Genomic DNA, 56,844 nt, shown 5'->3' with positions numbered 1-56,844 from the left:
CACCCATCACGGCGATCTGGGCCGTGGGCCACGCGAGATTGACGTCAGCGCCAAGCTCCTTCGACCCCATGACAATGTACGCGCCACCGTAAGCCTTGCGAGTGATGACGGTCACGAGCGGGACCGTTGCCTCCGCGTATGCGTACAGAAGCTTTGCGCCACGCCTAATAATTCCGCCGTACTCCTGATCGGTGCCCGGGAGGAAGCCCGGGACGTCTACGAGCGTGAGCACGGGGACGTTATAGGAGTCGCACAGGCGCACGAAGCGCGCAGCTTTCTCGCTCGCATCGATATCGAGTGTGCCCGCGAGCTGCGAGGGCTGATTCGCGACGATGCCCACGCTATGGCCTTCGACGCGACCGAAACCCACCACGACGTTCTTTGCAAAGTTTCCGTGGAGTTCAAGGAACTCGTCGTCGAGGATGGCCTCGATGACGCTCTGCATGTCGTAGGGCTGATTCGGGGAATCCGGGATAAGGCGATCAAGTGCGCGATCCTCGGGGGTCGGCTCAAGGTCGGCTTCGTCAGGGTAGACGGGAGCTTCTGTGAGCGTGTTCGCGGGGAGATAGGAGAGCAGATCGCGCACGTAGTCGAGCGCATCCGACTCATCGCTAGCCATGTAGTGCGCGACGCCAGAGGTGCTCGAATGGGTGCGGGCGCCGCCGAGCTCCTCGAAGCCCACGTTCTCGCCCGTGACGGTCTTGATGACGTCCGGGCCGGTGATGAACATATGGGAGGACTTTTCGACCATCACGATGATGTCGGTCAAGGCGGGGGAGTACACCGCACCCCCCGCTGCCGGCCCCATGATGAGCGAGACTTGGGGGATGACGCCCGAGGCGCGAGTGTTGCGGCGGAAGATTCCCGCAAAGGTCGCGAGTGAAGCGACACCTTCCTGGATGCGTGCGCCGCCGCCGTCAAGAATGCCGATGATCGGTACCCCGGTCGAGAGAGCGAGATCCTGGATTTTTTGAATCTTCTTCCCGTGGGCTTCGCCGAGGGAGCCACCGAGAACAGTGAAATCCTGCGAGTACACGCAGACCTGGCGGCCGTCGATCGTGCCGTAACCCGTGACGATGCCGTCACCGTCGATGCGCTTCTTTTCGAGCCCGAAGTTATGGCTTTGGTGGCGCACGAAGCGATCGGTCTCCACGAACGAGCCCGAATCGAGAAGTTCTTCGATGCGCTCGCGGGCAGTTTTCTTCCCCCGCGCGTGCTGTTTTTTGATCGCGCTTGCGCCCGCCTCCGTGACGGCCGCATTCTCGCGAGACCGAAGTTCTTCAAGTCTCTCGGCGGTGGTGGACCGCCTCGGCGTCTCGTTCACTCCCACTCCTGCTCCGTCGTGGCCTGGCACAATTGCTCTCGTGAGTGTACGCCATGCACGAAAAATGAGGGAGCAAAAGTACGTGAGCGAGCCGCTGCGCATTGAATACGTGCACTCGTGCACCTCAACCCTCGACATTCTTGCCGAACCGCCGTACGACGCGCTCGAAGCGCCATTTGCGCTCATGACTCTCGATCAGCGCGCGGGACACGGCCGTCAAGGTAGGCGGTGGCAGAACAGGCCGGGCGAATCGCTCGCGTTGACGGTTGCCTGGCCACTGCCGGCCCCGCAGCTTCGCGGCTGGTATCCGCTCGCGAGCGCGCTTGCCGTGCTCGACGCCTGTGTCGAGGTCGCGCCTGGGGCGCCTCTGCCCGGTCTTAAATGGCCAAATGACATCCTTTCGCCGGCGGGGGAGAAGATCGCGGGGATCCTCGTGCGCGTGGACGCGGGGCGTCTCCTCGCGGGAGTCGGAGTCAATCTCGCGGGGACGATCGAACGAGAACGCGAGGGGCTTGAGAAAGCGGCGACGCTCGCGAGTCTTGATTCGCGATACGGCGCCGCGCTCAGTGACCTTGAGGAACGCCGCGAGTTCGGCGAGGTGCTCGCGCGAAACATCGCGCGCATTTTCGCGCTCGTGGATTCTGGAGGAAGGGACTTTCGGGACCTGCGAACGCGGTATGCTGTGAACTGCCTCACTCTCGGGTCGCGGGTTGTCGTAGTCACACCGGCAGGTGCGCGGTACGACGCGCACGCGCTCGACGTTGATCCGACGGGCAGGCTCCTCGTGGAGAATGCGGAGCGAGGCCGCCACGCCCTCGACGCCGCCGACGTGCACCTTGCGCGCCCCGGAGGGGGAGAATCACCCGGCGGGCAAGGCGCGAATAAGACGAAAGGACCAGATGAGCATCGTTCACGATCGCGAGGAGCCGAGCGAGCATAGCGCCGAGGGAGCCATGCCGAATGCCCTCAACGAACGCTTCGCGCGCGTGCGAGGCGCTATCGGTGCCCTTGAGCGCTCCCTTCTCGACGGTGAACGGGAGTACTCCAGGCGCGACCTCGAAGAAGATTTCAATGTCGACCGGCAGCTCAGTACCGATTACTGGCGCGGGCTCGGCTTTTCGAACGTTGCCCTCGACACGACCGCCTTTACCGAAGACGACGCTGAAGCGATCGCCGACCTCGCCGCGCTCGTGAACGATGGAACGCTCAGCGACGATACGTTTGTCACGATCGTGCGCGGGCTGGGGTTTCACATGGGTCGTCTTGCCATGTGGCTCACCGAAGCCCTCGTGGACGATGCGAAGCAGCGCCACGATATGAGTGACACCGAAGCACGCATGCACATGCTTGAAACGGTCCCGCAGTTCATCGAGATCTTCGAGCACCAGGCCATCCACGTGTTTCGACGACAGATGTCGGCCTATACCGCGCGTGCGGGCGCCGAGATCCTGCGTACCTCGACGAGTGACTGGGACGATGAGTCGCTTCCCCTCCCGCGCGCCGTAGGCTTTGCCGACCTCGTGCAGTTCACGCGCCTTGCCCAGTCGATCGATGGGATCGAGCTCGCGGGTGTGATTAGGGACTTCGAAAACCTCACGCGGGATGTCATTTCCGACGGTGGCGGGCGCGTTGTGAAAACCGTGGGTGATGAGGTCATGTTCCTCGCCGACACGCCCGAAGACGGCGTGCGGATCGCACTCTCGATTGCCGAGAACATTAAGCGCCAGCCTTCGCTCCCGAACGTGCGCGTTGGCCTCGCCTGGGGGAATATGTTTTCGCGTTACGGGGATGTGTTTGGCCCCAAGGTCAACCTCGCCGCCCGTCTCGAAGGAATCGCCGAGCCCGGTGCAGTTGTGATCGACGGTGAAACAGCGGATCTCGTCGACCGCGCCTTCCCCGGCGGGTTCAGGCGTGTCGCAGAGTGGACAGAAGAACTGCACGGCATAGGGGAGACGACAATTGTGAGGGTCGAGCGAGCCGCGGCCTCGCTCATCGAGCGTCACTCGTGAGAGAGTAGAGAGTCGCTTGACGGCTCTCGCTTTTCACAGCGGGAGCACACGCATTTTGGTAAGGATGACTTCGTGACACGACTACTTCTCGTTGAAGACGATTCGGCGATCGCAGAGCCTCTCTCGCGCGCCCTCGATCGCGAAGGCTATTCCGTTGTGAGAGCGTCGCGAGGGATCGACGCGCTGACGATTGCCGCCACCGAAGGCCACATCGATTTCGTGATCCTCGATCTTGGCCTCCCCGATATCGACGGCCTCGAAGTGTGTAGGAGGCTGCGCAAGGGAGGCCTCGAGGCTCCCGTATTGATCCTCACGGCACGTGCCGACGAGGTCGACGCAGTCGTGGGCCTCGATGCAGGCGCCGACGATTACGTGACTAAGCCGTTCCGCCTTGGAGAACTTCAAGCCCGCATTAGGGCTCTTTTGCGTCGCACTCAGGTTGTTGAAGACACGAGCGCAAGCACGTACGACATCAACGGCGTAAGCCTCGACCCTTCGGCGCGCCGCGTGTACGTCGACGACGAGGAGCTCTCGCTCAGTGCGAAGGAATTTGATCTCCTCGCCGTACTCATGCGTGAGGCAGGCAGCGTTGTCACGCGTGACGATCTCATGCGTGAGGTCTGGGGTGCCGAATGGTGGGGTTCCACGAAAACGCTCGACATGCACATCTCGTGGCTGCGCCGCAAGCTCGGTGATGACGCGACGAGCCCAAGGCGCATCACGACCGTACGTGGCGTGGGCTTTCGCTTCGAAGACACCGACGCCCACTAGGGCGCAGTAGGCGCGAACGATGCAGCTTCGAGTTCTGCAGGCGACCCTCATGACCGTGCTCCTCGCGGTCCTCCTGCTCGGCATTCCCCTTGGCGCGGCGTGGCTTACAGCCGTGCGTGACAATCTCTCGGCGCAAGCCGGCACGTTGCTCCAAGACGTCATTTCGGAGACCGACCACCGGCTCAACGAAGGACTTCCGATCGATGAGACGATGCTCCAAGAAACCGTGGACCAAGTCGTCAACCTCGACGTCCAGATCGCGGTGAACTACCAAAACGCTGAGCTCGAAGCGGGCGAAGATGCCGGGCCTGATGCCCTGCAGCAGTCAGCGCAAGGGGTTAACGGTCAGATCGTCACCGTGCGAATCCCCCAATCCGACGTGCGCGCCCACACCGCAAGTGCATGGGTGCTTATCCTCGTGGCCGCGATCAGCGCGATCGCGATCGGCGTATCGGTCGCGCTGTGGCAAGCGCAAAGACTCTCGGCACCCCTCGTCCGTTTGACACGACGAGCCGAGGAGCTCGGGAGCGGCAGGAGCCGATCAGAGTGGAAGCCGAGCGGGATCGCAGAAATCGACACTGTCGCGGTTGAACTCACGCGTTCGGGTGCCATGCTCACAGAGAGGCTCGAAGCGGAATCTGCGCTCGCCTCTGACGCCTCCCACCAATTGCGCACACCCCTCACCGCGCTTTCCATGCGACTCGACGAGATCCTCGCGACGAGTTCGGAGGAGTGGGTACGTGAGGAAGCGCGCGTGTCACTCGAGCAGGTGGACCGCCTCACTCAGGTCGTCCATGACCTCATCAACGCGCCTCGCGCCTCACAGCGCCGCACCCCCGGCGTGGTCGACCTTCGGCAGGTGCTCGTGCAGCAAGCCGAGGAATGGAAACATGCCTTCCGCGGCGCGGAACGAGAACTGCGGATCCAGGTGCCGCACGCTGCTGCCGTGTGGGCATCGCATGGGCCGCTTACGCAGGTCATTGCCACGCTCATCGAGAACTCCCTTGCCCACGGCGGGGGTACTACGCGCGTCAAGGTTCGCCGCAATGAGCAATCCACCGTGATCGAGGTTTCCGACGAAGGCGAGGGGATTGATCCCTCGCTCGGTCAGCGAATTTTCGAACGTTCCGTTTCCGGTAAGGGCTCGAGCGGGACCGGCGTGGGGCTTGCCCTCGCTCGCACCCTCGTGGAAGACGACGGCGGTCGACTCGAGCTCATCGACGAACGCCCCGCGCGCTTTGGCATCTTCCTGTCGACGGCGCCCGCACCCGAGGATCCCGAGCTCGGAAACGCGGAGGGCCAGCAACCGTCGGCCCCAGCCAAACCCCACGGGCTTGTTGCGCGACGCGAAAAGCGGCGCGCGGAGCGGCACCAGCGAGAAGCCGCAGCCTCAGCGGCAACTACGCCTGAGGCATTGGCCACCGGCGCCGTGAGTGTTCCGCGCGTCGAAGACACAGGCGAGAGCGGCGCACTACACTAGCCGCGTGAGTACCCAACACGCCCCCACTCAGCCCAGCACGACCGAGAAGAAAACTGTGCGGCGACCGCGCATCGGCGTCATCGGCGGTGGCCAGCTCGCACGCATGATGATTCCCGTCGCGATCGAGCTTGACCTTGAACTCCACGTCCTCGCGACCTCCCCGGATGAATCGGCGGCGCGCGTGAGCCCACACGTGATGCTCGGGCATCACGATGACCCCGAAGCGGTCACGGCATTTGCGCGGAGCGTCGACGTCGTCACCTTCGACCACGAGCACGTCCCCACCGGTCTCCTCCACGCCCTCGAGCACGAGGGGGTTGCGGTGAGGCCCGGCCCGGAGGCCCTCGTGTATGCCCAGGACAAGCTTGCGATGCGCGCGCGGCTCACTGAACTTGGACATCCGTGCCCCGCATGGTGGCGGGTCGAAACTGAAGCTGACCTCGAAACCGCCCTCCGCAAGAGCGGGGGAGACCTCATCCTGAAGACCGCGCGCGGCGGCTACGACGGCCACGGGGTGAGGCGGGTTCGCGCCATTGAGGATGCGCGGGACTGGCTCAAGCGAGGCGAGCCGCTGCTTGCCGAGGAACGGGTTCCCTTCGTGCGTGAACTTTCAGCACAGGTCGCGAGGCGCCCCGGCGGAGAGATCGCCTCGTATCCCGTGACCGAATCCGAGCAAAAAGACGGCGTGTGCTTCCGCGTGAGCGCGCCCGCACCTGGACTCTCTGTCGAAGCCTCCACGCGCGCCCGTGACCTTGCCGCGAAAATCGCGAACGACCTCGGCGTGGTGGGAATGCTCGCCGTTGAGCTCTTCGAATACCCGGATGGGCGCATCGCCGTGAACGAGCTGGCGATGCGTCCCCACAACACGGGTCACTGGAGTATGGACGGGTGCGTCACTAGCCAGTTCGAGCAGCACCTTCGCGCTGTCGCGGATCTCCCGCTCGGTGACACCACGCCAACCTCCCCGTGGACCGTCATGGTCAATACCCTCGGTGACACGCGCGAGAACCTCGCCGAGGGAGCGCGCGAGGCGCTCGCGCACGACGCCGCAATCAAGGTTCACCTGTACGGCAAAAGCGTGCGTCAAGGCCGCAAACTCGGTCACGTCACGGCCCTCGGCACGGACCTCGAACAGACCGAGCGTCGTGCTCGCGCCGCGGCGCACACCATCGTGACCGGCGACGAATCGAAGGAATGACACATGAGTAAGAAGCCCCTGGTCGGTATCGTCATGGGGTCCGATTCGGACTACCCCGTGATGAAAGACGCCGAAGAACAGCTCGCCCATTTCGGCATCGCATGCGAGGTCGAGGTCGTGAGCGCCCACCGCATGCCCGAAGACATGGTCCAGTACGGACGCTCGGCGCACGAGCGCGGTCTCCGCGTGATCATTGCCGGCGCAGGCGGGGCCGCCCACCTCCCCGGGATGCTCGCCGCGCTCACACCTCTCCCCGTCATCGGTGTCCCGGTGCCTCTGCGCCATCTCGACGGCATGGATTCCCTCCTGTCGATCGTGCAAATGCCCAAGGGGGTGCCCGTCGCAACCGTGTCGATCGGTGGCGCTGCCAATGCCGGCTTGCTCGCCGCTCGGATTCTGGGCTCCGGAGATTCGGATATGGCGCGCGAGATCCGTGAAAAAATGGTGACGTATCAAACCGAACTGCGCGATCTCGCGTATGAAAAAGGTGCGAGGCTGCGGGAGTCCCGGGAAGCCTGAAGTTCGCCCGAACACGATAGCGGTGTGGGTGAGGGGCGTTCACATCTTTGTTTCTTCGCAAGGCTGCTGGGGGAGCATTCTCAAAGAAACACGCAGATCACTCAAGTGTTCTTCGACGACGTAAGCGCGTGGTTGCGGTAGGCCTCGGGTGATTCGGCCTCGGCAACTGCGACTTTGCGTGCGAGCTTGGTGGTGCGTTTCTCAGCGGTCTTTGTACGGGCTTCTTGCAATGCGATTAAGCCGAGAAGAACCACGACAGTGGCGTAAAGAAGCAGGTCGGTGCCTCGACCAACTCCCACAAACCGAGCGACGGTCGTGACGGAGGTCGGGAAGATCACGGCCAGCACGGCAAATGACATGAAGGCAAGAATGATGAGGCGCCTAATGGCGAGCTGCCTCGCCCCTCTCTTGATAAAAAGCCATGCGGTAATTGAGATGATGCCGAGGATAAGGAGAATTTGAATAATGAGGGTGCGATTCTCGACCACTACACCCACCGGTGAAGCCAAGACTGTTGCGAGGGCGTCGTGTGGTCTCACCAAGGCCTCCTGATTGTTACTTTCTTGCTGTTGTGGTGAATTCTAAGATCGGTCGCGAGCGTGCGTCGAGTGCGAGATGCGGTAACCGTGGCAAAATCGGCGGTCAGGACGCCAGTATCTCATTCGTCGTTAGCCTCGGTAGGTGAAACGAAGATCGAAAACGCATCTCGACTGGTGGAGCGTCTAAGGCGACGAGATAAGTGTAGGATTCCGTCGCGGTCGCAGGTGCGAGCAATAATTCTCGCCTACTCGACTAGAGTATCCTTTCCAAGGATGAGATCGCCTCGCCCGCATAGCGACTCTCGCAGCCCCGTCGATTTTCGCAAGGACTTTCTCATGACGTTAGGCCCAGAAGCCGACACCACGTGGTTCGTGATTCCTCTCTATAACGAGGCAGAGGTTATTGGTGACATCGTCTCAGACCTGCGCGAAACCTATCCCCTCGTGGTGTGCGTTGACGATGGATCGCACGATGCCTCGGCGGTCGAGGCCGAAGCTGCGGGTGCGGTTGTCGTGCGGCACCCCTACAACATGGGGCAGGGAGCGGCGATCAAGACCGGTATCGACTACGCGCTTCGGGACCCTTCGATGCAACAAATCGTGACGTTCGACGCCGATGGGCAACACCAGGTGAGCGATGCGGCGGCGATGATCGAGAAGATGAATGCGGAGAAGGTTGACTGTGTGCTCGGCTCACGATTCCTCGATAGCCGCACGAAACCCGGACTTCTCAAGCGCATCGTGCTGCGGATGGCGATCGTCTTCACAAACATCACGAGCGGCGTCCACCTCACCGATACTCACAACGGTCTTCGCGTGCTCAGCCGCCACGCGTGCGAATCCATCTCAATCGAGCAAAACCGTATGGCGCACGCCTCGGAAATCGTCTCGGAAATTGGCCGCAACGATCTCACGTACGCCGAATATCCGGTTCACATTCTCTACACGGATTATTCGAAATCGAAGGGGCAGCCGTTGCTGAACGCGATCAACATCGTCACGGACCTTCTCTTTAAGTAGAGCGCGTGAGCGTCGCTTCGTGCGGCGGTCTCTAGCCTTCGGGCTTCGATTCGGCCGAGCCGTCGGCGATCGATGAGAAGAACGCGCGCACGTCCTCGTCGTTAACTTTGATCGCGACCCCGGAGTGCTTCGTCTTGAAATTCGGGTCCTCGATAGGCATTGCGAGAACACCTCCAGAGTTGGGGGCTGCACGCATGACCAGGGCGGCACTTGCGAGGTCAATGAGGCCGGTGTCGTGATCGGTCACGAGGGCTTTCGTTCCCGCGCTTGCGAGATTCACCTGGGTGAGGGGATTGAGCAGGACGCCAGGTGAAGATGCCTTTTTCATCAGAGCGCTGACGAACTGCTGCTGGCGCTGCTGCCTGCCTATGTCGGCTGTGGGATCGAAATAGCGGGCGCGTACGAACGCGAGGGCTTGCTCACTGCCCACGTCGTGGCAGCCTTTGGTCATCTTGAGGCCCGAACGCACGTCATCGACATCGCGGTCGATGCAGAGGTTCACTGTGCCGATTGCATTGACGACATCCTCTACTCCGGAGAAGCCGATCACGACAAAATGATCGATCGTGAGCCCCGTGAGCTTCTCAACGGTTCTGACGAGAAGGGGGGCGCCACCCATCGAGTAGGCGGCGTTGATTTTGTGCGTTCCGTGCTCGGGAATCTCGGCAAGTGTGTCGCGTGGAATGGAAACGAGGTACTGCTTCCCGTTTGGTGCCTTGTGCAGCAGCATGAGGGTGTCGGTGCGCTGGGCGCCGCCCTGTTCGATGTCGGCTCCTGCAAGAAGGTAGGTTTCGCCTGGCGTATCGGCCGCTCCAGAGAGCGCGTCCGTGTGCGCGATTTTCGAATTTGCCCATAGCCCGAGTCCCACGGGCCACGCGAGCGCAATCACGACGACGAAGAGCACGATTGTGCGGGCGAGACGGAAAGTGCGTTTTCGGGAAAAGCCTTTTTTGCGCCGGGGCGGGGGGAAGGCCTGGCCGGTTGAGGCAGGCGCGGGCGGTCCTTGCCCATTCCGTCCGTCATTCGCGCGAGGACGCGAATCCATCTTCACAGCCCCCGGGCGCCCCTGGGTGCGGACCGGCGACATCTGGCGGGTGGGAGTCTCCGGAGCCGACGCCTGCTCAGCGTACGAGTCGCGCTTCCTTGGGGCGTGTGGCCGCGCGAGGGGGCGGGCCGATCCGCCTGCTCGGGCGCGCGAATGGCCGGGGCGCGGGCGGCCGTGGCCGCCGTCACGTGGGAAGTCACCCGTCATCGTGTTGACCTTTTCTCATCCGGAGAGTGCGGTTAGTCGCGCTTTGGCGCGCTCCCACAGTACACACCGCTCAGTGCAGAAACCCCAGAGGCGGGCTCGAGGTGAGGCATATTTGCGACGAGAAAATGGCGTGTACGCGCGAGGCTTGAGCCTGCTCCCCCGTAAAATCGGGCCTAGACTTTCGCGGCAAGCGCGGTGGTGAAGCGAGGAGACAACGTGTCAGGAAAAAGCCAACCGAATGGACCGGTGGACACCCTCGTTCTCGGTGGTGCAGGTTTCGCGGGTTCTCATATTGCCCGCGAGCTCCGCACGCACGGGTGGAATGTTTCGACCGCGGATATTCGGCCTTCGCATGAACACGGTTGCCACACCACTCTCGACATCCGTGACGAAAGGGCCCTGCGCGGCGCGCTTCGCGGCTGCGACACGGTCGTCAATGCTGCCGGTGTGCCCGACCCTTCCAGCGTCAGTGTGCGCACGCTCAATTCGATTCTCGTGGGCGGGGCGCGCTCACTCATCGCCGCAGCGGCGAGCGAAGGGGTGCGCACGCTCGTGTTCGTCTCTAGCGGTGTCGTCTACGGTGACACGGGGGAGGTGAGCGCGGACGAAACGGTCTCGCCCGCCCCCACCACAGCGGAGGGGCGCGCGTTTGCGGAAGCGGAACGGTTGTACGGACAGTGGGCGAGTGCGGGCGAAGGCCGACGCCTGGTAGTTTTACGCGCTGCCGAGCTTTTTGGCCCTGGATCTCACGCACGGGTTTCGCGGGTGATTGCCTCGCTCGTGAATTCGGGGATGGTCTCGCTTACGCCTACGGTGATCGCGCGCCCCCTGGCAAGCGTCGGAACACTTGCACGAGCCGCCCGTGCCGCCCTCGAACTGAACCCGCCTACCGGAGAGCCGTACGTCCTCAACGTCGCCGACTCTCCGCGCCTCGATGACCATGAGCTGCGCGCCCTCGTGCGTTCCATCGCGAAAACTGCGCCGTTTGCGCTTTCCCTGCCGGGCAGACGCCTGATGGCGCGCGCGGGACGCGCAGGTGAAGCAGTGCGCGCGAGCGGACTCGAGCTTCCGCGCCGGCTCGAAAGATTCGCGCTTGACGCGCGCCCGAGCGCCGAGCTTTCACGGGAAAAATTGGAGGTGCTTCTTCCTGAGCGCCCCTCACTCGAAGAGTCTCTGCGCGAGACCGTGAGTTGGGTGCGTGCGCAGGGAATGCCGAGCGGCCCCGATCATGCAATTCCGATTGCCGAGCGTTTCGTGCCCAGTGAGAGTGAGGCAGAAGAGGATACGCGTCGAGTCGTGGCGGTAGTGGTGACCTACAACCGCGCGGAGCTACTTGGGGAGTGTCTCGATGCTCTCCATTCCCAAACGAGACCCCTCGACGGTGTGGTGATCGTCGACAACGCGAGCACGGACCGTTCCGGCGCCGTCGCCGACGCTCACCCGATTGACGCCGACGTGGTTCACCTCAATCGCAACGTGGGCGGTGCCGGTGGCTTTTGTACGGGCATGGCGCATGCGCTCCTTGAGCACAGTCCTGATTTCCTGTGGATCATGGACGACGACACGGTCCCAGCGCCCGATGCGCTCGAGAAGCTCCTCGAGGTTGAGTGCAAGCTCGATGTTCACGCAAGCGTTCTCAGCTCGCTTGCGGTCTGGACCGACGGTAGACCACACCCCATGAATTCCTCGCGTACACGCCTCGGCACGAGTGACGCCGAGCTCGATCGCTACGCACAGCTTGGGGCGCGCCCCATCCGCACGGCGAGCTTTGTCTCGGCGCTCATTGCCGCCGAGGATGTGTGGGAACACGGACTCCCCATCGCCGACTACTTCATTTGGTCCGACGACTTCGAATACACGGGCCGTCTTTTACGCGACTCCCACGGTTTCGCTGTCGCCTCAAGCACGGTCGAGCACCGTACCCGGAAGTTTTCTAACGCCCAAACAAACCCCGGTTCGCGTTTCTACTTTGACGTGCGCAATCGACTGTGGGCGCTCACGAAGACCGAGTCATTCACGCCGATCGAAAAGGTGCTCTATGGCGGTAAGAGCGCACTCGGCTGGGTGCAGACCCTCGTGCGTACTCGCGCAGACGTGCTCCCTGTCGCGATGAAAGGCATGAGGGAAGGTCTCTTCACGTCGCCCAGGCGCTCGAGCGTGGTTCTTGCTGCCGACCCCATGAGTGCGACCGAGATCCGTGCTCTTGAGGCGTCGATTGATAGCGCCGAGCGTTCGCGAAGGGCTCTCACGTGAGCCCGCATCGTGAGCCTGAGGTAGATACTGATCTCACGGTCCTCATGCCGCTGTGGAAGGGGGACGATCCCGACCATGCGCGCGAAGCGCTCGCCTCCGCTACGCTTCACCAAACTATCGCACCAGGGCTTTTGCTTCTCGCGATTGACGGCCCACTTCCACAGGGGCTTGAAGAGGTCGTTTCCGAGGTGCTCGATGGTGATTACGGGCGCGCTCGCGTCGTGCGAAATAAGCGGCACTGCGGACTTGCGCAGACGCTCGACAGTGCACTCGCGCACTGTGAGAGCGCCCTTGTTGCGAGAGCCGACGCTGATGACGTGAGCCGCCCCGAGCGGTTTGCGGTGCAGCTTTCGGCATTACGCGACGGAGACCTTGACATTGTTGGGGCCTACATGCGGGAGATCGATGAGCGATCGCGGCCCCGCCGGAGCGAGGACGGCGAGGATCTCGTTCGCCGCCGTCCCCTCGCGCATGAAGAAATTGCACGCTACATGCGCGATCACTCACCGTTCCATCACCCCACGGTGCTCATGCGCGTGAGTGCTGTGCAAAAAGCGGGCGGGTATCGAGATGTTCCCCTCATGGAGGACTACGACCTTTGGCACCGCATGCTCCGCTCGGGCGCACGGATGGGGAACGTTCCCGACGTGCTCGTGGAATATCGCGTGAGCGCGAATCTCTACCGGCGCCGCGGAGGTCTCACCCTCTTTGTGAGTGACGTACGTATGCAATTCGCGATGCTCAAGAGCGGGACCACGAGCGTGTCGAGGGCCGTGCGGAATCTCTTCGGGCGCGCTGTGTACCGCACGATCCCGGCAGCGGTGCGCGATCGAGTCTACTGGCGCGTGATTGAACGCGGCCTCATGCGGTAGCGCGAAGCCTTTGCCCTCGCAGTACCACGTGATGTGACGAACCAGTGCCGTGGGGGCGGTGCGTAGACGTGATTATACGGGCGCGACCGCTATTGTGGGAGCGACCCATCAAGCCTCGAAGGGAAAGACACCCCATGAGTACGCCCGACCTCCTCATCGTCGGCTCCGGCCTTTTCGGCCTGACGCTCGCAGATCGCGCCGCACGCGAACACGGTGCAAAGGTGACCGTGATCGACAACCGCCCGCACATCGGCGGCAACGCCTACAGCGAGATCGATCCCGAGACGGGCATCGAGGTACACAAGTACGGCGCCCACCTCTTCCACACATCCAACACGCGCGTGTGGGAGTACGTGAACGAGTTCACGTCGTTCACCAACTATGTGCACCGTGTGTACACGACCCACAAAGGAATCGTGTACCCCATGCCGATCAACCTCGGCACGATCAACCAGTTCTTCAACGCAGCCATGACACCGGACGAAGCCCGTGCGTTGATTGCTGAACAGGCCGGTGCGTTCGCGGGTCAGGACCCGGAGAACCTGAACGACAAGGGCATCTCGCTCATCGGGCGCCCGCTGTATGAAGCTTTCATCAAGCACTACACGGGCAAGCAGTGGCAAACGGATCCGAAGAACTTGCCCGCTTCGATCATCAAGCGCCTTCCCGTGCGCTACACCTACGACAATCGCTACTTCAACGACACGTACGAGGGCTTGCCCACCAACGGGTACACGGCCTGGCTCGAAAATATGGCGGACCACCCGAACATCGAGGTTAAGCTCGGCGTGGACTACTTCGACGAGTCGCAGCCGTTCAATAAAAAGGACGTGCGCGGTCAGCTTCCCGTTGTGTACACGGGCCCCGTCGATCGCTACTTCGACTACGAACTCGGTGACCTTAAGTGGCGCACGATCGATCTCGAGTCCGAAACCCTCGAGACCGGCGATTTCCAGGGGACTTCGGTGATGAACTACGCCGATGAGTCCGTTCCCTTTACGCGCATCATCGAGCCGCGCCACTTCCACCCCGAGCGTGACTACGCGAAAGACAAGACGATTATCATGCGCGAGTACTCGCGCTTCGCGAGCCGCGAGGATGAACCGTACTACCCGGTGAATTCCGCAGATGACCGCTCGACTCTCCTCGAATACCGCGCGCGGGCTGAGGCTGAGCCCTCGACCCTCTTCGGCGGTCGTCTCGGCACCTACCAGTACCTCGACATGCACATGGCGATCGGTGCCGCGCTCTCGATGGCCGACAACAAACTTGAGGACCTTTTGCGCCGCTAGTTGTGCGCATCCCCCGTGACCCCGATGAGTGAAAAGAGCACAATGAACGACACGTTGAACCTGCCCGAAGGGCACCGCGAACTCCACAGGCTCGTCATGCCGCTCGGCGCGAGCCCCGAAACGATGCCGCTGTATGTTGAGTCGCAGGCTCACGTCACCCCAGTCGAAGTGGCAGGGGGATCGCCGGGCGGATTTGCGGAAACTCTCGCGAGCGTGTCGTCGCCAGCGAACGCTGAGGCGAGTGCTGATGCCTATTCCCGGACGGGGCTGACGATCCCGGCGGGGCGCATGCGCTCGTTTGGTACCTATTTCAACGCGTTCCCGGCTTCGTACTGGCGCCGCTGGACCCCTGTGCGTGAGGTGACACTTACGGTCGTGACCAGCGGCGAAGGGACGATTGTTGTGCACCGCTCCAACGCGAAGGGGCGCTCGCAGCGCGTGGCCTCGAGGGCCGTTTCGGGTGAGGAAACATCGACCTTCGTCCTTCCGCTCACGGCGTTCGGCGACGGCGGCTGGTACTGGTTCGACGCCTATGCGGGTGCGGAAGATCTTGAGGTACGCGGCGCTGCGTACTCGGCTCCCGAGTCTCTCGCGCACGTGCGCGGATCGTTCTCGATCGCGATGACGACCATGAACAAAGTCAGTTACTGTTTCGAGAACATTCGCACGATCGCGGGTTCACCGCGTTTGCTCGAACTTCTCGACACGATGTTCATCGTCGATCAGGGAAGCGACCGCCTTCGCGATCACGCCGATGAACTCGCCGAGCTCGAGTCGGCAATGGGCGGCAAGCTTCGGATCATTGAGCAGGGGAATATCGGCGGTTCAGGTGGTTTCTCGCGCGGGATGTATGAAGCCAGCGTCGCGCACGAATCGACCTACGTCGTCAATTGCGATGACGATATTGTGATCGAACCCGTCTCCCTTGAGCGTCTCGTGACCTTCGCCGACTTCGCGACGAAGCCCACGATCGTGGGTGCGCACATGTTTGATCTCAACAATCGCACGTCCCTCCACACGTTCGGAGAGATCGTTGATCGGTGGCGCATCCAGCCGGCGCTTCCGCATCAGGAGATGTCCCTCAGCTACGACCTTGCGTCGCATCCGCTGAGGGCGACGCCTTGGCTGCACCGTCGGGTCGATGTCGACTACAACGGTTGGTGGATGTGCCTCATCCCCACCGAGGTCGTGCGCGAGATCGGCCTGTCTCTTCCGGTATTCATCAAATGGGATGACGCCGAATACGGCCTGCGGGCGAAGAACGCCGGATACTCGACCGTGTCTCTTCCCGGCGCTGGAGTATGGCACGTGGCGTGGGGGGATAAGGACGATCTTGTGGGGTGGCAGGCGTTCTTCCACGAGCGCAACAGGCTCATCACGGCGCTTTTGCATTCGCCCTATGAGCGCGGTGGCAGGCTCGTGAAGGAATCGCACTTCATGGACATCAAGCATGTGATTTCCATGCAGTACTACACCCAAACGGGCCGCCTGATGGCTCAGCGTGATGTTCTTGCAGGTCCTGAGCATCTTCACGAGACGATCGGGACGACCCTTCCGGAGATCCGAGCCCTTGCCGCTCAGTTCGACGATGCCGTGCAGAAGAAGGATGTCGACGACTACCCTGACGTGCGCACGAACAAGCCGCCACGCAAAGGTCGGGGCTTTAGCCAGCCTCGACGACTCCTCATGCCGGCGTGGACGATCAAGCAGCTCGCGAAGCAGACCTTGTCGAAACCGAGCGAACTTTCGCGTGAGCACCCGCAGGAAGCGATTGCGCATCAGGATGCTCGCTGGTGGCGCCTGTCGCATTACGACAGTGCGCTCGTGTCGAACGCCGAGGGTACTCAGCTCGCCTGGTACAAGCGAGACCCGAAGCAGGCACGCGAACTTCTCGCGGAAGCTGTGCGCACGCACGCTGAGCTCTTTGCGAAGTGGAATACGCTGCGCGAGCAGTACCGTGGGGCGGCGCATGAACTCACGTCCTTTGAGTCGTGGGAGCGTACTTTCGCGGCAAATCCCGCATCGGAACGCGAGGGCAAAAGCGCGTGAGTATTCCGTCTTTGACGCGTGCGGAGAAGACTGAAGGTTGGCGTATCCCGGGAAGCGATAAGGGGTGGCTCAACCCCTTCTACGAGCGGTTTCTTCTCAAGCTTCTCGTGAGGAAGGAACTACGGGTGCGCTATCGCGGTAGCGTGCTTGGGATGGCGTGGAGCTACGCGAAGCCCGCGGTGCAGTTTGCGGTCTTTTATCTCGCGCTCGGTGTGTTCCTCCAGCTCAATCGTTCGCTACCCGCGTACGCGGCGTATTTGTTTTCCGGCATCATCGTGATCAACCTCTTCAGCGAGGTGTTCGGGAACTGCACGCGCTCGATCGCGTCGAATGCACCGCTCGTGTCGAAAATTTACCTCCCCTCTGAGCTTTTCCCGTGGGCGAGTGCGCTCGTGGCGCTCGTGCACTTCGTGCCTCAAGTGCTCGTCCTCATGGTGGGGGCCGGCCTTTTCGGGTGGCGGCCGAGCATTGCCGAAGGCTGGTGGTTCCTCATCGGCATGCTGATTCTGCTCGTCTTTACGGTGGGGCTCGGCATGCTCGCGGCGGCCCTCAATGCGGCTTTCCGCGATGTTGAGAACTTCGTCGATCTCATCATCATGGTGGCGACGTGGACCTCGCCCGTGCTGTACGCACTCGCAATGGTGAAGGAGGCCATTGGAGGAAGCATCTGGTGGACGCTTTATAGGCTCAATCCGATCACGATCGTCGTGGAGTGTTTCCACGGAGCGTTTTGGCGCCCGATGGCGCATGCGCTCGACGAATCGGGGGCGTCGGCGCCGACGGTTGCTGCTGGCGCTGAAGCCGCGGAGCTTTGGTGGGCGGGGCTCCTGATCGCGGTTGCGGTCTTTGCGATGGGAACGTTCGTGTTTGAGCGCTCAAAGCGGAAATTTGCGCAGGAGCTGTGATGAGAGTTGCTGACTCGCCCCGTGAGATGGTGAGGATCGAAAACGTTGCCAAGGAGTTCTCCCTGCGGCACACGAGGGCATTGAAAGAGCTCGTGTTTTCGGCCCTCAAGGGGAAGAAGCTCCGTGACACGTTCATGGCACTCGACGGTGTCGACGTGACGGTGCGTGCGGGGGAGACCGTCGGGCTGATCGGGTTTAACGGTTCGGGCAAGTCCACGCTCCTGAAGACGATTTCGGGTGTGCTTTTCCCCGATAGCGGTCGCGTGAGTGTGCGTGGCAAGGTTGCCGGTTTGATCGAGGTGGGGGCGGGCTTCCACCCGGATCTGTCGGGTCGCGAGAATGTGTATCTCAATGGTGCGATTCTTGGGATGTCGAAAAGCGAGATCGACGCGTGTTTCGATGACATCGTCGCGTTCAGTGAGATCGAGCAATTCATCGACACGGATGTGAAGTACTACAGCTCAGGAATGTTTCTGCGCTTGGCCTTCGCAGTCGCAGTGCACACGGATCCCGATATTTTCCTCGTTGACGAGATTCTGGCGGTGGGCGACGAGCCCTTCCAGAGGAAGTGTCTCGCGAGGATTCGTGAGATGCAGGAGAGCGGCAAGACGATGGTGATTGTTTCGCACGAGCTCGACATGCTCACCGAGTTGTGTACGCGCATCGTGGTCCTCGAAAAGGGGCGCGTGATTTTCGACGGCGATCCCACCGAAGGCGTGGAAACTCTGCGCGCAAGCGCCTAAGCCTCGGAGGAGCTTTCGAGGCCCTCGGCTGCGCGTATGGCGGCATCGAGCTTCGCATAGGGCGCGACGATCGTACGCCCTTCCTCCCATGCCGCGAGTGCCTCGGCAGCCTCCTGGAGATCGATATCGTCGAGTCCCACCCTTCGCGCGGAACCCCACTCGGGCCGTGGCGTAGGTGAGGGCCCCGTGAAGGCCCCGAGGGGAACCTCGAGATCGTCTCCTGCCGCTCGCACGGCTTGGACCCAGTCAAGGGCGAGAGGGGGAATCTCGCCCGGGAACGCGAGGGACAGCGCGCGAGCTTCGAGGACGAGGACGTCCTCGGCGCGCTCTGCGAGCGCCGTGTCGGGGTGTGACGTGGCGAGAACATCGATGTGCTCGGGGAGGTCGTCCACGCCCGCGATGGAGACGGTCGCACCGAGGTGCCACGCCGCAATCTGGAGAACGCTGCGCTTAAAGTGCGGGGGAAGGTCGAGGACGAGCGTGAAGCCTTGGTCCACGAGCAGTTCGTTCGCGAAGAAGTTGATCGATTTGATGATCCAGTTGGCAAGGACGCGGCCGGAGAGTTCGGTGCGGCCGTCCTCGGCATAGCTCACGAGGGCGGGGGTGGTGCCCATGCGATCGAGGGATTGAAGGAGAGCACTCATTTCGTCGCCTTGTCTGGGCAGGCTTCGCTACCCGGGGAGATCCAGTGTTCTGTGTCGAGTTCGAGATAGGCCGCCATTTCGGCCGCAAAGCTCATGGTCCCTAGGGCGATGACGCTCGTGGCTCGGCTCTTCATAGTGGCGAGTGCTTGGTCGAGCGGCAAGGTTTCCCAGTCCGAGGGGTAGTTTTCGAAGAACAGGTGGTCCTCGTGCGTTGTCGCAAGGATCGTGCGGTCCTTCTCGAGGAGGTCGAGAATGCTTGCAATGTCTTTGATATCCGGCATGCACACGAGGGTGTGGGCGTCGTCGAATTGGCCCGTGCTGCGCGCATTCTCAAGAGCGGAGGCGACGCCTTCGCGGGAGATAGCCGCATCGAGAAGCCATCGGGTCCCGTGAGCGTGTACGAGGGAGGAGCGGCCGGGAAGGTGCAGTGTGCCGGAGAGGCGGAAGGCCTCTTCGTGCTGAATGGGGGAGGGGAGCAGGTTCTGCAGTGCCGCGTGGGTGACGGAGGCCGCAGCGTATCCCGTTGCGACGTTCATGGAGGTGAGAGGACCGAAACCGAGGTCCTTCGGCGCGGATACCTCGTGGCGAGTGGCGTTTGGGAGAAGCTGGTCGATGGCTTCGCGGGCCTCGCGGCAGAGAGTCTCGGGGAACACCACCTCTCGGGTGCGCTCATCGCCCGCGCCAACAAGGTTCCGAGCGATCGCGTCGACGGTGTCACCGATGACACCTTCGTGTTCGAGGAACACGGGGGTGACGACGAGAGTGTCGAGACGAAACTGCGAGATTTCGTCGGTTGCCCCTCCGAGCCCTTCTTCGATGACGAGAGTGTCGACGCCGCGGCGAAGGAGGTAGTCGGCTCCCGCGAGTGTGAAGAGCCCCGTAGGGGCGAGGTAGCCTCCGGTGTCCTCCACGGGAGGCATGAGGGTGAGCGCGTGTGACACGCGCGAGGCAAGCGTGTTGTAGTCGCTTTCCGGAAGCGGCTTGGCGTTGAGCCGTATGCGTTCGCGGTTCGTGAGGAACGGGGGAGAGGAGATCGTGCCCACGGTGTACCCGAGCGTCATGAGGTACTGGGTAGTGGCGGCGACCGCCGACCCCTTGCCCTTTGACCCGACAACCCCGATGACGGGAACGCTTGGCGAAGTGTCGAGACCGATCGCTCGAGCGAAAATTTTTGCTCGTGAGCGTGAGCGAGTATACGGCCCGTGATGCTCCTTCCATTCGCGGAAGAACGGTTCGTCCCCGGGGAGATGGCGTGCGGGCATGTGAGGTTCCTTTGCAGGTCAGGGTGTCAGGCGGTGATAGCGTCGCTGGGTTTCTTCGCTCGCAGCGCCTTAAAGTGAACGATCATAACCCTCAAGATTCTCTCAAGCGGCTTGACGCGCCTAAGTTACATCGGTGTAGTTTAGTGCTAACGCCGAGTGCGCACGCGTCAACTCTAGCGCTGCTTGAGTGGCACGCACCCAGCATCGGCAGCAACGGCATCGTTAGTAATTTCGAAAGGACCCTCATGACCCTCCAGGCATTTGAGGATGATGCTCGCCGCGAGCTCACTCTGGTCGAGTTCTCCTCGCTGCTCCCCGAGGGCGAGGGCGAGGGCTCGTGGCAAGAGCGCGCTCTGTGCGCCCAAACCGACCCGGAGGCGTTCTTCCCGGAGAAGGGCGGCTCGACTCGCGAGGCAAAGAAGGTCTGCGTCTCGTGTGAGGTGCGTGCCGAGTGCCTCGAGTACGCTCTCGCGAATGATGAACGATTTGGTATTTGGGGCGGCCTTTCGGAGCGCGAGCGCCGCAAGCTCAAGAAGCGTGCGCTCTAGCTTTTCTTTGCTGATCGGCGGTTGTGCCCGGTGACCGAACGGGACGTTGCCGCTCTCATCCTCGTTTCCGCTACCCACGGAATCGAGGATGTCAAACGCACCCTCGAGTCGGTGCGCACCCAATCAGTCCGTCCCGCGTGCGTGCTCACCGCCGTTGGGGAATCGGCCACCAAAGAGCTGCGAGACGGTCTCGAGGCGGCGCGCGACGAGGGACTCCTCGACCTGCTACGCGTTTACCCGGCTCACGCGCGTCGCGACACGATTGTCGAGGATCTCGCAAGCGCCGTTGAAGAAGCAAAGGCGGCCCGGCGGGATCGCCCCCGAACCGAGTTGCCGGAGCGCCGGCACGCTAGCGACACTCAAGCTGCGCGTGGGCAGGAGACCTCAGCGCCAACGCAGGCCGAGGGCGAAAATGAGAATGCGCCGCGTAATTTCACTCTTCTGAACCCCGCGTTTGGTGGGCGGGCACAGCACGAGGAGGAAAGTCCGACGGTAGCCGAGCAGGCGTCGGAATCCCTCTCTGTTTCCGGTGAGGCCGAGCCAACGGTGCATTCGGCCCGTGATCTCGACTGGGAGAAGCGAGCGTACCTCACGAGTGGAACGCTTGGGCGACGAGCGAGAGACATCAATCTCGACCGCGAGGAACGGCGCGAAGAAAGAACTGCGACCCACACAGCGCTCGTCCCTGAACGGCTGAGGGAGGACACTCGCGAACGCCACGGCTCGAGTGGAGCTGGTCGCCGGCGCAAGCGCAGCGGTGATGGCGAGTCATGGCTGTGGATCCTTGACGGCGCTGCGGTCCCAAGCGCAACGTGTCTCGAGGAGCTCGAAGACGCCCTCGAACAGGATCCAACGGTGGGCCTTGTTGGCACCAAGCATCTTGCGTTAGACGACCTCGATCGTCCCGCCTCGCGCCTCGTGGATCTGGGCCTTTCTCTCACGCACTCACATAGGCTCCTCACGAGTGTGGATCCGGGCGAGATTGACCAGGGACAAACTGACTGGCGCAGCGAGGTCCTCGCGGTCACGGCTCCGGGCCTGCTTGTGAGGGCTCGCACGTTCGATAAGCTTCGTGGCTTGGATCCTGCCCTTACGGCACCGTGGGACGACATCGACCTCTCCCAGCGGGTGTGGCGCGCCGGCGAGCGCGTCAAGGTCGTGCCATCCGCCTCCACCCGTATCCCGCACGATATCCGTACGCGTCCGCAGGATTTCCGGTACCGGTCTTCGCAGGTCCTTTCGCTCGTGAAGTTCCGCTCCCTTCCGCTGGCGCTTTTGACTCTTATCGCCCTGCCCCTGGTCACCCTCGCGCGCATGGCGCGTGCGGTCACGCGCCACGATGCGCATGCGGTGAAGCACGAGTTTCTTGCGTTCCTCAGGGTTTTTGCGAAGGCCCCCGGGGTCCTGCTGCGCTCCCGGAAGGTGGCGAGCAGAGCTCGCATGTCGCGCAGGCGGATGAGCGCTCTTTACATGCCACGCAAGGTGGCGATGCGTGAGCGACTCGACGCATGGTGGACCTCCATGTTTGCTGACGATGAGCGTACTCGCATGATTCGCCGGACGAGCTGGGGCATCGCAGGAACGCGCCATGGTCTCGACGATGCTGATTATGGTCGGCACACGGCCTGGACGGTCATCGTCGCCCTCGCGTCCCTCGTCGGTGGGCTCTTCGCGGTACGCCCTCTCATTGGAGAGGGCACTTTAGGGGGCGCCCACTACCTCCCTCTCGCGTCGAACGCGCATGATAACTGGGACATCGTGACATCGGCGTGGCTTCCCGGCGGCCTTGGCGCTGAGGGGCCGGCGGATCTTCTCGCGCGAGTGACGGCGCTTATCCCCGTGAGCGGCGCGAGCGTGAGTGCCTGGATTCTTCTCACGGGCATTGCGTTGAGTGCGATAGCGGCGTGGTGCGCAAGCGGTACCGTGACGCGAAGCATCGTGGTGCGCATCATCGCGACTCTCGCGTGGGTGCTTTCTCCCGCTTTTGTATGCGCCGTGCTCGAGGGACGCTGGCCCCTTATGCTTCTCGGCGTTGCCGTTCCCCTGGCCGCGCTTTTCTTCGCGCGAGCCGTGGGGCTCCCGCATAAGGTTTCGCAAGCGAGCATCCCCGCTGCCGCAATGGCGGGGTTCATGGTCGCCATCGTCTCGCTCGTGCAGCCGGCTCTTGCCGTTCTCTTTTTCCTTGGCACGGCAGCCGTGGCGCCGTTTGTCCCCGGGCGTCGCAAACGCTTGTGGTGGGTGGCGCTCCCGACACTTTTCCTTCACCTCGGCACGCTGCCGGACTACCTCGCCCGGCCTGAGACTCTTCTCGCGAACGCGGGTATGCCGCTCGCGTTTGAAGCCCCGGGGGTCATGCGCCTTCTCGCCCTCACGCCGACGCCCGCTGACCCAGTCGCGCAGATACTCGGCGCGGGATCGAGCTGGTGGACACTGGGCCTGTTGTTCATGCCTGCGGTGATTTCCGTGGCCGCGACCGTCGTATCCGGATTCCTACGCCACACGGCGGGCCTCACCGGTCGGATAAGCGGGCTTGCGCTTGCCGGTGCCGTGGCTCTCGCGTGGGTTTCACAGCGCACGGTAGTGGGCTTTGAGGGCTCCAACCCCCACACCGCCTACCCTGGTGCGGCGCACATGGTGGCAAGCGGTGCGGCAATCGTTGGGCTCATTTGCGTGGGGGACGCAATAGCCAGAAGCTCCCACGCGCCCGCTAACGGTGCGCAGAAAATCGCGGCATTTGCGGTGCAAGGGCTGTGTCTTGTGGCGCTCGTGGCGTCTGCTGGGCTCTGGACCGCGAAAGGGAGCGGTGCACTCGAGGTTGAACGCCGTGCCAGTAGCGAAATTCCTGCGGTCGCCGTAGATTCGTCCGCGGGAACTGAGCGCACACGCACGTTGGTGCTGCATGAGGATTCACACGGTGAGGTGCGGGCGAATCTTGTGAATGGCGCGCATATGAGTGTCGACGACTCCTCCGCGGCGTATGAAACTGCGCGGGCTCGAGCAGCGGAACGTGGCCAACCATCCGATGCAGCTGAGGATGCCCTCGCCCAGGCCGTCGCGAGCGCGCTCGGTTCGGAAATCGGAGCCGAGGCCAAGGTGGATCTCGCCGATTTCGCCATCGGGTACGTTGTTGTCATGGGGGAGCCGGGCGCGCAAACTCGCCTTTACGATGCGCTTGCCGCTGCCCCGCAGCTTGACTTCGTGACGTCGAGTGACGTGGGCGGTCTGTGGCGAGTAGCGGGCGCGAGCCCTCGCGCGCACCTCACGGCCGCCTCGGGTGCGAACGGGGAGGTCACCCCCCTTAACGCCGAACGAACCCGCGTGACCGGCACGGTTGACGCCTCTAACACGGAGCGTGAGCTCGCACTCGCCGTGCGCAGCGATCCACACTGGAGGGCGACACTCGACGGCGAAGAGCTCAGGCCCACGATTCTCGACACCTGGAAGCAGGGCTTTATCGTTCCCGCGGGAGAACACGGCCACCTCGAGGTGTCGTACCGAGACGATTTGCAGTTCGGTGCGGGAATTGTGACCGTCATAGGTCTCATCATCTGTGCGCTCGCTGCGGTTCCAAGACGCAACCGAAGCGAGGAGAAACGATGACTGGTAATCGCGAAAACTCACGGGCACCCCTCGCTGCGCTCGTGGTCTGCGCCATCCTCGTCCTGGTCGCAAGCGTCGTGATTGTTGTTCCCGAAAAAACCTTGACCAAAGCGAGCCTCGCGACCGCGACGTCGACCTCTACACGGGCCGTTCGGGCCTGCCAGGGGCCGATCGACGCGCGCCAAGCGGGTGAGAGCGCTGGAGATGCCGACTTCGCTGGCGGCGCGCCCGCGTCAACGGTGTCAATGAGTGCGATCGCCCTCGATCCCACCTCCAATGCCCTCTACGGGGTTGAACAGAGTTCACAGACCAGCTTCGAGCCCGGTCCGTCTGACGCCGGCGGCAAGGATGCTGCCCCTCGAATTGCTCGCCTTGATGCCGAGGGACACGCGACCGAGGTTGATCCGGCAACGAGTGCGCTGCTCAATGCCGTGTACAGCCTCGAGACTCTCGAAAACTCGAGTGTCGTGACCGCGAGCACCGCAGACGGAGCCGAGCCCGTTGTGGATGCAACTCAGGCGCACGTGACGGGGAGTGGAGACTACCGCGGCTTTGCACTCTCGCGCTGCGCGAGGGCGACAACGGCGGCGTCGTTTGCGGGACTCACGACGCGCGCGGGCACCTCAGACGCTCTCGTCCTGATCAACCCTGGCAGCCGCGCATCTCGCGCTCGCGTGACGGCTTTTTCAGAAAATGGGGTTGAACCGGCTACACAGGGGTCCGACATTGTCGTGGGCCCAGGTGAGACCATTCGAGTTCCGCTTGCGACGCTCGTTGACGAGCGCGAAACCGTGGCACTCGATGTTGAAGTTCACGGAACCGCACTCGCGATGAGTGCCGAGCTCGTGAGACGCGACGGTCTCGTGCCCATGGGCACCGAGCACGTTCAACCGAGCACTCCGGAAAGTACGCTCGTGTTCCCGGGAGTTGCGGTGCGCGATGGTGGTTCCGCTCACCTTGCGCTCGCGCGTACTGCGCGAGGAGGAGCGCCGGGCGACCCCGCATCAGTGCGTGCCGAGGACTCGATTGCCACGGCCCGCGCCTTCGATTCGAAAGGCGCCCTGATGAAAGAGTGGGAGGTGAAGGACCCGGGCCAGGGAGCGAGCATCGATACCGCGCTTGAGGGCCTCGACAGTGGCACCTACACGATCGTTGTGAGCGCACGATCGTCCGTTGTGGGAACCGTGAACTCCCGGGTGGCGAGCGGCGCCCGCCAGGGCGATACGGTGGGACTTCCGGAGGATTTTGCGACGTACACCCCCGGGGAAGGCATCGACTCAGCGTCGATTCTTGCCCTTGGACGCGGTGCTGCGGGTGGCACCCTTACCCTCGAAAGTGAGAGCGGCGCGCAACTGAGCGTCGCCGTCATCAAGCGCGATGGCTCAATAGGAACGGGTGCAGCACACGAGCTCGAGGCGGGGCATTCCCTGACCTTAGCGGCAAGCGACCTGGCCGAGGATCCCTCATCGATTGCCGGCGTGATCGTCGTTTCTCAGGACGGCGGTCTCTACCGCGGGTCATGGTCACAGGCGATCGCGGCAGATGATGGCGGCACCCTCGTGACGACTCTCCCGCTTATCGCCAACGCTGCGCGCGCGACGGGAATGACCGTGCGCGTGGAGCACTAGGCGCACTCGCGCCTTACTCAGCCCAGGGATCGACGTCCTCAACCCGTTTTCCGAGGGCCACCGCAACGTTCTCGAGGACGACGACATACACGAGTTCCGCGAGCTCATCGCGATTTCTCGCGCGCGATTCGATCGCGCGCCGGTAAAGGACGATCCGTGGGCGTGCCCGACGGTCGCCGGGAAAATATCGCCCTAGTGGCGGCGCATCGAGTGCGCCCGTGTCGAGAGGCACCTCCTCGATGAGGACCTGGAGGAATTCGAGCTTCGAGAAACGTGCATACAGGGGCCCCATCGCTTCAGCGACGAGCGCATCGAAGTGGTCGCTCGGCGTCATGAACCCTGGAAGATGCGAAGGGATGAGATCGCTTCGCAGCCCGCGTCCGTGCCGATCTCGCCTGCGCGGTCCGGCTTTTCGTGTGAAAGGCATGCCATTAGCCTACGCGGGCGGCCGCGTCGTGTGGTTCGTGGGTGATTGCGCCGTAAGATGGTGGCCGTGTCTGCCCGTTCATGCTCAAAGTCCTCATGTTCTCAGCCAGCCGTCGCAACCCTCACGTTTGTGTACGCGGATTCGACCGCGGTCATCGGCCCGCTTTCACGCGAGAGCGAGCCTCACACCTACGACCTGTGCGCACAGCACGCCGCAGCGTTTACGGCCCCGAGAGGGTGGACGGTTGTGGTGGCCCCTGCCCCGCTCGAACCGGAGGATGACGTGCTCGCGCTTGCGCGTGCACTCGCCGATGAATCTGACGCCAAAGCGAGTTACCAGAATGTGGGGACCGATGAACGTGAGCAAGCGTCGGCCCCTCATTCCCCAGGGCGCCGGCGCCTCACGCTCGTGAGGGACGAGAGCGATGAACGCTGAGAGAGAGCGATCCGCTGCGGCGATTCTCGACAAGATCGTCGGTAGCTACGACATTCGTGGCGTCGCCTACGAGACTCTTACCCCGGAGGTTGCGGGAGCCCTCGGCGCGGCCTTCGCTGACTACCTCGATGCGGGCGACATTATCGTTGCGCACGATATGCGGATCTCGAGCCCCGATCTCGCGGACGCATTCGCGCGCGGTGCGGTAAGGCGAGGCTCTACCGTCGCGTATGCGGGGCTCAGTTCGACCGATCAGCTCTACTGTGCGAGTGGGCTCTTTGCCGCAGCGGGTGCGCAGATCACTGCCTCCCACAACCCGGCGTGCGACAACGGCATTAAAATGTGCTTTGCTCACGCGAAACCCGTGGGGCGCGCCAACGGGCTTCTTGACGTGCGTGACGGTGCGCGCGCTTACCTTGCCAAAGGAAGCATTCCCGTGCGCGAGGGTGGGAGACTCGAATCACTAGATACGCTTGAGGACTATATCGCGACGATGCTCCGGCTCGTCCCGCTCGAGGGCACGCGCAGGCTCAAAGTTGTGGTGGACGCGGCAAACGCGATGGCCGGACACACGGTCCCGGCACTCGCCTCTCATCTTCCTTCGCTTGAGATCATCCCGCTCTTTTTTGATCTCGACGGTACGTTCCCGAATCACGAAGCGAACCCCCTGGAGCCGAAGAACCTTTGGGACCTGCAAGCGGCGGTGCGTGAGAGCGGCGCGGATCTCGGTCTCGCGTTCGACGGCGATGCAGATCGCTGCATCGTTGTGAACGAGCGAGGCGAGATCGTGCCGCCATCCGCGCTCACCGCGATGATTGCCGAAGGCGAAATCGCCCGGGCACGGTCCGACGCTCACTCACGCCCCGTGGTGATTGGTAATGCCGTCTCGAGCCGTGCGGTCCGTGAGGTTGTTGAGGCGGCTGGTGGCGAGTATGTGCGCACAAAGGTGGGGCATTCGATCATCAAGCAGGTGATGGCGGAGCGCGAGGCGATTTTCGGCGGCGAGCACTCTGCGCACTATTACTTCCGCGACTTTTTCTTTGCTGATTCGGGAATGCTCGCGGCGCTGCACGTTTTGCGCGCACTTGAACGGGCGGGAGAGGTGCCCTTGAGTGCCCTTCTCGAGCGCTACGCTCCGTACGCGGTAAGCGGTGAGATCAACTCACGGGTCACAGAGCCAGTGACCGACGTGCTTGAACGCGTCGCAACGCTGTGTGTCGAGCGGGGTGCGAGTCGCGATGATCTTGACGGCGTGACGCTTACCCACTGGGACGATTCCCATGACCCGAGCGAACGCTGGTGGCTATCGGTGCGCGCGTCGGGAACTGAGCCGCTCGTGCGGCTCAATGTGGAGGCTGCCAACGAGGCGACCATGGAACGCATGCGCGATCTGGCCCTCGCCGCGGTTCGGAATGAACGGGGACTACCAGACGGGAGCACCACGCGTGATTCCGGGAAAGAGGGGGCGCAGGTGGCGTCGGAAAAGAAAAGCCAGAGCGAGGAAAGCTGGGTCGCAAACCTCATGCGTTGCCCTGCGTGCCATGGCAAACTTGATCTGCGGGTAGAGCCGATTTCATGCACTGCGTGCGGTCGCACATACACGCGTGAAGGTGACGTTCCTATGCTCATAGTGTGAGACTCTCAGAGTTTGATGAGTAAGAAGAGTTTCGACCAATACAGGTTTCTGGCAGGATAACGGCATGAGCACACCCCCTAGGATTCTCGCGATTGACGATGATGCCGCAATTGCAGAGATGGTCTCAATTCTTCTTGAAGGCCGCGGATATAGCGTCGTGACGGCTCCCGACGCGCGTAAAGGACTCGCCATTCTTGAGCGCGAGAACATTGACCTCGTCCTTCTCGACCTCATGTTGCCCGGAATGGACGGCATCGAGATTTGCAGGAACATTCGCGAAAGCTCGAATGTTCCCATCATCATGCTGACAGCCCGCACCGAAACCGAAAAGGTGGTCGAGGGGCTTGAGGTCGGCGCCGACGACTATCTCACGAAGCCGTTCGAACCCGAGGAACTTGTTGCGCGCATTCGTGCGCGAGTGCGCCGAGCACCGCACGGTGAGGCGGAGATCCTTAAACTCGGGGATCTCGAGATCAATGTTGATCGCCGCCAGGTGCTCAGGAACGGTGAAACGATCCGCCTTACTCCGATAGAACTCGGTCTTCTCATTCAGATGACCCGCAACCCCTCCCAGGTGTTTAGCCGCGAGGACCTTTTGCGGGAAGTGTGGGGCTATCAGCACTCGAAAGATACGCGTCTTGTGAATGTGCACGTGCAACGCTTGCGTTCGAAAATCGAAATTGATCCCGACAATCCGCGCCTGATCGTGACGGTGCGCGGGGTGGGCTACCGCGCGGGTGAGTAGCCTTCGCGAACGCCTTTTTCCCCCGGCTGCTGCGGACGACTCTCAGATCAGTTCGCGAAGTGCGGGGCGCGTTCGCCTTCGCGAATTCTCGACGTGGCCGATCGCGGCACGTGCAGTTTTTGCAACGATGCTCCTGGCGGTTCTTGCGATCCTTGTCGTGGAAACTTTCCTTTCGACCGCGATTTCCGACGCGCTCTACGAATTGAGGCGTGACCGCTCGCTCGAGCAGTCCGAGACCATGCGAGGAACACTCGTGAGCGACCTCGAGCCCCTCGTCGGCATGTCCGTGAACGAGCGGCAAGACGTGATTATCTCGTTCATGGAAGGGGTGACCGCGGGAGATCCAAAAGTCTTTAAAGGACTCGCAGTGATCCCCGTGGGGCCAACCCCGGGCGACGCTGTGACCAACAATGGGGCACTGACAGCCTTCGTGAACGCTGAATTCGAGCGGGAACTCGATGCGGCCAATGACCAGTTCGTGTATCGGAGCATCGAATACGTTGAGCATGGAGTTTCGGGGCCAGCAATCCTCGTGGGCACAACCATTGATGTTGCGGGTGCGGGCCGCTACAGACTCCTCATGCTGTATTCGGTTTCGCAGGAGCAGGAGACTCTCGACCGCGTCAACGCGATCCTCGTCATCGGCGGGGCGGTTCTCGTACTGTTGTTCTTCCTCGTCTCCCTTGTCATCTCGCGCATCGTCACGACGCCCCTCAAGCGCGCGGCGCGAGCAGTCGACCATATTTCGGAAAACGACCTCGATTATCGCCTCGTTATCCAAGGTGGTGATGACCTCGCGCGCATGGGAACGAGCTTCAACAATATGGCGGCCTCGCTGCAATCGACCATTACCGAGCTCGTTGAGCTTTCCGAGCTTGAAAAACGCTTCGTTTCCGACGTCTCCCACGAGCTACGCACGCCGTTCACCACAATTAAGATGGCCGCCGCGATGCTCGAGATGGAAAAAGAGTCCTTTACCCCTTCGGGCAAGCGCAGTCTCGAACTTTTGCGGGAGCAAGTCGCGCGATTCGAGGCACTTATCGCGGACCTCCTCGAGATTTCACGGCACGAGGCCGGCACGGTCGAGCTTGAGGCGAAGCCGACGTCACTCGCGGGCCTGGTTGACGAGCAGGTCGAGCAGTTGGTGCCCATTGCGCGGGAATATGACGCCGATATCCGCGTGCACCACTTGAGTGACGATACCGTCGGGGAGATGGATTCGAGACGCATCGAGCGGATCGTGCGGAACCTCTTGACGAATGCGATCGAGCACGGCTCAGGCGGCGTGATTGATGTGCGAACGGCAGCGCGCGGATCGACGCTCGCACTCACGGTACAAGACTTCGGTGCAGGCCTAAGCCCGCAAGAGGCGCAGCGGGTGTTTGATCGGTTTTGGCGCGCCGCGCCCTCGCGTACACATACGCTAGGCGGAACTGGGCTTGGGCTCGCGATTGCGCAAGAGGATGCCGAAGCACACGGAGGCCTCCTCGAAGCTTGGGGCGTCAAAGGGGAAACCGCGGTGTTCCGGCTACTTTTGCCGCGAACCCCAGGGGAGAAACTCGCTGCGGCGCCGCTCGCGCTCGTGCGGCCGGTCGAGAAGGGGGACACGGAGTGATGAGGCAAGGGTTCGGTGCGCGAATGTTTCGGCGACGCGCCGTTCTCGCAGGGGCGAGCATCGCGGCGCTCGCGGGATGTGCACGCATCCCCAATTCCTCGGAGGTGCACACAACTCCAGTGAAGGGGATCGGTCTCGGTGCACAGGGAGACACAGCCGTGGCACCGCCCGATCCGGGAGCCACCAAGATCGATATTGTGCGAGGGTTCCTTGCCGCGCATCTCGGAGTCGAGGATGGCAACCGCACTGCTCGCGAATACCTTGCGGAGAGTATTCGCAAGTCGTGGAAACCCATGACCGGGATTGAATTTTCTGAGACCGAGGGACTGGTATTCCAGGAATTAGATGGCGACAAAGTTTCCGTGACAGTACCGGTAGTCTCCAAGGTGTCACCCACCGGGGCTCGCGCGGTCAATCTTCATGCCGAGCGGGAAAAGGCAGAGTTTCGCCTCGTGCAGGTCAACGGGCAGTGGCGAATCTCCGAAACCCCCGATGCGCTCGTGCTCGGGTCGGAAGATTTCGCGCGACTATTCGAACCCGTGCGCGTGTACTTCGTGGCGAATGCGGGAGATGCTCTCGTCGCCGATCCTCGATGGTTCTTGCGTCAATCGACGTTTGCCTCGGCCTTCAACCGGCTCGCGCTCGGGCCGCCTCAATACCTGAAGGATGCTGTGCGTTCCGCGCTCAACGAGGGCAGCGTCATTGCCCCGAGTGCGCTCTCAAGGAATGAGGCGGGTGACCTCGTTGTGCAGCCCCCGGCGTCGGTTCTTGAACTCCCTCACGATGAACGCGCCCTTGCCCTCGCCCAGATCTCCGCAACCCTTCTGAGCCTCAAGCGAGTCCCAAGAGTGGTGTTCATGGACGGTCGGGAGGAAATCGCCCTTCCCCCTGATTCCCACCCTGTAAAAGCCTCGGTGGGCCACAGGCTCTATGGCTCGGGGGACAGCGGCATCGTGTCACTCGCAAGCGACACCGGAGGAGCATCGCTCGTGCCGGCCCTCGCATCCGAGACTGTTCGGCTGGGCAGAATAAGCGCCAACGGTCGCTACGCAAGCGCGGTGAGCCTTGATCGCCGAACGCTTCTCGTGACCGACCGTTCTGCTGACGCTCATGTGCGCCGCGAAAGCCTGGCCGAAGAGTTGTGTGCCCCGAGCATCGATCAATTTGGGTATGCCTGGACGATGCCGAGCGTCGGCGCGCCCGAACTTATCGCGGTGAGCGCCGATTTATCGGTTGAGGTGCGACGGCTTCCCGTTCCATGGCAGCCCACAGCCGACATTGCCTTCACTTCCCTCTCCTCGGATGGGGTGCGCCTCGCTGTCGTGCATGGCTCGCGCGGAGCCATCACCCTGAGCATCATCGGGATCGTGCGAGAGAAGCATGGCGCCCCGATGGGCCTTTCGGAGCCTCTCAGCGTAAGCGTCGCACTCGAGACGGTTGACGGTATCGCGTGGTATTCCGAGGAATCGATCCTGCTGTGGGGAACTTCGGGAGAAAGCACCCTGCCCATGGCGATCTCGTGGAATATGCACACGGGTTTCGAGCAGGTGAGCGAGTTGCGCGAAAACACGACGTCGGTGGCCGGCTCGCTCGAGGCACGTCTCCTGTTCGTGGGGAGCGGAGACGGCCAAGTTGTCCAAAGGAACGTGGATTCGTGGGCGCACATCGACGTGCGCGGGCGAGATATCGCTCTGTACTAGAGCCGAGGTGGTGGCGGCGCAGCCGTCGGAACGTGCTCCACGGCTGCCGGTTCTCCCCACGTTCGCGAAAGAGCTTGGCATGCCCCCTCCCACGCGCTCGAATGAGGGTATGAGCATTGACTTCCCTCGGGTCTTCGCGCGGTTTGCGAGTATCGCACTGCAGTCTCTCGTGCCGTTCTCATGCCCGTGCGGTGAGAGCGGCCTTCACTTGTGTGACGAATGTGCGGGTGAATTCTCGCGCGGAACCGTTTGGGTGGAGGGCGTGTGCGAGGGCGTGTGCGAAGCGCGCCCGAGTGCCGACGGTCGTGAGCTCGAGATTGCGCCGGCATTTCGCGTGGCGACGCTTGCCGAGTATGAAGGGCGCGTGAAAAGCGCCATCCTCGACTACAAAAACGGGGGCCATTTTGCTCTCGCCAACTACCTGGGGCCCCTCCTTGCCGATGCCCTCACTGAGCTCAGTGAAGGGTGCATGCACAGACACGTGATCGTCCCCGTGCCCTCGCGAGCCGAAGCGGTGAGGCGTCGCGGAGAGGACCATATGCGACTCCTTGCCGAAAGTGTGGGTGCACACGCAAGGGTGGGCGTGGCACCGGCGCTAGTGCTCAGCGGCATAAGTCAGCATTCACGGACCAAGCGCGAGAGGGCACGAGGCACGGAGCGGGTGATCGGCCCGAAAAGGGTAGCCGAGTGGGAGGGGATGAGGGGCGCACAGGCTGTCATTCTCGATGATGTTGTGACAACTGGCAGCACTCTCAAGAAGACGAGCGATGCTCTCGAGGCCCTCGGCGTGCGCACGTGCGCGGCACTCACGATCGCCTCAGCGAGGCTTCCGCGCGCAAACACTCCAATTCTACCCGTGTGATCTGCGGTACGTTTTCAGTCAGAAGTCCCATAATTGAAGGACTCAAAGCGGCAGGGACGCTGCGAACCTCATGAGGAGGAGGTGAACCACCCACCCGTAGAACCGGGCGGAACGTGGCCGCCCACACACTTCTCAACTCTGGAGGATTTCTCATGGATATCAATGTTGTTGGCCGTCAAATGGACGTTTCCGAACGCTTCCAGCGCCACCTCGAAGGCAAGCTCGAAAAGGTCTCCCAGCTCGCGCCAAGCGCCATGCGAATTGACGTCGAGGTTTCGTCAGAAAAGAACCCACGCCGCGCCGAAGAAAGCGAGCGTGTCGAGCTCACCGTCCATGACGAGGGGCAGGTTATCCGCTCCGAAGCGCGCTCCGGGGACCTCTACTCGGCTCTTGACCTCGCGCTCGCAAAGCTCCTTGAACGCTTGCGTCGCCTTGCCGATCGGCGTAAGGACCGTCACCGCGGACGCTCAAGGGGACACGGTGCCGATGCGGAAACACTTCGCAAGATGCAGGCGGATACCGAACGCATTGAAGAGCTTTTTGCGCAGGCCGAAAACGAGGGGCACAGAGACCTCGAGAACGAGGGCGAAGAACCGGTCGAGGAATCGGCGCCTACTTCCCCCATCGTGATTCGCGAAAAGAAGCACAAGGCGCAACCGATGAGCATCGATGACGCCCTTTACCAAATGGAGCTCGTTGGCCACGACTTCTACCTCTTCATCGACGAAGAGACCTCCAACCCGAAAGTGGTGTACCGCCGTAAGGGTTGGAACTATGGCGTTATCGAATTGGAATAAAACTATTCGCACGGTAAAAGCCCAGTTAGCAGGGTGCTTTTCCGGCGTGTGACGACTTCCTCGGGGGGTTCGGGCGCTCGAGTAGCGCGCGGACCCCCTTCGCCACGTAGACTGGGACGGTTCGCGCTGTTATCTGTAAGGAAACCGCGCCGTGAGTGTTCCGCACGTGAGCGTGCATGACGAGATCCTCTAAGGGAGTTTTCCAGTGGCCAAGCTTTTCGACGTCATTCTTCGTGCCGGTGAGGGCCGTGAGCGCAAGCGCCTAGCCGACATCGCGCAACGCGTTGATGATATCGAGGAGGGGTTCCTCGAACTCTCCGATGAAGAACTTCGCGAGGAAACCGAGAAGTTCAAGAAGCGCCTCGCCGACGGCGAAACTCTCGATGACATCCAGGTCGAGGCTTTCGCGACCGTGCGCGAAGCTGCACGACGCACTCTCGGCCAGCGCGCCTACCCCGTGCAGCTCATGGGCGGTGCCGCGCTTCACCGTGGCGAAATTGCCGAGATGAAAACCGGTGAGGGCAAGACCCTCGTCGCCACACTTCCCGCCTACCTCAATGCGCTCGCCGGTAAGGGCGTGCACATCGTGACGGTTAATGACTACCTCGCGAAATACCAGGGCGAGATCATGGGGCGTGTGTTCCGTATGCTCGGTCTCACGACCGGCGTGATCGTCTCCGGACAGGACCCCGCGGAACGTCGCAAACAGTACGCCGCCGACATCACTTACGGCACGAACAACGAATTCGGCTTCGACTACTTGCGCGACAACATGGCGCACTCCGTGAGCGACAAGGTGCAGCGCGGCCACTTCTTCGCGATTGTCGACGAGGTTGACTCGATCCTCATCGATGAGGCTCGTACCCCGCTCATTATTTCGGGCCCGGCATCGGGAGATGTCAATAAGTGGTTCGCCGAATTTGCGCGCGTCGCCACGAAACTTCAGCGCGATCGGGACTACGAAGTCGATGAAAAGAAGCGCACTGTCGGCATTCTTGAGCCAGGCATCGAGCTCGTCGAAGACCAGCTCGGCATCGATAACCTCTACGAGTCGCTCAATACTCCGCTGATCGGGTTCCTCAACAACGCCATCAAGGCAAAGGAACTGTTCAAACGCGATAAGGACTACGTCGTCATGAACGGCGAAGTCATGATCGTCGACGAGCACACGGGCCGTATCCTTTCGGGCCGCCGCTACAACGAAGGCGTGCATCAGGCGATCGAAGCGAAGGAAGGCGTCGCCATCAAGGCTGAGAACCAGACGCTCGCCACGATCACCCTCCAAAACTACTTCAAGCTTTACGAGAAGCTCGCGGGCATGACCGGTACCGCCGAAACCGAGGCTGCCGAGTTCATGGGAACGTACAAGCTCGGCGTCGTGCCCATTCCCACGAACCTGCCGCTGCAGCGCATCGATCAAATGGATCAGATCTACCGCACGGAAAAGGCCAAGTACCGCGCTGTCGTTGCCGACATCGAGGAGCGCCACGAGAAGGGACAACCCGTGCTCGTGGGCACGGTGAGCGTTGAGAAATCGGAGTACCTCTCCTCGCTCCTCAAGAAGAAGGGCATTCCTCACAACGTTCTCAACGCGAAGAACAACGAGGGGGAGGCCGCCATCGTGGCCATGGCCGGTCGCAAGGGCGCCGTGACTGTTGCCACCAACATGGCAGGCCGCGGTACCGACATCATGCTCGGCGGCAACGTCGAGTTCATGGCAACGAAAGACCTCGAACAACGAGGTCTCGACCCGGAAGAGCAGCCTGAAGAGTACGAGGCTGCATGGGACGGAGCGCTCGAAGCCGCACGCGAACAGGTCGCCAAGGAGCACGACGAGGTCGTTGAACTCGGCGGGCTCTATGTGCTCGGTACCGAGCGTCACGAGTCGCGCCGCATCGATAACCAGCTTCGCGGCCGTTCGGGCCGCCAGGGTGATCCGGGTGAGTCCCGCTTCTACCTTTCACTTCAAGACGACCTCGTGCGCCGCTTCTCGCAGGGACGCGCCGAGCAGATCCTGGAGCGCGGCGGCGTAGACGAGGACACTCCGCTCACGGGACGCATTGTGACGGGTTCCATCCAGGGGGCTCAAAAGCGTATCGAGTCACAGAACTTCGAAATCCGTAAGAACGTCGTGAAGTACGACGACGTGCTGACAAAGCAGCGCGCCCGCGTGTACGAGGATCGCAATCGCATTCTCGAGGGAGAGGACCTCGACGAGTCGATCTCGAGCTATATCGACGATGTTGTTGGGGCGCTCGTGCGCAACGCCACTGCTGGCAAGAGCGCCGAGGATTTTGAGCTTGACGAGCTGTGGGGCAGCCTCAAGGCGCTCTACCCCGCGTCCATTACCGCCGAGGACGTCGTCGAGGAAGTTGGCGGCAAGGAAAACCTCACGGCGAAACGTCTCGAACGAGAGATCCGCTCGGATATTGCCCTTGCCTATGAGAAGCGCGAGGACGAGCTCGGTGAGGCGGCTATGCGCCAGCTTGAGCGCCGAGTACTGCTCTCGGTGATCGACCGACGCTGGCGCGAGCATCTCTACGAGATGGATTATCTCAAGGAGGGCATCGGCCTGCGCGCGATGGCGCAGCGTGATCCGGTTATCGAGTACGCGCGCGAAGGCTTCCTCATGTACAACGACATGGTCGCGGGCATCAAGGAAGACGTTGTGGGCTACCTCTTCAACCTCGAAGTCAAGGTTCAGGAGGCACCGACCAAGGGGCAGGTCCCCGAGAAGGTCGCGAAGCTCGTGCGCGACGCTGCTGCGAAGGCAAAGGTCGTGTCTGGCGCCACGGAGCCTGCATCTGAGGAGATGAGCGAGAGCGCCCGAGCCGAGGGCGTCGACATTTCCGCGAAGGGCCTCGGAGATGGTCCCAAGGTTGAGGAGCTCTCCTACAGCTCTTCAGAAGGGGAAGCCGTTCCTGAACGTCCGCTTTCGCGTGCGGAACGCCGACGCAAGGAACGTGAGGAGCGCAAGCGCGCGAAGAAGAATTGACGCTCCGGCGCTCCTCGTGAAAGTGGGGCTAGCCGAGTTCGAGAGCTGTGATCTTCCAGCCTGAGCGTTTCTTCTCCCATCGCATGCACACGAAACGGGCTCGAAGCGAATCTCGCACGACCGAGTTTGCTTCGATCACGTCGTCGTTGACCCGGCAGATGTGCACGCCGCCAACGCTTATACGTGGCGAGACCCGGATGCCCGCGTTTTTCCGGTACGTTTTCACGCATGAGACCCGTTTCGCGAAGCTCTCCTGTTCCTGCGGGATAAGGATCTTGCTCAGGGATGTTGGCGGTCGATAGCCATTGAGAATCTCGAGTGCTTGACGCGCGACGGCTTCGACGACTGTGCGTGCTTTCTCGTCGTTGTCGAAGGGCGTGTGGGTGCCGGGCGAGGAAGGCTGAGTGTTGTTGAGCATGGCGTGAGTCTTTCTTCGTGATGGGGCTAGGGATTAGAGGCGGAAGGTTTGGCCGGGGAAGATGAGGTCGACGTTGTCGATCGTGGGATTTAGCGAGGCGATCCGGTCGATTTCACGAACGATCGCACCGTTTGTGGGGCGCTCGCCTTTTTCATGCGTGAGATGCTGCCTCGCGATGGACCACAGGGTGTCACCGGGCTTCACCGTGTAGGTGTGATCCGAGTGCGTGGCGCGATGTTCTCGCGTCGGGGCGGCGATCTCCCCGTGACCGGGAGACTTTGGTGAAGGCGCGTGCTGCAGGGGCTCCGGTGCGGGCAACGATTCCGAAGAACCTGAGAAGGCGATGGCGTAGGACGGCTCTGGCTCGGGGGTGGCGTGCAGTGGAGGGATCGAGCTGGCGTTGGCTGCCTCTTCCGTTGGAGCCCAACCGAGGGTTGTGACCCCCGAGGCATCGGGTGCTTCGTTGCCGCGTGCTTCCTCCTTGACCTGATCATCTCCGCCAGAATCGGAGGCGCTGTTCGCGTGCGTGACGGTGGCTATTGGAGTTGCCGCCTCGGCGAAGGCGCGCGACGGATTTCCCAGTGAGAGTGCTGTGGCCGATACCCCTAACGCAACGACGGCGAGGCGCGCAGCTCGAGGCGACCAGAGTCGAAGCACCTTGAGTGCGCAGATTCGGCGAGCAGATCGCTGAGGTGCAGCAACAGCGCACCAGATGAGGATCCACGTCACACTCAGGTGGGCGGTAAGTGCGGTGAAGCCGCCCGCACCGAGGGCGAAGATCGCGAGTGTAAATTGCCGCGCTCCGCCACTCGCGTGGGTGCCCTGGACGGCATAGGTAAGGGCGGTTGCGGCCATGGCACTCACTGCGAGCCAAGCGAGGGCCTTCGCGAGTGCGCGTGACTTCCTGATCTCCAGGGGAATGCACCCTGAAGCATCGTGTGCCGTTGTGCTTTCGGCGCGGTGGCCATGCCGCAGTGCTGTGGTGGTCATCGTTTTTCCCCCTTGGCTAATGACGCTGTGGTGATCCGGGGAGTATTGGATTCCCGGGTGTTCGAGTGGGCTCCCTGTTCCACTGATAGTCCACGCGCCATTTGATGCGATTTGATGAACTTAGGTGTTCGTTGATGATGGTATGTGCTCTTTGGTGGATGTGCAAGGGGTCACGATCATTCGTGCGGTACTTTGTTCGCATGAGTGCCGAAGACCGCCTCGATGACCTGGATCGCTGGTTCGAGCGCGAGCGCCTTGAGCGCGTTCGCGAGGACGCGCACGAGCTAGCCGATGCGGAGCGCTCTGAAGTAGAACTTCTCGACCGGGTCGCAGGGGCGGTAGGGGCCGCCGTAACGGTGGGGCTCGTCTCTGGCCGTGCCTACGAAGGTCGTGTTCGTCGGGTAGGGCGCGATTGGATCGAACTCGACGCCCTCCACCCACCGCGGAGAATTATCGTGAATGCTCAGAGAATCGCCTGGCTGAGTGGGCCGCTTAGCCGGGTCCGCCCCACCGACGAGAGGCACCCGCGGCTACGTATACGCAGCGCCGTTCAAGGGCTTGCCGAAACTGGACGCCGAGCGGTTCTCGTCACGGTTGCGGGGGATTTTTCAGGTGTGGTTGCACGAGTTTTTGCGGACCACCTTGAGCTGAGGGTGGTGAAGGGATCCGACGCCTCCACGCCCTCGCGAGGGCTCACTTCCGTCCCTTTTTCTTCGCTCGAAGCCCTGTGGGTCGTCTAGGAAGTTTCGCGCGTGCGCTTAGGTGCGCGCGCGGTGTTGTGAGCGAGGATCTCGGCCTCTGTTTCGGCATAGGCGCGATCGACGAACGCGCGTAGCTCGGCCTCCTCCACGCGCCATTGACCACGACCTCCAAGCTTGATCGCGCGCAAACTCCCGCTGCGCACGAGCGAATAGGCTTGCGGTTTCTCAATCGCGAGAATCTCGCACACCTCGTCGAGCGTGTAGAAGTGCATTGGCATGGTGCTCCTCGGTCAGCCTGGCTTCCACTATTTTCGCATGGACACGCGCTCGTGGTGCGACGGTGTGGATAAGTGTCGCGAGGCGAGTCGATCAAGGGTTGTCCACATTCGAATAAATCGCTCGCGCACTGTCGTGACTGTCGTTATGCTCAAGGGGAACTACGTGGTTCACGAACATTGGGGGGGCAATGGGGGAGCGTACGCGCTTTCGACGCATCAGGAAAAATCCGTACCGCGATACTCGACTTCTCACGGGAGCGGCGCTCGTACTCGGTAGTACTCTCGTGGGCGGTCTTGCTTTTGCGATGGTTTCCTCGAGTGAGGATGTCCTCGTCGCCACGACTGACATCGCCGAGGGGGACGTCCTCACGCCCGAGCACTTTGCCGTCGCCGAGGTCCGCATGGGCGAGAGCCGCGAACACTATGTGCAACGGCCCGAGGCGATTGGGGAAGGTGCCGTCGCGCGCGAGAGCATCGCCCGAGGCGAACTTCTTCCGCGCGCTGCCGTGGGGCAAGCCTCAGATTCCGCGATGCGTCCAGTGACAATCCAGGTCGCACAACCCGTCACATCGTCGCTCAGAAAAGGTGCGCTCGTGGATGTGTGGGCTTCGGGCGGTGAGGAAGGAGAGCCCTCGACAATCCTCGTCGAAGGTGCCATCGTGCGTGGCGTTGACGAAGGCGGTGGCCTCAGCGGCCGTGGCGCCCGCGTTGAGGTGCTGGTCCCCGCTTCTAGTGTCGCAAGTGTCCTCGATGCCCTGGGAGCGAAGAGGAATCTTTACGTCGTTGAAGCACCGGGTTTGTTCGAGGATGCCGAATGATCGACGTCCTCGTATGCGCATCAGGTGCCGATGAGGTTCAGCTCGTTTCGACGATCGCACAGCGGCTTGCTTCACACGCGCGAGTACTTCGTCGTTGCGTTGACCTCACGGAACTTCTTGCGCTCACGCGAGCCGAACTCGGCGATGTGCTCCTCCTGGATGTCGATGTGGAAGGGCTTTCACGCGAAGTCGTCCACGAGATCAGGCGCGGCGGAACGGGGGTTATCGCCATCACGTCTCCCGCGAGCCGCACCGATCCCGCAACCCTGGGAATCACCCTCGAAGCACACGGAGGGATCGAACCGGAAGCGCTCTACGAACTCCTCATGCAAGCCGGGCTCGAGGCTGAGGATCCGGATCAGGCGACGTGGACGCAAGATCCCGATGGAGAGGCACCGTCAGCGCCGATGATGACGGTGTGGGGGCCCGAAGGTGCTCCAGGTCGCTCGTTCGTCGCCGCGCACCTTGCGCACGAACTGTCGCTTCTCAGGGGAGAAAGCATCCTCATCGACGCCGATACCTACGGCCCTTGCCTCACACAGCTCTTTGGCGTTCTCGATGAAGTTCCGGGCCTCGTTGCCGCATGCCGCGCGAGTGACAAGGGCGCTCTCACGCCAGAGGTTTTGCTTCACCATTCTCCGCTTGTCAGCGATGACCTCCACCTCCTGAGCGGTATTGGCGTTCCTTCTCGGTACATCGAGGTGTACGACAACGCCCTCGAAGGGGTTTTCGCGAAGGCCCGGGAGGCGTCGAACGTCGTCGTCGCCGATGTTGCGGGACCCCTCGAGAGCGAGAGTGGGAGCAGTGACTACGGAACTCAGGAACGCAACGGCGCAACGCGAACCGCACTTGCGGCCGCTTCGCACGTTCTTGCCGTGGTGGCGGCAGACCCCATCAGCGTGACTCGGTTTGTGCGCGAGGCACCTCAGGTCGCGGAGCTCACGCAGAGCCCCATCACTGTCGTGGTGAACAAACTTGACTCGAGCGTGACACTCGCAAGCATCGAAAGAACTCTCCGCTCACGCCTCGACTTTGACGCGTGTCTTGCACTGCCGCTCGATGCGGCAACGGTCTCTCGAGCAAGGTGGGACGGCGTGCTTCTCGCCGAATCCGCGCCAAAATCGAAGCTTCGCCAGTCCCTCACGCGATTGGCCGCTCACCTCCACCACAACCTTTTTCGCTAGTCTTGAGGTTCTAGCAGCTACGAGGCCAAGGAGGGTGCACATGCGCGTGTACTGCCCCGTGAATGCGCTCGCGGGAGACACGAGCGTCACCGACATGTCGAGCCCCACGTTCGATCTGCCTGCAAAGGCCCGCGTGTGGGGAGTGCCCACCGCATCGACGACCGCTCTCAGCGGCGACGAGGTGGAAGAGCGAGAGTTCGAGGCACTGTGCGAATGCATTTTGTCATTTGCCCATGCGAACAGGGGCGCTTCTCGTATCGCCATTGCGGCGTTTGACCTCCCCGACCGCGCACTCGAACGCGACTCCTCGCCCGAAACCGGGGAATGGTCGCACGTGCTACGCAGCGAGGCTTACACGATTCCGCTCAAGGCCTACCTCATCACCCAAAACTCGGCTTCGGAGGTCGCTGATGACCCCTACGCGCCCGATGCACTGTGGTTCGACCCGAGTGAGGCGAGCTCCGTGAGAGAGTTTCTCGAAGGCTAGCGCTCCCGCCGAAGGACCTCGTTCGCGAACGACTCCTCGGTGCGGAAGATCTCCCCAGCGGCTTCGGCTCCTGCCTTCTCCACCGCTCCTCCCACGAGGGGGATCTTTACGCTGAGCTGCGCCTCAATTTTCATGCGCGAATGTTCGCCGTTGCCCTCAAGCGTGAAATCCGCAGAGAGGTTGACCGGTAGCGAGGCGACTGTCGCGCGGAGCCGACCCGTACGCGCACCGCCCGAAGGCGCATCCCATTCGTGCACGATGGTGGCCTCGAGGTGCTCCGGGAGAAAACGGCGGAACTTCTCGTGGTTCACCTGCTCACGAGGCACATTCGCCAGGATCGTGGTGGTGAAGGCGCCGTCGGAATCCCCCTGAACCTCCACACGCGTGTTTCGCACACCGAGTCTCGAGGCACGCTCTAGCGCACTCTCACGGCTCGCGTAAAAATGTGCGACCTCCTCGGTGCTCGCGTTGTACTCGATGGTTTCGTGGAGTGTTTTCACTGCGGTCTCCTCAACTCTCGTGTGTGCTCAAGCCTATCGAGCCTCGGTGACGCGAGCCTGCGCCCGAGAGGGGGTGGAGTACCGCGAGGCAGTAGGCTTGAGGCATGGCTCCCACTGTGAACAACGTTCTCACCTACGACGATGAAACGCCGAAGCCCGAAGTCGAATGGCTTCAGCTTTTGCTTGGGGATTGGCAGGTCATTTCAGATCTGCTCGGTTCGGATCTCGTGCTGTGGGTGCCTCGCGAAGAGGGCATGTGTGCGACCGCGCATTCGCGCCCGGCCAACGGCAATACCGTGTATTTTGAGGACCCAATCTCGAGCGTGTACACGCGTGAGGACTGGCCTGAACTGCTCGATGCATTCGACAATGCCGAGGCGGGCAACGACGACATTGACACTTTCGTGACGGTCGAGCGCGAGTCACGCCCGGCGTTCGTGCGTTTCGCGCCCGTGCGCCGTAAGGGGGCGGTGCTCGCGGTTCTTTCGATCGAGTCATTTACTTCACCGGCCGATGCGCGGCTCACGGCTTCGGAAGTGGAGCAGTACCGTCTCGGCCGAGAGCTTCTCCTCATGATGGGGGAGGGGGCGTTCCCCATCAAGGGGGCGCCGGTTCCGCCCCGCCGCGGGGCGCCGCGTGTGGGTGATGGTTGGGTGTCTGTCGACAGCGAGGGCGTCGTGAAGGCGGCCTCGCCCAACGCACTTTCGGCCTTCCACCGCTGCGGAATGCAGGGAGACATGGTCGGATGTCTTCTCGCGGAGCTCGCCACGGCCGATCTTCAGTCGCGCATCCCTGTTGACGAGTCGCTCCCGCTCGTGCTGACGGGGCGCGCCGCGTGGCGCGTGGACATGCAGGCGCGAGGCGGGATTCTCTCGCTACGCGCGATTCCGATTACGCGCAAGGGCAAACGTACGGAGGCGATCATCCTCGTACGTGATGTCACCGAAGTGCGGCGCCGCGAGAAAGAACTCATGACCAAAGACGCGACGATCCGCGAGGTCCATCACCGTGTCAAGAACAATCTTCAAACGGTCGCGGCGCTTTTGCGCCTTCAATCGCGACGTATGAAAAGCGACGAAGCTAAGGAAGCCCTACTTGAAGCTATGCGTCGCGTTTCGACGATCGCGCTTGTGCACGAATCCCTTTTGCAGGGGAGCGAAGAGACCGTTTTGCTCGACGATGTGATCGATCGTTGCCTCCGTCTCGCGGTTGATGCGGCTGCGGCAACGGTACGTTCTGCCGACCACGCGAGCGGCTTTGGGCAGGTCACGGTTGCGACGCACAAGATTGGTAAGGCTGGGCTGGTTCGAGCCGAGGAAGCCACGCCGCTTGCACTCGTGCTCACCGAGCTCGCGACGAATGCGGTCGAGCACGGGCTCTCGGAAACGGGGGGAAATCTCACGGTCACAAGTGAGCGCAGTGGAACGCACCTCGTGATTTACGTCGATGATGACGGCAGCGGCATGCCTCGCAAGCCCGAAGGGCTCGGCACGAACATTGCGCAAACTCTCGTGCAGGGGGAGCTCGGTGGGGTGCTCACGTGGGAGAACAGGCCCGACGGTGGCACGCGTGCCATGATTGACGTGTATCTCGACCCGCTCTCACGCTAATAGAGGGGTGGCCGTTGGCCTGAGTCCGAAGGGCGTGCGGGGCCATACTTTGCGCGCTCAATGGGGCTCGCCCAGAGCGACCCAGTTGCGTATGGGAGCTGACGTGGCCGCGCCGAAAGGCGGGCTCTGAGGCGGCGTCAGGCGACGCGGCGCGCACGCGCGGTGCGGCGCTTAAGCGAGCGGCGCTCATCTTCGGAAAGGCCGCCCCACACGCCCGAATCCTGACCGGATTCAAGCGCAAACTTCAAACAGATGTTCATGACCTCGCAGCGCTGGCACACTGCCTTGGCTTCCTGGATCTGGGTGATCGCCGGTCCCGTGTTCCCGATGGGGAAGAAAAGCTCGGGATCTTCGGTGAGACATGCAGCGCGGTGGCGCCAATCCATCGGGTCACTCTCTCTTTCCAGTGCATCGTGACCGTAGTGGGGCCACGATGGCGTGCGGCCCACAGGGCCTCGACATCAATGCGGATCGCCACAGACACCTTTGTGTTGTAGCGATGTAGTACTCCATTGTTCCTGGCAACGGCGCTAACGGACAAGGATCTAGAAGAAAGATCCCTCGTAATCTTTTCCACACCGTTTGCATCTTGCCACCGGCCGCCCCGCAGCGTACCGGGCACTAGGGTGGGGGCATGACCTCCCACCATGGCGCCTCTGAAGCCGAGGCGACGTTCAATCGCGTCACGCACCCGCTGCGCCGCGTGAGTGCCCTTCTCCTCGTTCTCGAAGCGCTCCTTCTTGGCGGTGCCGCGCTCTACGCGCTCGTGACGCTCCCGGCGCAGGCTGCCGACCTGAAAACGGTCGCGGTGGGACTCGCGGTTTTCCTTGGGATTTTCGCCCTCATGGTGGGTTTCGCTGCGCGTTCGCTTATGAAACGAGGCCGCTACGGGGTGAGCTTCGGTGTGACGTGGCAGCTGTTCCAGGCTCTTGTGGGAGGTAGCCTCATCCGCGGAGGGCTTCTCTGGGCGGGCTTCGGTGCACTGGCACTCGCAGCGGCACTTTTTGTTCTTCTCTTGCGGCCGGAGAATCGACCTGACCGCGAGCTCTTCGTCGACGACGATACGTGAGGCGCGCGAGGGGTTAGGTTGGCGTAGGACTCTGCCGCTCGAGAAGGTATGGCCCCTCGTTTGCGGCGCTTCCCACCTCGCGCCCCACCGGGTAGGCCTCGAGCGCCGCCGACGCAAGCTGGCCCTCCGTGCCGCCCACCCATGCGTGGGCTTCGGCGCCCGAAGAGAACGAGTCGAGGCTGAGCCACGTTTCACGGCCATTCGGGTCGAGGAAAACGGGCATGCGGGAATGGATGTGCTTGAGGTGCCCTTCGGCGGCTTTCGTGATGATGGTGGCGCTCAAAAGCCATGTGGCCTCGGGATCTGCGGGGTTCTTCCACCACGACACAAGACCGGCTGCGTAAAGAAGCGGCGTATCGCGGCCGTGAATGAAATGAGGGACTTTGCCGTGTGTGCCTGCTTGCCACTCGAAATAGCCGTTCATGGGTACGAGCGCGCGGTAACGCTCGAGCGAACCGCGGAAACTCGGCTTCTCCACGAGAGACTCGCGGCGGGCATTGAAGGTCTTCGCGGAAAACGAGAGGTCTTTCGCGAACCGTGGAAGAAGGCCCCAGCGCGCGGTGCGCACGCCTCGCCTAAGTTCGCCCGTGGCGCGTTCGAGTCCTTCGGTAACGACGTAAATCGGTGCCGTGGGAGGAATGTTGTAGCGCGCGTGAAGGTGCGGATCCGCGAGATCAAGCGCGCCGAGATCGTCGAGCATAGGCTCGATCTCTTGGAAAAACGCAAAGCGCCCGCACACGGCTCAGATTACTCCTAGTCTCGTGCGTCCTCAGCGCTTTTCTCGGTGCTCACCGCGGAGGGAGTGCTCGAGTTGCGGTCCTCCTCGCGGACGGTGAAGACCTCCTCGTCGCCCTTGCGTAGCGCATCCGCACCCGCGAACGTGGCGGTGTAATTGTCCTGGTTCTTGTAGAGATTGCCAACGCGGATCTCGCGGCCCTCGTCCACAATCTTTGCGTACTTCAGGTCGGCTTTCGTAGGCGGCTCGGCACCGCGGCTCGGCAGCTCGAAACCATCCTCGGCGGGCATGCCCGCAGCGAGCTGGCGGCCGCGAAGAACCTCCGCGTCAAAAGCCGCACCGAGAATCAGCACGATGCTCACGACCCACAGAACGAACAGAACTGCCATCACACCACCGATGGCGCCGTAGCTCGAGTAACTCGCCAACGTCGACATATAGACGCTCAGGGCAAGGAGTGCGAGGGCGATGCCGATGATGGCGAAGACGCCACCAGGCGAGATGAAGCGGTACTTGTGCTTGAGGTTCGGTGTTGCCCAGTACAGGAGGGACACGACGGCGAACAGGAGCGCGAGCATGAACGGCCACTTCACCCACGCCCAGATCGGGATGAACGTGTTCGTGAGGAAGTCGAGGAGGCCCGACATGTTGATAGTTGAGAAAATCGGGCCGAGGATCGAATCCATCATGCTCTGGCTCAGCATCATGGACACGAAAAGGAGAAGGATTCCCACGATGAGAGCAGCGGTGACGGCGAGCATCGAAAGATTAAGCTTGACCGGACCTCGGGTTTCTTCCACACGATAAATCTTGTTCGAGGCGCGAGAGAAGGCCTTCACAAACGCCGAGGCGGACCACAGCGCCGTCAAAATACCGATGATGAGGGCGATCGTCCCCGAAGAGGTCGAGCCGAGGAGTGACTTAAGCGTTGATTCGATAGCGCCGGTGAGATCCGTTGAGCCATTCGCGATGTTCGAGTTCTTGACCGCATCGGTAATGACCTTCACGATTTCGTCCTGGAAACCGCTCAGGACGAGCGCTGCGAGAGAGAAGAGTGCAAGGAAGGTGGGGGCGACGGCGAGCACGATGAAGTAGGTGAGTTGGGCGGCGAGATCCGTTCCCCCCGCGCGTGTGAACTCGGTGAGAGTGCGTTTTGCGGCGTAGACCCACTCGGTCTTCGACATCTTTGCTTCGGTCACGGTGTCGCGGTCATTTAGGCGCGTTGCCATGCGGTCATCCTCTTGGGCAGGGGGACGGGACGACGTGAGTCTATACGGCTGATCTGCACGGATGCCACACCACGAGAAGACGCAGCACTCTGGAAAACAAAAGACTAGTTATCCACAATTCGCGAACAGCGTTTCGCCCACTTCCATACTCTGGTAGAAAGATGACAGAACGCTCCCTGGGGGATGGGAGTCGAGGTGGCGGCCAAGGCGGGCGCCACGATCACTAAGGGGGAAGCGCCTATGCGGGACGCACTCGGGATCATTGAGGCTGAGGCCCGGCAAGCGATCCGTGCGCAAGGGCTCGATGCATCCTCGTCATCTCTCGATGACCTCATCGCACACGTGGTGGCGCAGTACGATGCAAAAGCTACGCGAGGCGAAGTTCCACCCCTGCGTGACCGCGACGCCGCAGTCGGCGAGGTAGCCACGCGCATCGGCGGTTTCGGCGCCCTCCAAGCCTTCCTCGACGATCCGGAAATCGAAGAAATCTGGATCAACTCGCCGAGCGAAATTTTCGTTCACCGGAACGGGGTCAGCGAGCTTACGCCGCTCGTGCTCTCGGCTGCTGAAGTGCGCGGACTCGTCGAGCGAATGCTCGCTCAAACAGGTAGGCGCCTCGACCTCAGCACTCCTTTCGTTGACGCGCTTTTACCGAGCGGGGCTCGCCTGCACGCCGTGATTCCCAATGTCACGCGCAGGCACTGGTCGGTCAACATTCGAAAGTTCATCTCGAAGGCACACTCTCTCTCGGATCTCGTTGCACTCGGATCCCTGACCCAGCAGGCCGCCGATGTACTCGATGCGAGTGTGAAAGCGGGCCTCAATATCATCGTGTCCGGGAGCGTGGGCTCAGGAAAAACCACGATGGTGAACTGCTTAGGCTCGGCCGTTTACCCGCGCGAGCGGGTCGTGACGATCGAAGAGGTTTTCGAACTCGATATCCGGGCTCGGGATGTCGTGGGAATGCAGTGCCGGCAACCAAATCTTGAAGGCGTCGGCGAGATCAGCATGCGGCGACTCGTGAAGGAAGCGCTGCGTATGAGGCCTAGCCGCATCATCGTGGGCGAGGTTCGTGAAGCCGAGTCTCTCGATATGCTCATTGCCCTCAACAGTGGCTTACCGGGCATGGCCACGATCCACTCGAACTCTGCGCGCGACACAATTGCGAAGCTGTGCACGCTTCCGTTGCTCGCGGGGGAGAACGTTAGCAGCTCGTTCGTCACTCCCACGGTTGCCAATGCGATCGACCTCGTTGTCCACCTCGATCATCTTCATGACGGCACGCGTCGCGTGCGTGAGATCGTCGCTGTCCCGGGTCGCGTTGAAGATTCTGTGGTGGAACTCGGGCACGTATTTGAGTGGCGGCGCGGGCGTTTATGCCGGGGAGAGGCGTACCCGCCCCACCCCGAGCGATTTGAACGCGCCGGCTTTTCGCTCTCCACACTCCTTGGGGGCGAGCGATGATTCCGGGGTTCGCCACCGGGGCCCTTTTCGGCCTTGGCGTCGTGACGATCTGGTCGGCCTATTGGCCGCGCGAGGCACGAAGGGCCGGGCGGAGCGGTTCACGAACCCGTTTCGAACAGAGGATTCGCGATGATTTCGCGAGAATCGGGCTTGCGAGCGCGCGCCCGCTTCACCTCCTTCTCGCTTCCGTGGTGCTCGCGGGCCTAGTTTTCATCCTGACGCTCGGTATCAGCACAGCCATGATTCCGAGCGCTGCGGCGGGCGCGGGCGCATTTTTTCTGCCGGCATGGGCGCTTCGCACACTCGCACGGCGACGGCAAGAAAACCTCCGTGAGGTATGGCCGGAAGTGATCGACCTCGTGGGATCGGCCGTCCGCGCTGGTCTCTCGCTACCGGAATCGCTTGCTCAACTTGCCGAGCGCGGGCCCGAGCAGCTGCGCTCGCCCTTTGGCGAGTTTGCCCGTGAATACCACGCGACTGGAGATTTTTCCTATAGCCTCGACCGGCTCAAGGAGCGCTTGAGTGACCCCGTTGCCGACCGCATTATCGAAGCGCTTCGCATCACGCGCGACGTTGGCGGCACCGATCTTGGCACGCTGCTTCGTACACTTTCCTCGTTCCTTCGTGAGGATGCGCGCGTGCGCTCCGAACTTGAAGCACGTCAAAGTTGGACGGTCAACGGAGCAAAGCTTGCGCTCATCGCGCCATGGGTCGTTCTCGGTCTCATGATCCTGCGGCCCGAAGCAGCCGAGGCCTACGACACGGCCGCAGGCGGAATGCTCATTATTGTCGGTGCGGCCGTATCCTTCTTTGCCTATCGGCTCATGCTCACGTTTGCGCGTTTACCCCAGGACGAGAGGGTGCTACGCGAATGAGCATCCGCGACAACACTTTCACGATCATCCTGCTCGGATGTGCGCTCGGAGCACTATTTGGGCTCGGGATCGCCCTTGTGATCCTTGAAAACCCGTGGAGAAGGCCCCGTTCGGTCGAGGCGCGCATCGCCCCGTACGTGAAGCAAGGGAAGGCTCGCGGAGCGCTCGGTTTCCTCGATCATGGGAGGCGTGTGCATCCCGTGATCGACACAAACCTCGGCCCGTTTCTCGTGAAGGCGCGTGCCTTCGCAGCACGCACCTTTGGAAGCCAGAGGGAAATCGAGAAGCGGCTTGCGCTCGCGGGCGGTCGACTCAACTATCGCGATTTTCGCGTGCAGCAGCTGACGTGGGCGATTATCGCGTTCGTCGCGAGCGCTGCGCTCGGCATGGGGCTCTTCGCCCTCGGCCGGGCACCGCTTATCGCCCTTCTCGCACTTGTCGTGATCGCGACCGTCACCGCGCCCCTCATGCGTGATTACCTCCTCACGAGCGCGATTACGTCGCGCAAGCAAGCGATGGCCCGCGAGTTCCCCACCGTCGCTGATCTTCTCGCGCTCGCTATCTCCGCGGGGGAGGGGCCCATCGCCGCAATGGAGCGAGTCGCGCGCACCTCTCGCGGGGAACTCTCGCGTGAACTCGCTATCGCCGTCTTTGAAATTCGCGCAGGTTCCACGCTTGAGGACGCCCTCATGAACCTCGGCACCCGCTCGCCACTAGATTCCGTCTCGCGTTTTGCAGAGACCATCGCCGTCGCCCTCGAAAGAGGCACCCCGCTCGCGGACGTCATGCGCGCACAGGCGCAGGATGCTCGCGAGCTCTCGAAGCGGACCCTCATGGAAAGTGCCGGGCGGCGGGAGGTGTACATGCTGATGCCCGTCGTCTTTCTCCTCATGCCGCTTGTCATCGTGTTTGCGGTGTTCCCCGGAATCACCGCACTACAAGTGGGGCTTTGACCTCCATGACCCGATATTGCTCACCCATCCTCTCTTCACCTAAGGAGAACTTCATGTCCATCAACCGTTCGACCCTCGTTGACAACGCGACCACTCACTCGGGGCTGCGCGAACGCGTAGTTCGCGCGGGGGTTCGCGCTCTCGTCGCAGCGCGTGAGCGCTTTGCCTCAGACCGCGGCGACGTTCCCGGGTGGGTCCTCATTACCCTCATGACCGCGGGTATTGTCGTGGCGCTGTGGGCCGTGGCTTCCGACGCCCTCGTAGGCCTGTTCAACCAGGCCATGAGCCAGTTCACCGAGTAGCGTGAAGAGACGTGTACGGCGCCTTTGGGCGCGCGTGCGCGAGGAGCGCGGCAATGCCGTCGTGGAGTTTCCTCTCATCTCGGCGCTCATCGTGGCGCTTGGTTTGAGCCTCCTCCAGCTTGCGCTCTTCCTTCACGTACGCAATGGGCTCACGGATATCGCTGTGCAGTCGGCGTACCACGGCGCGCTGCTGGGGAACGATGCGAATGATGGCAGCGCTCGAGCCGCAGAGTTGGCCTCGGCCCGCTTCCCTCAACTAGGGGACGTCTACGTCGAGGCCCGTGAAGGAGTTGGAGTCATCGAAGTGGAGATCCATGCGGACTTGCCGCTCATCGGTTTCCTCGGGCCGAGCAACGCACTACGCGTTGTGGGACACGCAGTTAATGAAGATGCGCTCTAGGGTGAAGGCGGTAGCGAGAAAAGTCGCGTGCCGCCTCAAGGACGCCTCCGGAAACTCGATCGTGGAGTTCACTGGCCTGTCGGTGGTCCTTCTCATCCCGCTCGTGTACCTCTTGCTCACGTGCGCCTCGATGCAGTCGGCGACCTTTGCGGCCGATACCCTCGCGCGCCAGATCGCGCGCGTGTATTCGGTGCAGGAACTTGCGGAAGGTCGTGAGGAACGGATTGGGCGCATCATTGCTGAGGTTGAGCGCGATTACGGGGTGGACGTCGATCCGGCAGAGATATCCGTGGCATGCCCCGCAGCCACATGCCCGGTAGCGGGAGAAGCCGTGTCGGTTGAGGTAAGTATCGCAGTGCCGATTCCGGGTCTCGGCGTAGTCGGGATCGACTCATCGATCGTCGGCGTGACGGGGCGTCACGCGCTGATCTCGGAAGGGAATGCTCGGTGAGACACAAACATGGTGCAGCGCTCCTTGGCGCAGAGCGCGGGAACGCCAGCGTCCTGACGATTGGCGTGAGTGTTGTGGTGCTCATGGTGATCGCTTTCGGTATTGCGGTGACTGGAGTGGAGATTGACCGTAATCGTGCCCAGTTCGTGGCCGATGGTGCGGCGCTCCATGCTGCGGGAGCCACGAGCGAAAACACACTCTATGGCGCATCGGGTGATCCGCGCACGCCCACCGAGGAGGAAGCGCGCGAACGCGCTCAGGCGTACCTTGCGTCGTATCCTCATCAGTTTTCGCGTGTGAGCGATATGCACATCGCCTCGCTCTCCCTCGCGCCGAGCGGTGAGGTCACGATTACACTCGAAGCGCGCCTTCATCCACCCCTCGTGGGCTGGATCTCTCGAGCACTTGATTCTCCGCTTGTCGTGCGCGTGCAATCGTCGGCCCACGCACACTGACTGGAGGGGCGGCGAGGTTGTGGAGCATGCCGCATTGGCGCATGCCCTCACCACCGCGTCCCTGCCCCGCGAGGTCCTTGTAGCGTAGAGTGGATTTTTGTGAGTTCTGATTTTTCTGCTGAAATTCCCCACCTTCGCTCGACCCTCGAATCGATCGAGAAGGTGACCGATCTTGATGCGCTGACCGCTAGGATCGCCGACCTCGAGAAGCAGGCGGCCGCCCCTGATCTGTGGGATGACCCAGAGGCGGCTCAGAAAGTCACGTCCGACCTCTCGCATGCGCAGGCGGAGAAGCGTCGTGTCAGCGAGCTGTCGAGTCGCATTGACGACCTCGAGGTCATGGTCGAGCTTGGCGAGGAAGAGGGCGATGCGCAGCTGGCCGAGGATGCCGAAACTGAGCTCGCCTCTATCCGTAAGGCCCTCGACGAACTTGAGGTTCGCACGATGCTGAGTGGTGAATACGACCAACGAAACGCCGTCGTGACGATCCGCGCGGGTGCCGGCGGCGTGGATGCCGCAGACTTTGCCGAGATGCTTTTGCGCATGTATCTGCGATGGGCCGAACACAAGGGTTATCCCACGAAGGTGATGGATACTTCCTATGCGGAAGAAGCTGGCCTTAAGTCCGTCACGTTCGAGGTGAGTGCGCCCTACGCCTATGGAACGCTCAGCGTCGAGGGCGGTACGCACCGCCTCGTGCGCATTTCCCCGTTCGATAATCAGGGGCGCCGCCAAACCTCATTCGCGGCGGTCGAGGTGATCCCGTTGATCGAGACGACCGACAGCATTGAGATCCCCGAGAACGAACTCAAGATCGACGTGTTCCGTTCCTCTGGTCCCGGCGGCCAGAGCGTGAACACGACGGACTCGGCCGTGCGTATGACTCACATTCCCACTGGCATTGTGGTGTCGATGCAGGACGAGAAGTCCCAGATTCAAAACCGTGCTGCCGCGTTGCGTGTTCTCCAGTCGCGCCTTTTGCTCCTCAAGAAGCAAGAAGAAGACGCCAAGCGCAAGGAGCTTGCGGGAGATATCAAGGCGAGCTGGGGCGACCAAATGCGCTCGTACGTGCTGAATCCGTACCAGATGGTCAAGGATCTGCGAACCGAGTACTCCGAAGGCAACCCGAGTTCGGTGTTCGACGGCAACATTGATGGGTTTATCGAGGCGGGCATCCGCTGGCGCGTGGAGCAGTCCCGCCTGGAGGATTAGTCCGCCCCGCCGGGGTGGGCGCATCGCCGTAACACCGGGTCCGACGCTTGCCGAGCTCACACTGCTTCACACGTTCGCACACCGCCTCTCACGTCCTTGACGAATTCTTGAGCAAAACGTGACCCGAGTGACCGGGGTGAATCCGCCGATTTGAGGCGCGGTCTCGTTAGTGTGGTCGCGTACTGGCCCTCGCCACGCCCGCGGACGTTTCGAGGGGTGCTGTCGACCCGCCCAGATGGGATGAACTTGTGATTCGTTTCGAGCACGTGACGAAGACGTATCAGCGTAAGAGCGTTCCCGCGCTTGCTGACCTGTCACTCGAATTTGAGCGTGGCGAGTTCGCGTTTCTCGTGGGGGCGTCGGGCTCAGGGAAGTCCACGATGCTGCGCCTCATCCTTAAGGAAACGAACCCTACGTCGGGCTCGATCTTTGTGGCGGGCAAGGACCTTTCGCGGCTATCGAGCTGGAAGGTTCCGCGCCTTCGCCGCGAGATCGGTATGGTGTTCCAGGATTTTCGTTTGCTGCCCACAAAAACTGCTTTTGAGAATGTGGAGTTCGCGCTGCAAGTCATCGGCACCCCACGCAGTGTGGTGAAGAAGCTCGTGCCTGAGGTTCTCGACATGGTCGGCCTTGAAGGCAAAGGTCAACGACTGCCCCACGAGCTTTCCGGTGGTGAGCAGCAGCGCGTCGCAATCGCGCGCGCCTACGTGAATCGACCCACGATACTTCTTGCCGATGAACCCACGGGCAACCTTGACCCGGAGACGGCAAAGGGCATCATGGATATTCTCGCCGATATCAATGAGCGTGGCACGACCGTGCTCATGGCCACCCATGATGAAAAAGCGGTGAATCGCTTGAGTAAGCGCGTTGTCGAACTTGTGGATGGCCATGTTGTTCGCGATGAAGTGCGCGGCCACTATCGCGGGGCCGCAGATGAAAGTGTGATCTCGGGAGCGGTACCCGATGGCGAAGCGGCGGGGGAGCGGCAAGCGTCGGCACCCTTCCCCGGAGGAAGCGCACGCGCTTCTGACGTGGCATATGAGCGTTTTGATGAAAGCGCGAGCGAAGGCGAGCGCATGGGAGACCTTGATCGCGCCTTTGAGGAAACGGATGAGCGTGAGGAGGGCGAGATCGCATGAGGCTGCGATACATCATTAAGGAAAGCTTTGGCGGGCTTCGTCGCAACATTGCGATGGTGATTTCCGTCGTGATTGTGACCGCGGTTTCGCTCACGTTCGTGGGAGCGGGGCTTCTCATGCAGAAGCAGATTGTCGCGCTTCAAGACATCCTCGTGAAGAACTCGCAAATTAGCGTCTACATGTGTTCGCCGCATTCCACCGCGACGTCGTGTGCCGGGGGAGCGGCGACGGACGCCCAGATCGCTGAGGTCCGCGAGGCCCTCGAAGGCGATGTTTTGGGGCCGTACATTGCGACCGTGGATGAGCGCTCGCAAGAGGAAGCTCTCGAGGTATATCGCTCCCAGTTCGGTGGGGAGAGTTTCGCTCAGGATTTCACGGCCGAGGACATGCCGGTGAGTTTCCACATCACGCTCGCCGATGCAAAGCGCTCAAGTGCGGTCGTCGACTTTTTCCGAGGGCGCGACGGCATCGACGATGTCTCGGATCTGCTCGCGGTGTACGCGCCCTTCATTAAGATTCTCAATCAATCCACCGTCTTTGCGATTTCCCTTGCAGCCGTCATGCTCGTCGCCGCCGTGTTGCTTGTTGCCACAACGATCCGCATGTCGGTCGCGAACCGGAGGCGAGAGATCGCGATCATGCGTCTTGTTGGTGCAAGCAACATTTTCATTCGTTTGCCTTTCCTTCTCGAGGGGGCGGTTGCCGCGCTGATCGGTGGCGCCCTCGCCACCGGCGTGCTTTCTTTCGCGATCAAATACCTTGTCGAGGGGTGGCTCGAGCCGGCTCTTGGCTCTGATCTTATTCGGATGTCGATGGCAGACCTTCTATGGGTGGGGCCGATTCTCCTCGCTCTCGGTGCTATTCTCGCCGTAGGCTCGTCCGTCGTTTCGCTCAATCGTTATTTGAAGGTTTAGGCAGGTTCTCGATATGCCAAATGATGAGAGAAAGAAGCCGTTTCTTTCTCGGCGCACACTCGTGAAAGGCGCGTCGTTCGCGGCTGTGCTGGGCCTCACCACATCGGGTGCACTCTCGGGCGAGAGCGTTCTCGCCGATGGTATCGACGATAAAAAGAAAGAAAAGAAGAGCGTCGACGAAAAACTCGCATCACTTCGCGAAGATCTCAACGAAGTCGATACGGAGCTCGCTGACGCCTACCTTTCACTCGCAGAAACCGAGGCACGAATTCCCGATGCGCAAGCGCGCCTCGACTCGGCACGTTCAGCTCTCGAGGCTGCAAAAGCCGAGGACGCACGCCAGGCGGCGCGCCTCAAGGACGCCGAGGCGGAAGAACGCGAGATCCGCCAAGCGGTCGAAAGCGGCGAACATAAAATCTCGCAGTCGAACGAAGACGTCTCGCGTGCCTCGATCGAGGCGTACAAGGGCACGGGTGCCCCGAATCCCGCGTCGATTTTTTTGAATGCGGAAAATCCGCAGGATGCCGTCGATCGAACGATGAACTACCGGCTTACGCTTCAGGCACAGGGCGCGAAGCTCACGGATTTGCGTGGCCAGCAGGCGATGAACGTGAACTCGGCGGACCGTCTCGAAGCCATCCGGGCCGAGATCGAGGATCTTAAAAAGAAGTCAGCGATAGCGGTGGCCGAACGACGCAAGGCCGAAAGCGAAGCGGCACAAGCGAAGAAGGATCTCGACGATCTCTACGCTTCGCAAAAAACGCAGGCGGCCACTCTCGAAACGCTCAAAGAAAAGTATCGCGCGAGCGAGTCGGAACTCGAATCGCAATCAAGCGCGCTCGAGACGGATATTCAGCGTCTTATCGAAAAAGAGCGCCAGGAGGAGCTCGCTCGCCAGCGCGAAGCGGAGCGGAAGGCCCGTGAGGCTCGCGAGGCTGAAGAGCGCCGGGCAAAGCGCGAGCGTCGCAAACCACGCAAGGTTTCGCCGCCGAAGTCCTCAGGTGGTTCTTCTGGTGGAGCGTCGTCTGGAAAATTCCGTGATCCGGTTTCGGCCCGTCGCAGCTCGATGTTTGGCTACAGGTTCCACCCCGTGTACCACACGCGCAAACTCCACAAGGGTATGGATTATGCGGCGGCATGCGGGACTCCCGTGGGGGCGATGGCTGCGGGGAAGGTCCTTGCGACGACTCACAACAGCGGCGCCGGCAACAAGGTCATCGTGAGCCATGGCCTGCATAACGGTCAGATCCTCACGACTTCCTATCACCACCTTCAGGGGTTCGCGGTCTCTGCCGGTCAGCGGATCGAGGCTGGGCAGACCGTGGGTTACGTCGGCTCCACGGGAGCTTCGACTGGCTGCCACCTGCATTTCGAGACGCACCTCGATGGTACGGCGCTCGACCCCCGCAAATTTGTGGGATACTAGGCGGTCAATGTGTCAGCAGGTGTGGAGGGATGAACGTGGCCACGAAGGCCGGAAAGAAGCAGGCGCCCGTAGCGCCGGAGCGAAAAAAGCAGCTCATCGCCTCGAATAAA

Annotated in this window: 55 protein-coding genes (2 of these 55 cut by a window edge); 42 read left to right on the top strand and 13 right to left on the bottom strand. The window is 62.0% G+C overall.

What is annotated here, in order from left to right; genetic code table 11:
* Positions 1-1,324, bottom strand: the 5' portion of a protein-coding gene (locus D8M36_RS02935; protein WP_126846557.1) for an acyl-CoA carboxylase subunit beta. The gene continues 263 nt to the left of window position 1, outside the view; 1,324 of the gene's 1,587 nt are visible here — the first part of the coding sequence; it begins with the start codon at positions 1,322-1,324; its stop codon lies beyond the left edge, outside the window.
* A gap of 64 nt (positions 1,325-1,388) precedes the next feature.
* On the opposite strand from D8M36_RS02935, the gene D8M36_RS02930 reads away from it, so the two are divergent.
* The 6 genes from D8M36_RS02930 to purE all read left to right on the top strand — a co-directional run bounded on the left by D8M36_RS02930 (position 1,389) and on the right by purE (position 7,301).
* On the top strand, positions 1,389-2,264 hold the full coding sequence (locus D8M36_RS02930; protein WP_161970192.1) for a biotin--[acetyl-CoA-carboxylase] ligase: 876 nt from the start codon (positions 1,389-1,391) through the stop codon (positions 2,262-2,264).
* On the top strand, positions 2,224-3,333 hold the full coding sequence (locus tag D8M36_RS02925; RefSeq protein ID WP_126846554.1) for an adenylate/guanylate cyclase domain-containing protein: 1,110 nt from the start codon (positions 2,224-2,226) through the stop codon (positions 3,331-3,333). Before D8M36_RS02930 ends, D8M36_RS02925 begins: the two co-directional genes overlap by 41 nt.
* A gap of 72 nt (positions 3,334-3,405) precedes the next feature.
* A complete protein-coding gene (locus D8M36_RS02920) occupies positions 3,406-4,104 on the top strand; it encodes a response regulator transcription factor (RefSeq protein ID WP_065248141.1) in 699 nt (232 codons plus the stop codon).
* A gap of 19 nt (positions 4,105-4,123) precedes the next feature.
* Entirely contained in the window at positions 4,124-5,584 is a 1,461-nt protein-coding gene (locus tag D8M36_RS02915; RefSeq protein WP_065248140.1) for a sensor histidine kinase, read from the top strand.
* Positions 5,585-5,588: 4 nt separating this feature from the next.
* Positions 5,589-6,782, top strand: coding sequence for a 5-(carboxyamino)imidazole ribonucleotide synthase (locus D8M36_RS02910; protein WP_174233094.1), 1,194 nt, complete (start codon positions 5,589-5,591; stop codon positions 6,780-6,782).
* A 3-nt stretch (positions 6,783-6,785) separates the two neighbouring features.
* Positions 6,786-7,301, top strand: coding sequence for a 5-(carboxyamino)imidazole ribonucleotide mutase (gene purE, locus D8M36_RS02905; RefSeq protein ID WP_126846552.1), 516 nt, complete (start codon positions 6,786-6,788; stop codon positions 7,299-7,301).
* 101 nt (positions 7,302-7,402) lie between these two features.
* Here the strand turns inward: purE and D8M36_RS02900 are convergent, their stop codons facing one another.
* Positions 7,403-7,840 carry a DUF2304 domain-containing protein gene (locus tag D8M36_RS02900; protein ID WP_153246496.1) on the bottom strand — a complete coding sequence of 146 codons (438 nt, stop codon included), beginning with the start codon at positions 7,838-7,840 and terminating at the stop codon, positions 7,403-7,405.
* 336 nt (positions 7,841-8,176) lie between these two features.
* Here D8M36_RS02900 and D8M36_RS02895 point away from each other — a divergent pair, with 336 nt between their 5' ends.
* Positions 8,177-8,860, top strand: a complete 684-nt coding sequence (locus D8M36_RS02895; RefSeq protein WP_126846551.1) for a glycosyltransferase family 2 protein — start codon at positions 8,177-8,179, stop codon at positions 8,858-8,860.
* 31 nt (positions 8,861-8,891) lie between these two features.
* Here D8M36_RS02895 and D8M36_RS02890 read toward each other — a convergent pair whose 3' ends face one another.
* Entirely contained in the window at positions 8,892-9,764 is an 873-nt protein-coding gene (locus D8M36_RS02890) for an LCP family protein (protein ID WP_238638354.1), read from the bottom strand.
* 564 nt (positions 9,765-10,328) lie between these two features.
* Here D8M36_RS02890 and D8M36_RS02885 point away from each other — a divergent pair.
* The 6 genes from D8M36_RS02885 to D8M36_RS02860 all read left to right on the top strand — a co-directional run bounded on the left by D8M36_RS02885 (position 10,329) and on the right by D8M36_RS02860 (position 18,226).
* Positions 10,329-12,365: an NAD-dependent epimerase/dehydratase family protein gene (locus D8M36_RS02885; RefSeq protein ID WP_161970191.1), complete on the top strand. Its 2,037-nt coding sequence runs from the start codon at positions 10,329-10,331 to the stop codon at positions 12,363-12,365.
* Complete coding sequence (locus tag D8M36_RS02880; RefSeq protein ID WP_126846549.1) at positions 12,362-13,237, top strand: glycosyltransferase; 876 nt, start codon at positions 12,362-12,364, stop codon at positions 13,235-13,237. Before D8M36_RS02885 ends, D8M36_RS02880 begins: the two co-directional genes overlap by 4 nt.
* Before the next feature lie 134 nt (positions 13,238-13,371).
* Entirely contained in the window at positions 13,372-14,529 is a 1,158-nt protein-coding gene (gene glf / locus D8M36_RS02875) for a UDP-galactopyranose mutase (RefSeq protein ID WP_126846548.1), read from the top strand.
* Between the two features lie 42 nt (positions 14,530-14,571).
* Positions 14,572-16,578 (top strand): glycosyltransferase, encoded by a 2,007-nt coding sequence (locus tag D8M36_RS02870; RefSeq protein WP_238638353.1) that lies wholly within the window; start codon positions 14,572-14,574, stop codon positions 16,576-16,578.
* Positions 16,575-17,483, top strand: coding sequence for an ABC transporter permease (locus D8M36_RS02865; protein WP_126846544.1), 909 nt, complete (start codon positions 16,575-16,577; stop codon positions 17,481-17,483). Before D8M36_RS02870 ends, D8M36_RS02865 begins: the two co-directional genes overlap by 4 nt.
* Complete coding sequence (locus tag D8M36_RS02860; protein WP_126846542.1) at positions 17,483-18,226, top strand: ABC transporter ATP-binding protein; 744 nt, start codon at positions 17,483-17,485, stop codon at positions 18,224-18,226. The genes D8M36_RS02865 and D8M36_RS02860 overlap by 1 nt, the downstream gene beginning before the upstream one ends.
* On the opposite strand, the gene D8M36_RS02855 is transcribed toward D8M36_RS02860, so the two are convergent.
* Both D8M36_RS02855 and D8M36_RS02850 read right to left on the bottom strand, forming a co-directional pair.
* On the bottom strand, positions 18,223-18,870 hold the full coding sequence (locus tag D8M36_RS02855; RefSeq protein WP_126846540.1) for a TIGR03089 family protein: 648 nt from the start codon (positions 18,868-18,870) through the stop codon (positions 18,223-18,225). The genes D8M36_RS02860 and D8M36_RS02855 overlap by 4 nt on opposite strands.
* A complete protein-coding gene (locus tag D8M36_RS02850; RefSeq protein WP_126846538.1) occupies positions 18,867-20,132 on the bottom strand; it encodes a hypothetical protein in 1,266 nt (421 codons plus the stop codon). Before D8M36_RS02850 ends, D8M36_RS02855 begins: the two co-directional genes overlap by 4 nt.
* 245 nt (positions 20,133-20,377) lie before the next feature.
* Here D8M36_RS02850 and D8M36_RS02845 point away from each other — a divergent pair, with 245 nt between their 5' ends.
* The 3 genes from D8M36_RS02845 to D8M36_RS02835 are packed head-to-tail and all read left to right on the top strand — an operon-like array spanning position 20,378 to position 25,908.
* The gene (locus tag D8M36_RS02845) at positions 20,378-20,680 is read left to right on the top strand and encodes a WhiB family transcriptional regulator (RefSeq protein WP_074299046.1); all 303 of its coding nucleotides are present in this window, start codon (positions 20,378-20,380) and stop codon (positions 20,678-20,680) included.
* A 30-nt stretch (positions 20,681-20,710) separates the two neighbouring features.
* Positions 20,711-24,280 carry a glycosyltransferase gene (locus D8M36_RS02840; protein ID WP_161970190.1) on the top strand — a complete coding sequence of 1,190 codons (3,570 nt, stop codon included), beginning with the start codon at positions 20,711-20,713 and terminating at the stop codon, positions 24,278-24,280.
* A complete protein-coding gene (locus D8M36_RS02835) occupies positions 24,277-25,908 on the top strand; it encodes a DUF5719 family protein (protein ID WP_126846536.1) in 1,632 nt (543 codons plus the stop codon). Before D8M36_RS02840 ends, D8M36_RS02835 begins: the two co-directional genes overlap by 4 nt.
* Before the next feature lie 13 nt (positions 25,909-25,921).
* Here D8M36_RS02835 and D8M36_RS02830 read toward each other — a convergent pair whose 3' ends face one another.
* Entirely contained in the window at positions 25,922-26,335 is a 414-nt protein-coding gene (locus D8M36_RS02830) for a metallopeptidase family protein (RefSeq protein ID WP_126846534.1), read from the bottom strand.
* A 66-nt stretch (positions 26,336-26,401) separates the two neighbouring features.
* Between D8M36_RS02830 and D8M36_RS02825 the strand changes: the two genes are divergently transcribed.
* The 8 genes from D8M36_RS02825 (at position 26,402) to secA (ending at position 37,120) form a co-directional block, all read left to right on the top strand.
* The gene (locus D8M36_RS02825; protein WP_446717762.1) at positions 26,402-26,770 is read left to right on the top strand and encodes a DUF3499 domain-containing protein; all 369 of its coding nucleotides are present in this window, start codon (positions 26,402-26,404) and stop codon (positions 26,768-26,770) included.
* A complete protein-coding gene (locus D8M36_RS02820) occupies positions 26,760-28,406 on the top strand; it encodes a phosphomannomutase/phosphoglucomutase (protein ID WP_126846532.1) in 1,647 nt (548 codons plus the stop codon). Before D8M36_RS02825 ends, D8M36_RS02820 begins: the two co-directional genes overlap by 11 nt.
* Positions 28,407-28,470: 64 nt before the next feature.
* Positions 28,471-29,151, top strand: a complete 681-nt coding sequence (gene mtrA / locus D8M36_RS02815) for an MtrAB system response regulator MtrA (protein WP_126846530.1) — start codon at positions 28,471-28,473, stop codon at positions 29,149-29,151.
* Positions 29,144-30,766 carry an MtrAB system histidine kinase MtrB gene (mtrB, locus tag D8M36_RS02810; RefSeq protein WP_126846529.1) on the top strand — a complete coding sequence of 541 codons (1,623 nt, stop codon included), beginning with the start codon at positions 29,144-29,146 and terminating at the stop codon, positions 30,764-30,766. Before mtrA ends, mtrB begins: the two co-directional genes overlap by 8 nt.
* A 23-nt stretch (positions 30,767-30,789) precedes the next feature.
* On the top strand, positions 30,790-32,466 hold the full coding sequence (locus tag D8M36_RS02805) for an LpqB family beta-propeller domain-containing protein (protein WP_161970189.1): 1,677 nt from the start codon (positions 30,790-30,792) through the stop codon (positions 32,464-32,466).
* A gap of 79 nt (positions 32,467-32,545) precedes the next feature.
* Positions 32,546-33,328 (top strand): ComF family protein, encoded by a 783-nt coding sequence (locus tag D8M36_RS02800; protein ID WP_126846525.1) that lies wholly within the window; start codon positions 32,546-32,548, stop codon positions 33,326-33,328.
* Positions 33,329-33,480: 152 nt separating this feature from the next.
* Complete coding sequence (hpf, locus tag D8M36_RS02795) at positions 33,481-34,125, top strand: ribosome hibernation-promoting factor, HPF/YfiA family (protein WP_126846523.1); 645 nt, start codon at positions 33,481-33,483, stop codon at positions 34,123-34,125.
* Positions 34,126-34,330: 205 nt separating this feature from the next.
* Positions 34,331-37,120, top strand: a complete 2,790-nt coding sequence (gene secA / locus D8M36_RS02790) for a preprotein translocase subunit SecA (RefSeq protein WP_126846521.1) — start codon at positions 34,331-34,333, stop codon at positions 37,118-37,120.
* A gap of 28 nt (positions 37,121-37,148) precedes the next feature.
* On the opposite strand, the gene D8M36_RS02785 is transcribed toward secA, so the two are convergent.
* Entirely contained in the window at positions 37,149-37,538 is a 390-nt protein-coding gene (locus D8M36_RS02785; protein WP_065248117.1) for an Rv3235 family protein, read from the bottom strand.
* A 33-nt stretch (positions 37,539-37,571) separates the two neighbouring features.
* Complete coding sequence (locus tag D8M36_RS02780; protein ID WP_065248116.1) at positions 37,572-38,528, bottom strand: LysM peptidoglycan-binding domain-containing protein; 957 nt, start codon at positions 38,526-38,528, stop codon at positions 37,572-37,574.
* 200 nt (positions 38,529-38,728) lie between these two features.
* Between D8M36_RS02780 and D8M36_RS02775 the strand changes: the two genes are divergently transcribed.
* Positions 38,729-39,268, top strand: a complete 540-nt coding sequence (locus tag D8M36_RS02775) for a hypothetical protein (protein WP_065248115.1) — start codon at positions 38,729-38,731, stop codon at positions 39,266-39,268.
* Here the strand turns inward: D8M36_RS02775 and D8M36_RS02770 are convergent.
* The gene (locus D8M36_RS02770) at positions 39,265-39,507 is read right to left on the bottom strand and encodes a helix-turn-helix domain-containing protein (protein WP_065248114.1); all 243 of its coding nucleotides are present in this window, start codon (positions 39,505-39,507) and stop codon (positions 39,265-39,267) included. The two genes, D8M36_RS02775 and D8M36_RS02770, sit on opposite strands and share 4 nt — an antisense overlap.
* Before the next feature lie 188 nt (positions 39,508-39,695).
* Between D8M36_RS02770 and D8M36_RS02765 the strand changes: the two genes are divergently transcribed.
* Genes D8M36_RS02765 through D8M36_RS02755 form a run of 3 tightly spaced genes read left to right on the top strand, consistent with a single transcriptional unit; the run spans position 39,696 to position 41,996 of the window.
* On the top strand, positions 39,696-40,325 hold the full coding sequence (locus tag D8M36_RS02765; protein ID WP_065248787.1) for an SAF domain-containing protein: 630 nt from the start codon (positions 39,696-39,698) through the stop codon (positions 40,323-40,325).
* Complete coding sequence (locus D8M36_RS02760; protein WP_126846519.1) at positions 40,322-41,509, top strand: AAA family ATPase; 1,188 nt, start codon at positions 40,322-40,324, stop codon at positions 41,507-41,509. Before D8M36_RS02765 ends, D8M36_RS02760 begins: the two co-directional genes overlap by 4 nt.
* A gap of 40 nt (positions 41,510-41,549) precedes the next feature.
* Positions 41,550-41,996: a hypothetical protein gene (locus tag D8M36_RS02755; RefSeq protein WP_065248112.1), complete on the top strand. Its 447-nt coding sequence runs from the start codon at positions 41,550-41,552 to the stop codon at positions 41,994-41,996.
* On the opposite strand, the gene D8M36_RS02750 is transcribed toward D8M36_RS02755, so the two are convergent.
* Positions 41,993-42,496: a DUF2505 domain-containing protein gene (locus D8M36_RS02750; protein WP_126846517.1), complete on the bottom strand. Its 504-nt coding sequence runs from the start codon at positions 42,494-42,496 to the stop codon at positions 41,993-41,995. The two genes, D8M36_RS02755 and D8M36_RS02750, sit on opposite strands and share 4 nt — an antisense overlap.
* 104 nt (positions 42,497-42,600) lie before the next feature.
* Between D8M36_RS02750 and D8M36_RS02745 the strand changes: the two genes are divergently transcribed.
* A complete protein-coding gene (locus D8M36_RS02745) occupies positions 42,601-44,106 on the top strand; it encodes a sensor histidine kinase (protein WP_065248110.1) in 1,506 nt (501 codons plus the stop codon).
* Between the two features lie 137 nt (positions 44,107-44,243).
* Here D8M36_RS02745 and D8M36_RS02740 read toward each other — a convergent pair whose 3' ends face one another.
* The gene (locus tag D8M36_RS02740; protein ID WP_016664986.1) at positions 44,244-44,492 is read right to left on the bottom strand and encodes a WhiB family transcriptional regulator; all 249 of its coding nucleotides are present in this window, start codon (positions 44,490-44,492) and stop codon (positions 44,244-44,246) included.
* A gap of 248 nt (positions 44,493-44,740) precedes the next feature.
* Between D8M36_RS02740 and D8M36_RS02735 the strand changes: the two genes are divergently transcribed.
* Positions 44,741-45,175 carry a hypothetical protein gene (locus D8M36_RS02735; RefSeq protein WP_126846515.1) on the top strand — a complete coding sequence of 145 codons (435 nt, stop codon included), beginning with the start codon at positions 44,741-44,743 and terminating at the stop codon, positions 45,173-45,175.
* A 13-nt stretch (positions 45,176-45,188) separates the two neighbouring features.
* On the opposite strand, the gene D8M36_RS02730 is transcribed toward D8M36_RS02735, so the two are convergent.
* Positions 45,189-45,914: an SOS response-associated peptidase gene (locus tag D8M36_RS02730; RefSeq protein WP_126846513.1), complete on the bottom strand. Its 726-nt coding sequence runs from the start codon at positions 45,912-45,914 to the stop codon at positions 45,189-45,191.
* Positions 45,915-45,928: 14 nt separating this feature from the next.
* Positions 45,929-47,140, bottom strand: coding sequence for a YihY/virulence factor BrkB family protein (locus tag D8M36_RS02725; RefSeq protein ID WP_065248107.1), 1,212 nt, complete (start codon positions 47,138-47,140; stop codon positions 45,929-45,931).
* A gap of 240 nt (positions 47,141-47,380) precedes the next feature.
* Between D8M36_RS02725 and D8M36_RS02720 the strand changes: the two genes are divergently transcribed.
* The 12 genes from D8M36_RS02720 to smpB form a co-directional block, all read left to right on the top strand.
* Positions 47,381-48,604 (top strand): CpaF family protein, encoded by a 1,224-nt coding sequence (locus D8M36_RS02720; protein ID WP_126846511.1) that lies wholly within the window; start codon positions 47,381-47,383, stop codon positions 48,602-48,604.
* The gene (locus D8M36_RS02715) at positions 48,601-49,479 is read left to right on the top strand and encodes a type II secretion system F family protein (RefSeq protein ID WP_065248106.1); all 879 of its coding nucleotides are present in this window, start codon (positions 48,601-48,603) and stop codon (positions 49,477-49,479) included. The genes D8M36_RS02720 and D8M36_RS02715 overlap by 4 nt, the downstream gene beginning before the upstream one ends.
* A complete protein-coding gene (locus tag D8M36_RS02710) occupies positions 49,476-50,432 on the top strand; it encodes a type II secretion system F family protein (RefSeq protein ID WP_126846509.1) in 957 nt (318 codons plus the stop codon). The genes D8M36_RS02715 and D8M36_RS02710 overlap by 4 nt, the downstream gene beginning before the upstream one ends.
* A gap of 53 nt (positions 50,433-50,485) precedes the next feature.
* Positions 50,486-50,734 carry a hypothetical protein gene (locus D8M36_RS02705; RefSeq protein ID WP_223845773.1) on the top strand — a complete coding sequence of 83 codons (249 nt, stop codon included), beginning with the start codon at positions 50,486-50,488 and terminating at the stop codon, positions 50,732-50,734.
* 1 nt (position 50,735) lies between these two features.
* Entirely contained in the window at positions 50,736-51,134 is a 399-nt protein-coding gene (locus tag D8M36_RS02700) for a pilus assembly protein (RefSeq protein ID WP_161970188.1), read from the top strand.
* The gene (locus D8M36_RS02695) at positions 51,118-51,585 is read left to right on the top strand and encodes a hypothetical protein (RefSeq protein ID WP_150332969.1); all 468 of its coding nucleotides are present in this window, start codon (positions 51,118-51,120) and stop codon (positions 51,583-51,585) included. Before D8M36_RS02700 ends, D8M36_RS02695 begins: the two co-directional genes overlap by 17 nt.
* Positions 51,582-52,040: a flp pilus-assembly TadE/G-like family protein gene (locus D8M36_RS02690; RefSeq protein ID WP_126846503.1), complete on the top strand. Its 459-nt coding sequence runs from the start codon at positions 51,582-51,584 to the stop codon at positions 52,038-52,040. Before D8M36_RS02695 ends, D8M36_RS02690 begins: the two co-directional genes overlap by 4 nt.
* Before the next feature lie 99 nt (positions 52,041-52,139).
* Positions 52,140-53,252: a peptide chain release factor 2 gene (gene prfB, locus D8M36_RS02685; RefSeq protein WP_126846502.1), complete on the top strand. Its 1,113-nt coding sequence runs from the start codon at positions 52,140-52,142 to the stop codon at positions 53,250-53,252.
* Positions 53,253-53,500: 248 nt separating this feature from the next.
* Positions 53,501-54,394, top strand: coding sequence for a cell division ATP-binding protein FtsE (gene ftsE / locus D8M36_RS02680; protein WP_126846500.1), 894 nt, complete (start codon positions 53,501-53,503; stop codon positions 54,392-54,394).
* Positions 54,391-55,308: a permease-like cell division protein FtsX gene (ftsX, locus tag D8M36_RS02675; RefSeq protein WP_126846498.1), complete on the top strand. Its 918-nt coding sequence runs from the start codon at positions 54,391-54,393 to the stop codon at positions 55,306-55,308. Before ftsE ends, ftsX begins: the two co-directional genes overlap by 4 nt.
* A gap of 13 nt (positions 55,309-55,321) precedes the next feature.
* Positions 55,322-56,734 carry a M23 family metallopeptidase gene (locus D8M36_RS02670; protein ID WP_126846496.1) on the top strand — a complete coding sequence of 471 codons (1,413 nt, stop codon included), beginning with the start codon at positions 55,322-55,324 and terminating at the stop codon, positions 56,732-56,734.
* Positions 56,735-56,769: 35 nt separating this feature from the next.
* On the top strand, positions 56,770-56,844 hold the beginning of the coding sequence (gene smpB / locus D8M36_RS02665) for an SsrA-binding protein SmpB (RefSeq protein ID WP_016664971.1). The gene runs 432 nt beyond the window's last position; only the first 75 of its 507 coding nucleotides appear in the window; the start codon lies at positions 56,770-56,772; its stop codon lies beyond the right edge, outside the window.

It is taken from the genome of Dermabacter sp. HSID17554 (assembly GCF_003989295.1).
GTDB classification, from domain to species: domain Bacteria; phylum Actinomycetota; class Actinomycetes; order Actinomycetales; family Dermabacteraceae; genus Dermabacter; species Dermabacter vaginalis.
This window is presented reverse-complemented; position numbering and strand designations above follow the sequence as displayed.

What these genes read in the sequence shown, in the direction of transcription:
- D8M36_RS02930 (WP_161970192.1), top strand. Translation starts at nt 1,389, where the DNA reads ATGAGGGAGCAAAAGTACGTGAGCGAGCCGCTGCGCATTGAATACGTG.
- D8M36_RS02925 (WP_126846554.1), top strand. Translation starts at nt 2,224, where the DNA reads ATGAGCATCGTTCACGATCGCGAGGAGCCGAGCGAGCATAGCGCCGAG.
- D8M36_RS02915 (WP_065248140.1), top strand. Translation starts at nt 4,124, where the DNA reads ATGCAGCTTCGAGTTCTGCAGGCGACCCTCATGACCGTGCTCCTCGCG.
- purE (WP_126846552.1), top strand. Translation starts at nt 6,786, where the DNA reads ATGAGTAAGAAGCCCCTGGTCGGTATCGTCATGGGGTCCGATTCGGAC.
- D8M36_RS02895 (WP_126846551.1), top strand. Translation starts at nt 8,177, where the DNA reads ATGACGTTAGGCCCAGAAGCCGACACCACGTGGTTCGTGATTCCTCTC.
- glf (WP_126846548.1), top strand. Translation starts at nt 13,372, where the DNA reads ATGAGTACGCCCGACCTCCTCATCGTCGGCTCCGGCCTTTTCGGCCTG.
- D8M36_RS02870 (WP_238638353.1), top strand. Translation starts at nt 14,572, where the DNA reads ATGAACGACACGTTGAACCTGCCCGAAGGGCACCGCGAACTCCACAGG.
- D8M36_RS02860 (WP_126846542.1), top strand. Translation starts at nt 17,483, where the DNA reads ATGAGAGTTGCTGACTCGCCCCGTGAGATGGTGAGGATCGAAAACGTT.
- D8M36_RS02855 (WP_126846540.1), bottom strand. Translation starts at nt 18,870, where the DNA reads ATGAGTGCTCTCCTTCAATCCCTCGATCGCATGGGCACCACCCCCGCC.
- D8M36_RS02850 (WP_126846538.1), bottom strand. Translation starts at nt 20,132, where the DNA reads ATGCCCGCACGCCATCTCCCCGGGGACGAACCGTTCTTCCGCGAATGG.
- D8M36_RS02845 (WP_074299046.1), top strand. Translation starts at nt 20,378, where the DNA reads ATGACCCTCCAGGCATTTGAGGATGATGCTCGCCGCGAGCTCACTCTG.
- D8M36_RS02835 (WP_126846536.1), top strand. Translation starts at nt 24,277, where the DNA reads ATGACTGGTAATCGCGAAAACTCACGGGCACCCCTCGCTGCGCTCGTG.
- D8M36_RS02830 (WP_126846534.1), bottom strand. Translation starts at nt 26,335, where the DNA reads ATGCCTTTCACACGAAAAGCCGGACCGCGCAGGCGAGATCGGCACGGA.
- D8M36_RS02820 (WP_126846532.1), top strand. Translation starts at nt 26,760, where the DNA reads ATGAACGCTGAGAGAGAGCGATCCGCTGCGGCGATTCTCGACAAGATC.
- mtrA (WP_126846530.1), top strand. Translation starts at nt 28,471, where the DNA reads ATGAGCACACCCCCTAGGATTCTCGCGATTGACGATGATGCCGCAATT.
- D8M36_RS02805 (WP_161970189.1), top strand. Translation starts at nt 30,790, where the DNA reads ATGTTTCGGCGACGCGCCGTTCTCGCAGGGGCGAGCATCGCGGCGCTC.
- D8M36_RS02800 (WP_126846525.1), top strand. Translation starts at nt 32,546, where the DNA reads ATGCCCCCTCCCACGCGCTCGAATGAGGGTATGAGCATTGACTTCCCT.
- hpf (WP_126846523.1), top strand. Translation starts at nt 33,481, where the DNA reads ATGGATATCAATGTTGTTGGCCGTCAAATGGACGTTTCCGAACGCTTC.
- D8M36_RS02785 (WP_065248117.1), bottom strand. Translation starts at nt 37,538, where the DNA reads ATGCTCAACAACACTCAGCCTTCCTCGCCCGGCACCCACACGCCCTTC.
- D8M36_RS02780 (WP_065248116.1), bottom strand. Translation starts at nt 38,528, where the DNA reads ATGACCACCACAGCACTGCGGCATGGCCACCGCGCCGAAAGCACAACG.
- D8M36_RS02775 (WP_065248115.1), top strand. Translation starts at nt 38,729, where the DNA reads ATGAGTGCCGAAGACCGCCTCGATGACCTGGATCGCTGGTTCGAGCGC.
- D8M36_RS02770 (WP_065248114.1), bottom strand. Translation starts at nt 39,507, where the DNA reads ATGCCAATGCACTTCTACACGCTCGACGAGGTGTGCGAGATTCTCGCG.
- D8M36_RS02765 (WP_065248787.1), top strand. Translation starts at nt 39,696, where the DNA reads ATGGGGGAGCGTACGCGCTTTCGACGCATCAGGAAAAATCCGTACCGC.
- D8M36_RS02760 (WP_126846519.1), top strand. Translation starts at nt 40,322, where the DNA reads ATGATCGACGTCCTCGTATGCGCATCAGGTGCCGATGAGGTTCAGCTC.
- D8M36_RS02755 (WP_065248112.1), top strand. Translation starts at nt 41,550, where the DNA reads ATGCGCGTGTACTGCCCCGTGAATGCGCTCGCGGGAGACACGAGCGTC.
- D8M36_RS02745 (WP_065248110.1), top strand. Translation starts at nt 42,601, where the DNA reads ATGGCTCCCACTGTGAACAACGTTCTCACCTACGACGATGAAACGCCG.
- D8M36_RS02740 (WP_016664986.1), bottom strand. Translation starts at nt 44,492, where the DNA reads ATGGATTGGCGCCACCGCGCTGCATGTCTCACCGAAGATCCCGAGCTT.
- D8M36_RS02735 (WP_126846515.1), top strand. Translation starts at nt 44,741, where the DNA reads ATGACCTCCCACCATGGCGCCTCTGAAGCCGAGGCGACGTTCAATCGC.
- D8M36_RS02725 (WP_065248107.1), bottom strand. Translation starts at nt 47,140, where the DNA reads ATGGCAACGCGCCTAAATGACCGCGACACCGTGACCGAAGCAAAGATG.
- D8M36_RS02720 (WP_126846511.1), top strand. Translation starts at nt 47,381, where the DNA reads ATGCGGGACGCACTCGGGATCATTGAGGCTGAGGCCCGGCAAGCGATC.
- D8M36_RS02715 (WP_065248106.1), top strand. Translation starts at nt 48,601, where the DNA reads ATGATTCCGGGGTTCGCCACCGGGGCCCTTTTCGGCCTTGGCGTCGTG.
- D8M36_RS02710 (WP_126846509.1), top strand. Translation starts at nt 49,476, where the DNA reads ATGAGCATCCGCGACAACACTTTCACGATCATCCTGCTCGGATGTGCG.
- D8M36_RS02705 (WP_223845773.1), top strand. Translation starts at nt 50,486, where the DNA reads ATGTCCATCAACCGTTCGACCCTCGTTGACAACGCGACCACTCACTCG.
- D8M36_RS02695 (WP_150332969.1), top strand. Translation starts at nt 51,118, where the DNA reads ATGAAGATGCGCTCTAGGGTGAAGGCGGTAGCGAGAAAAGTCGCGTGC.
- ftsX (WP_126846498.1), top strand. Translation starts at nt 54,391, where the DNA reads ATGAGGCTGCGATACATCATTAAGGAAAGCTTTGGCGGGCTTCGTCGC.
- D8M36_RS02670 (WP_126846496.1), top strand. Translation starts at nt 55,322, where the DNA reads ATGCCAAATGATGAGAGAAAGAAGCCGTTTCTTTCTCGGCGCACACTC.